The following is a 46,631-nucleotide window of genomic DNA, read 5'->3' on the forward strand; positions in this document are numbered from 1 at the left end:
ACCCCGACCAACCACCCTCACCCGCCTCCCCCCCCCACTCTCACACCCCCACCAACACACCCCCACCCCACCCCCCACCCACTAACCCACCCACACCGCCAACCACACCCACACACAGACGTAGGCTGGAACTCATGACCGAGCGCAAACCGCCAGGCGTCAGCTTCGAATCATGGGTCGACAAGCAGATCCGCGAAGCCACAGAACGCGGGGAGTTCCAGGACCTGCCCGGATTCGGCCGGCCCCTCCCCGCCACCGGCGAGACCTACGACGACCTGTGGTGGATCAAGGGCAAGATGCACCGCGAAGGGCTCGGCTTCCTCCCCCCAACCCTCGCCCTGCGCAAGGAAGCGGAGGACGCTCTCACCGAAGCGGCCCACGCACCGTCCGAATCCGCAGTGCGACGCATCATCGCGGACATCAACGAAAAGATCGCAGCAGCGCTCCGGCTCCCACCACCCGGCCCACCCCTGGGACTGAAGCCGTACGACCCGGACACAGTCGTCGAACAATGGCGCCGCAACCACACCTGAAACAACGCCAACCCGACAACCACACCCACCCCGCACTCAGACCAACGCCACCCACCGCTCAGCGAACAAGCCGCCCACCACAACGGTTCCGGCTGCAGCTACCGGCACACGGCGGCCCCGACCGCGCCGACCACCACCGCGCGATCATGCGGGCCGCGCATCATGCGGGCCGCGCCATCATGCGGATTCACAGCCCGAGCAGCGACTGTTCGGTCCAGACGGTCTTGCCCTCGCGGCTGTAGCGGGTGCCCCAGCGCTCGGTCAGCTGGGCCACCAGGAACAGGCCACGGCCGCCCTCATCGGTGGTGCGGGCGCGACGCAGATGGGGTGAGGTGTGGCTGGCGTCGGCGACCTCGCAGACGAGACACCGTTCACGGATGAGCCGCAGGGTCACGGGGCCTCCGGCATAGCGGTAGGCGTTGGTGACCAGTTCACTGGCGATCAATTCCGTGGCGAACGCCAGGTGTTCCAGCCCCCATTGAGTGAGCTGAGCCGTGGCGAGCGTTCTGGCCCGGGCGGCGGCGCTCGGCTCCAGCGGCAGTTGCCAGGAGGCGACGTTCTCCGGTGGCAGTACACGGGTGCGTGCGATGAGCAGCGCGATGTCGTCAGCGGGCTCTCCTGACACGAGGGAGTCGACAACCGCCTGGCACGTCTTCTCCAAGGGGTCCGCCGGGTGGGTGAGCGCTGTGCGCAGCCGTTGCAGGCCCGTGTCCACGTCCACATGGCGTTCGCCGATGAGCCCGTTGGTGTAGAGCGTGAGCAGGCTGCCCTCGGCCAGTTCGATCTCCCGGGTTTCGAACGGCAGACCGCCCAGGCCGAGCGGTGGGCCGGGGGGCAGGTCGAGCAGTGCTGCCTGTCCGTCCGGTGTGGTCACGACCGGTAGAGGGTGACCGGCTCGCGCCGCGGAGCATTGCCGGGAGACGGGGTCGTAGACGGCGTACAGACAGGTGGCGCCGACGATCTGCTCGCCCGCGGCTCGTTCGCCGGCTGTCTCTTGTTCGGCGGCGAGAAGGTTGACCAGGTCGTCCAGTCGGGAGAGGACCTCGTCCGGTTCCAGGTCGAGGGTGGCAAGGGTGTGCACGGCGGTACGTAGCCGGCCCATCGTGGCCGCGGCGTGCAGGCCGTGTCCCACCGCGTCGCCGACCACGAGTGCGACCCTGGCCCCGGACAACGGGATGACGTCGAACCAGTCACCGCCGGGACCGGGGGCCGTACTGGCCGGGAGGTAGCGAGGGGCCACTTCGAGGGCCGGCTGGTGCGGAACGGTCCTCGGCAGCAGGGTGCGTTGCAGGGTGGACGCGGTCTGCTGCTGTTGGGTGAAGCGTCGGGCGTTGTCGATGCTGACAGCGGCGCGCGCGGCGAGTTCCTGGGCCAGTGTGAGATCGTCGGCCTCGAACGGCTCGGGGTGCCGCGATCGCCACAGGCTCATCACGCCCAGGACCAGGCCGCGCGCGACCAGTGGCACCACGATCAGCGAATGAGCCGAGAGGTCCGGTGCTTGCTCGCCCCGGCGCGGCTCTGCCAGGAACCAGTCGGGCGAAAGGACAGGTTCGAGCAGGGGGCGCCCGTCGGCCAGGCATCTGGCCTGTGGTGTGCCCGGTGCGAACTGCACCGGCTCGTCTTCCGGGTGCGGCAGGTCGGGCTGCTGGGCCACGGCACTGCGGACAGCGACCCGTACAACGGGTCCCGCCAGCGCCTGCGCCGGCTCCTCGCCTCGCGTCACCGGTTGCGACAGGTCCACCGTTACGTGGTCGGCCAGGTGGGGGACCATGACATCCGCGAGTTCCCAGGCCGTCTGTCGCACGTCGAGCGTCGATCCGATGCGGGCGCCGGCCTGGTCGAGGAGCGCCAGGCGGAGTCGGGCCCGATGACGGTCGGTGACGTCCTCCACCGTCTCGGCCACACCCAGGACCCGGCCGGCGGGATCTTGCAGGAGAAAGGACGAGACGGACGCGGCCCGCACGCGTGCCGGATCCCGCTCCAGACGGGTGTACTGCTCGGTGGAAACCAGTGATCTTCCGCTGTCCATCACCTGGCGCACCCGCTCCACCGCCCTCCGCGCGTCCTCGGCGACGAGCAGGGCACCCGTGGGCATCCCCGGGAAGGAGGCGGCCGGGACTCCGGTGAACCGCTCGATCGCCCTGTTGACCCGCAGAATCGTCATCTCGGGACTGTGGACGACCAGACCGATCGGGCACCGGCGGAACAGCCCGTCGAGGACCGCGCGGTCCCTCTGCCACTCGAGGACCTCCGCCGCGGGCGCCCCGACGAGGGACCAATCGCGCACATGGTCACCGCGCAGCAGCTCCCCTGCCCGGAAACCCATCTCCACGAGCCGCCCGCTGCGATGCCGCACCGCCAGTACGCCGAACCAGCCTCCGTCCCTCCTGCACGTCGCCGCGGCGTCCTTGGCGGCCGGCAGGTCGCCGGGGTCGATCAGGACATCGAAGGCCGGACGGCCGATCACTGCAGACTCCGGGTGGCCGAGCAACTCCTGGGCCCTCCGGCTCCAGCCGACGATGATTCCCCGGTCGTCGAGCACCGCCGAGGCGGCGTGGTGCAGTGCGAACGGATCGTCCGGGCTCTCGCTGAGCACTGCCATCCGCTTTTCCACCCCGGACACCACCTCGTATCGGATACCGATGTTCGCCACCGTGGTACTTCGCACGCGGCCGGCAACCGGCGTGACTCGTGCCCGGGTGGTCGCTCGCTGCCGCGACCCTGGTAGGAGGCCAGGCCGACCATGTGCCGTATTGAACTCGGTCAGGGCCCTCAGCCCGCGGGGCGTGGGGGCACGGCGTGAGGCCATCACCCGCACGGTCCCACAACGGATCTCCTCTGCCGTCCACGCCCCGGGCCTCGGGCCACTGTCCTTGTCCGTGCTGCGGGGCCGCCCAAGCGGCGACGCCGACCGTGCGCCGCACGCCATGCCACGGCCTGCTGCCGGAACAGCCCGTCACGTCAGGCCCGACGGGGCGATCCCCTCGGCAGCGTTCGAGACACCAGCGCGCCGTAACGGCAGAGCCGCCCCGACTCCGTCACACGGCTTCGAGGAACAAAGCCCTTCCCGCGACGGACAGGGGCGGCGTGCACGAACGGCTCCACTACGGGTGCAGCACTACCTTTGTGTAGCCCTCGATTCGCTTGTCGAACTTGTCGTAAGCCGACGGAGCCTGGTCCAGGGGCAGTTCATGCGAGACGACGAAGCTCGGCTTCGCGCGGCCCTCGATGATCATGTCGCGCAGGTACCGGTTGTAGCGCTTCACGTTGCACTGCCCCGTACCCGCCCGCAGGCCCTTCTCGAACATCTTGCCGATCGACACGAGGAGCATGCCCTTCTTGGCCTGCTCGTCAGGGCCTCCGGGGTCGGCCGGGACGTACAAGCCGGGTATGCCGAGGGCGCCGGTGGGCCGAACCGTGCCGATGAGCGAGTTCAGGACGGTCGCCGGTTCTTCACGGTCTGTGCCGTGCGCCATCGCCTGGTAGCCGACGGCGTCCACGCCTTTGTCCGTGCCGATGCCCTTTGTTTGATCCTGGATCTGCTTCACCGGGTCGCCTTCGGCAAAGTTGATCGGGATCGCACCGATTTCACGGGCCTTTTCCAGCCGCTCGGGGACCCGGTCCACGACGAACACCTTGCTCGCACCGCGCAGCAGAGCCGAGTACGCGGCCATGAGCCCGACCGGCCCGCCGCCGTATACCGCGACGCTCTCGCCCGGGCGGACCTGCGCGAGTTCACAACCGTGGTAGCCGGTGGGGAAGATGTCCGCGAGCAGCATGAAGTCGGTCTCCTGCTCGTTTCCCGGCGGCAGCTTCAAGCAATTGAAGTCTGCGTAGGGCACGCGTAGATATTCCGCCTGGCCGCCCGTCCAAGGACCCATGGCGACATAGCCATAAGCACCGCCCGAGAATCCCGGATTGACGGTCTGACAGAATCCGGTGTACCCCTCGACGCAGTTGGTGCAGAACCCGCAGGCAACGTTGAAGGGCATGACCACACGGTCGCCCTCCTTGAGCGAGGTGACGCCCTGGCCGAGCTCCTCGACCACTCCCATGTTCTCGTGACCGAAGACGATGCCGGGTTCGGCTGCCGTACGACCTTCGTACATGTGCAGGTCCGAGCCGCAGATCGCGGTGGACGTGATCCGTACGATCACGTCGTTGGGGTGTTGGACGGTGGGCTTCTCGACATTCTCGACCGCTACGGTGAACGGTCCTTTGTAAACGACGGCTTTCATTTGTTGCCACCTCCTGCTCGGCGACGAGCACGCCTGATTGCCCCACGTTTCTCGAGTGAGCCATCTCTCATGATTCTCCGGCCTACTGAGAGGGGCAAGCCGGTAATCTCGGGACGAATATCTGCGCTCGTGCCGCATCATTGGCACCAGGAACGAAATGGGAGGGCGAAACGTGGCAGCACAGCGGCTCGGGACCTTGCTCGTCCCCGTGCTCGGCCTGTCCGGCACCTCGTACCCGCCCGGCACGACGGTCACTGTCCGCGGTCGTGGCGCCACTGTCGACGCTTTCGTCGACGGCGACTGGCTCCCCCTGTCGTGGTGGGAGTTCTCCGACGGCCTGCGTGAGGACATCGCCGACCGCTGACCGGCCAACACCGGGGCAGAGGCGCCCGTGCACGCCGGCTCACGGCCGTGTGCGGCCCCCCTTCCAACGGCGTCCCCAAACCGGTCGACGCGTTCGGACCACGCGGCGGCTCAGCTTCGCCGCCCGCGGGTGCTTCCGCTCCCGGGCCAGGGGAAATGCAGCCCCCTGCGCCCTCCCTGGTGGGGTCCTATGGTGAAAAGGGACCGCCCAGGTCCAGGACGTCCTGGTCGTCGGCGCCCCCGCCGTGGGTACGACGCCCGTCCGACGGCGGCCGGGAACATCACCGCAGCGCTCGGCATAGCCATCACCGTCGCTCATACCGAGATCAGGACAGGGACCGCTCCTACACGCGCCGTATCGGGTGCACGCGGCCGCCGGGCCATGGAGGAGACATGCCGATGCCCGAGAACCCCGCCCCGGCGATGCGCACGGCGCCGCAGGACACCCCCGAAAGGCGCGCGGCCCGTGGGAAGGCCGCCCGGCGCCACTCTCCCCGGTCGGGACACGCTGTCTACAGGCCCTCTCCGCACAGGCCGGACCCGTTGGCGATCCTGGAGGCGCAGTCCGCGACGCGGGTACAGGAGCTGGTGCCGATCCGCTACAGCCGGATGACCGAGTCCCCGTTCCGCTTCTACCGGGGAGCCGCCGCGATCATGGCGTCGGACCTGGCCGGCAGCCCGGACTCGGGAATCCTGGCCCAGCTCTGCGGGGATGCCCACCTGCTGAATTTCCGGCTGCTCGCCTCCCCCGAGCGGCAGCTGATGTTCGACATCAACGACTTCGACGAGACACTGCCGGGCCCCTGGGAGTGGGACGTCAAGCGGCTGTCGGCGAGTTTCGCCATCGCCGGCCGGGCAAACGGCTTCGACGACGCCGAGCGCGCCCGCATCGTGAGGCACACCGTGCGCTCGTACCGAGAAGCGATGATCCGCTTCGCCGGAATGCGCAACCTCGACGTCTGGTACGCGAAAATCGACGCGGACCGTCTCGAGGAGCTCACCACGGGTCGGCTCCGCAAGCGCGGGCAGGAGAGACTGGCCCGCGCCATGGCGAAGGCCCGCACGCGCGACAGCCTGCAGGTCTTCGAAAAGCTCACCGAGATGATCGACGGAAGGCCGAGGATCGCACCGGATCCCCCGCTCCTGGTGCCGGTGGCCGACCTGCTGCCGGAGGTCGAGCGCACCGAGCTGGAGCTCCAGTTCCGGGCCCTCGTCGAGCGGTACGGGCGCACGCTGGCGTCCGACCGGCGCACCCTTCTGGCGGACTACCGGCTGGCGGACGTTGCCCGCAAGGTGGTGGGGGTCGGCAGCGTGGGCACCCGCTGCTGGATCTTCCTGCTGCTCGGCCGGGACGGCGGGGACCCGCTGTTCCTGCAGGCCAAGGAGGCCGACACCTCCGTTCTCGCCGCGCACGTCGGAGCGAGCCAGTACCGCAACCAGGGCGAGCGGGTGGTCTCGGGGCAGCGATTGATGCAGGCGGCGAGCGACATCTTCCTCGGCTGGGAGCGGGTGGACGGGATCGACGGCAAGCGGCGCGACTTCTACGTCCGTCAATTGCGCGACTGGAAGGGAATCGCGATGCCGGAGACGATGTCGACCAGGCAGCTGGCGACGTTCGGTGAACTGTGCGGATTCACTCTGGCCCGTGCGCATGCACGGTCCGGCGACCGGATCGCGATCGCCGCCTACCTCGGCCGCGGCGACTCCTTCGACCGTGCCCTCGCGACGTTCGCAGAGGCCTACGCCGACCAGAACGAGCGTGACCACCAGGCCCTGGTGGCCGCGGTGCGGTCGGGCCGGCTGCCCGTGCAGGAGCTGCCCACCGGGTGATGGCGCAGGTATTCATCGGGCACACGAGGCACACGAGGCACACGAGGCCTGCATGTTCAGGCCCCGGACCCGGTGTCGGCCGTCGGCGCGGATGTGTCCTCCCTGTCGCCGGCCAAGAACTCCACGAGCGCCATGACCAAGAGCCAGACCAGTGCGATGGTGAGGACTACCAGCGCCGTCGGGTAGCTCCAGAGAATGAAAGTCAGGACCGCCAGGCCGACCAGGACCCAGGTGATCCACGTGCGGTGGCGCCGGAGGAACGGTCCGACCGGTCCCGTGCGCATGCCCATGCGGTCGGCGGTGGAGCGGACCGCCCCGATACCGGAGTGCCACGACTGCCGGACGAAGTTCGCCGGTCGGCCGGGGCCGCTCAGCCAAGCGGCCAGGGCGATCACCAGTCCAAGCGTTGCCGCAGTACGAACCATGGTGCGCAGGTAGCGCGTGAGCGCGTCGTAGACGGACTCGGCCGCGGCTTGCGAGACGCTGTCGGGCAACGCGTTGAGGTAGACCACACGGAAGACGGTCAGGCCCAGACCGAGCATCAGCACGGCGAAGGTGAAGGCGAGCGCGGCGACCACCAGAACACGCCTGCGGTGCCGGGAGATCAGGACTCCGGCCGCGATGAGCACCACCGACAGCACGGGCAGCCAGAACCCGGCGATCTGCAGGATCCGGAAGTACGTCTTGACCTTGCCGATGTTGTCGGCGCGCAGCACGGTGAAGTCGGTGTGCACTTCGGGGATCTTTGAAGCTACCGTCATGCCTTCGTCGACAAGACGTTGTTTGACTCGTTCGACGACCGGTCCGAGGTCGACGGAGACCGAGTTGTCGTTGATTTTCACTGCGCCGCCACCGGAGCCCGTGAGGGCCTTGTCGACGGCCGCATGGATCCGTCGGTTGGCCTGGATCCAGATGTTCTCGAAGGTCTCTGAGGCGATGACCTCCTTCGACTTGTCGTGCACGAAGCTGCGAACGGCGTTCTCCAGCGCGTCGCCGAGTTTGCCGAGCGCCTTCTGGGCCAGCGGTCGATCCGCGGGCACCACGCCTTCGAGCAGGGTCGGCAGGTCGATGTGCTCCATCACCGCGTTGGTGACCCTGTTCGCCGCGGCATTCTGGATGTCGGGGTCCGAAGCAAGCGGCGTGACCGTGTCCACGTAGCGGTCCGTGTCGCCCACCTCGTCCGCCGTCCAGGCGGCAACGGCGGCCGGCGGAGCAAGGAGGCAGCCGATGACGATGAGCAGCGCCGAGAAGAAGGACCGCCACCGGTGATGGGGCGCCCGGGCCGCACTGCCGGCCTCGAGCGCGGCGACGCGTGTCTGCAGTCGTTCCATGTCTGGGCGTTCGCCGCCGCTCGCGGCATCGGGATGCGGCGCACTGGGGCCTGTCGGTCCGTCATTCGGCATGGAGCGGCCTCCCGTATACGCGTCCGTTCGGTGCCAGCACACCGCGCAGCGCAGTGACGGGCGAGTGATGGGCGGCCGTCGGAGTGAGGGAGCGAGCGGCTGCAGGGTGTACCGACCCGACGTACCGCCATCGCCGCCCTGCAGGGACAACCGCGCCGCGGTACCTGCCCGGGTTCCGAGGGAGCCCACCGGGACACGGCCACAGAACCGGGAGAGAACACGATCCTGAGCTCGCGTCCGTGATCCGAAAGTGCGGAGCTTTCTGCCCGGTGATGCAATGGCCCATAAGGGCTGTCCGTCGCCGTGGATCGCGGCGAGCGCCGCCGGACACGAGCGGCCGGCGATGCCCGGACGGCGATCCGCTCGTGAGGGAGTGGCCATGAGCGACGACATCGAGGACATGGGACCTGTCGACTACCTCGTCGTCGAGTTTCCGGGCAGTCGCATGACGGGCGAAGGCTTTCCTCTGCTCGTCGATCTTGTCGATCGCGGCATCATCCGCATCCTCGACCTGGTCTTCGTCCGGAAGGACAGCGACGGCTCCGTCAGCGGGTTGGAGCTGCAGGATGTCGGGGAGGAGGCCGATCTGTCCGTTTTCGAGGGTGCTTCCTCGGGGCTGCTGGACCAGGACGACCTCACCGAGGCCGGGGCCGCGCTCGAGCCCGGCAACTCGGCCGCTGTCGTGGTGTACGAGAACGTGTGGGCCGCACCCCTGGCCCGGGCGCTACGGCGAGGCGGCGCCCAGATGGTGGCGAGCGGCCGCATCCCCGTTCAGGCCCTGATGGCCTCACTGGACGCGACAGAGCCCGGCGGACCGGCAGCCGCCTGAGGCCCGCGGCGGTGACGTGTCGCTCCTCAACAGGGGCCCGTACCGCCCACTTCGAGAACTGGGAGTTGAGCGATCATGCCAGGACTTCTTCGTGGCGTCGCCCGCACTGCTGTGATCTCCGGAACCGCCACCGCGGTGTCCAATCGAGTGTCGAGGCGGCAGGCGGGGCGCTGGGCGCTGCAGGACGAACAGCAACGGGCTCCCCAGCAGCAGGCCATGCCCGCCGCAGCGGCACCCTCACCTCCCGCCGCCCCCAATGACGACATGAGCGGCAGGATCGAACAGCTCAAGCAGCTGGGCGATTTGAAAGCGCAGGGGATTCTGACAGAGGACGAGTTCGCGGCACAGAAGGCCAGGATTCTCGGCTGAGGGCCTGCGGAACCGGCAAGGGAGGCCCCGTGACGGAGCCGGATCCGAAGCCCGGCGCGCCCGCCGGAAAGTCACAGCCCGAAGAGGCGGACCGGTTGCGCGAACTGTTGCGCAGTCCCGGCTATCTCAAGGTGCTTGTGTTGTGTGCCCTCATCGGTGTTCCGGTGTCGCTGGCGGCATTCTGGTTCCTCGTCGCTCTCCACCAGCTGAACCACCTCATGTGGGCCGACCTGCCAGAGGCTGTGGGTTTGGCAGCCCCGCCGTGGTGGTGGCCCTTGCCGCTGCTGCCGGCAGCCGGCATCGTCGTCGGCCTCGTGGTCACCCACCTGCCCGGCGGTGGTGGCCACATCCCCGCCGGCGGTCTGCACGCGACCGGTGGTTCACCGCGAGCCCTGCCCGGTGTGATGCTCGCCGCCCTGGCCAGTCTTCCTCTTGGCGCGACCCTCGGACCAGAGGCCCCTTTGATCGCCTTCGGCGGCGGCTTGGCACTGCTTGTCACCGAACTGGCTCGCGTGCCCTCGACCGCCCAGAGCACCATTCTGCTGGGCACGGCCGGAGCCGCAGCCGCCGTCTCGGTGATCTTCGGAAACCCGCTGATCGCTGCGGTGATGGTGATGGAGGTGGCGGGGGTGGGTGGCTCGCGGCTCTTCGCCGTGATGCTGCCCGCACTGTTGTCGAGCGGGGTGGGCGCTCTCGTGTTCACCGGCTTCGGCCGCTGGACCGGCCTGAAGACCAGCCACCTTTCCATGGAGCTGGGCGTGCCCTTCCCGCGGCTCGACGCCGGGGACGTGGTGTGGTCGGTGCTCATCGCTGTGGCGATCGGTGTGGCTGTGCACCTGATAACGCTGGGCGGGCGGCTGACCGCGCTCTTCGTCGCGAGACGTCCGCTGGCCAACACGGCCGTGTGCGCGCTGGCCTCCGGAGCCTGTGCCGCGGTGTACGCACTCGTCACCGGCCGGTCACCCGTGGAAGTTGCCTCGTCGGGACAGGCCACGCTGAGCCACATGGCCGCCGAACCGCACGCCTGGGGGGTCGGCGCCCTGATCGCCGTACTCCTCTTCACCGGTCTCTCCTACACCCTGTGTCTGGGCAGTCTGCGCGGCGGCCCCGTCTTCCCGGCACTGTTCCTGGGCGGTGCCGCAGGCGTGCTACTCGCACCCCTTCCGGGCCTGGGAGTCGTGCCGGGACTGGCCGTGGGCATGGCTGCCGCGGTGACCAGTGCCCTACGGCTGCCGGTCAGCAGCGTGGTGCTCATTGTCCTGTTGCTCGACAGCGCTGCCATGATTCCCGTGGTGATTCTGGCGTCCGTCGTGGCCTTCGTCACCACCCAGTTGCTTCCTCCCGGCCGTGCGGTGCCGGAGGCGGGCAAGCCCGTGGACCCCTCAGGCGGCGCGACCCAGGCCGCTGATGCGGCCGGCCCTTGAACCGGCTGAGACGCGGGCAGGTCCTCGCGACAACTCGGTCACTGGGGGCGGGGCAGGGCCCCGCCCCCGATGCCCTGACGGTCGGCCCCCTGGGCAATCGCCCGGCGGGCCGGGTCCGTGAATGATCGTTCCACCGACTGGCGCAGCAGATCCAACTCCCTTTCCACCGCGGGACGTTGCTCTGAAGGCAGGGTGTCGAGAAGGCCGTCGAGCAATGCGCGCAGCCGTCGGCAGACCTGCACGGACGTTGCCCCGTAGTCGCGGATCTCGGCGACGGCGAGCTGCAGGTAGTCCTCCCAGTCGCGTCCGTGCAGCACGAGACGCGGCCTGCCGTGGGCATCCGCCATCACCAGGCGACCCGGCAGCCGCACACTGCCGACCGAAGTGAGGAACGACTCGATGTGATTGAGCACCTGAACAGCGGTCGTGGGGTCGTTGACCGCCGGGGAGAGGGCGCGGATGGCAATGTCCACGAGTACCCGCAGGGCGAAGGCGGGGTCCTGCTCGATCGTTCGTTCGGCGCCCAGAGCGATGAGACCGGTCACGTGCCGGGGATCGGGCACGGACGTACCGCCGTGGACTTCGACGAGGACGGCGCCGGGCGGGACGAAATCACCGATGAGGTGGGGTACGACGAAAGTGCAGTCGTGGCGCGCCGCGGCAGCCACCAGTCCAGTCGTGTGGAATGCCTGGACGGCCCCGCCGCCCGGTGAGCGGACAAGCGTCACCGGGCCACGCGACGTCCTGGATTCACTGGTGTACGGCGCCGATTCCCGGATCTCCTTGACCCCACGGGTGACGATGTCTTCTCCCATGCGTCCGACGAGGTCGGCGATGGCGACCGGCCTGAGGTTGTGCGTGAAGCGATTGAGATAGACGAGCAGGAGCAGGAGGCTGACGGCCACGGCCGCGCCGGCGAGGGTGACCCCGAGGTCCGGTACCGAGTTGGACTCGATGCTGCGCAGCAGGGAGAAGGCAAACGCGAACGTACCGGTGAAGGTGGCCAGGACGGTCTTCTGCAGTCGGTCTCTGTACCACAGGCGCATATATCTCGGGGACAGCGCTCCGGTCGCCTGCTGAATGACGAGCACACCGATGGTCACGACAAAACCCAGCAGTGCCACCATCGCCCCGACGATGGAACTGAGCACGCTGCTGGCGGTGGTCGCGGAGTAACGCCAACCGCTCGGCGTCCAGTCCACCCCGTCGGCGGTGATGGCGCATTCTGCGAGAATGACGCCCAACGCCATTCCGAACAGCGGCACGATCCACAAACTGGCTTTTGCGTACTGTCGCAGTCGGAACAGTGAGGACCAGGACATCATGTGTCGCATGCCCGTAGCCTTTCCCTCACGGCAACCAACGTTCCGGGATGCGGCACAGGCATGGCGCGCCGTCGGTCGGGACGGTCTTCGTTCCGGGTACGGCCACGGTATGGCAAGGAGCGGACGTGCGCAGCGGCACGGCACGGGTCGGCCGGCGGCGGGATGTGTTCGGCAGGACCGGCAGGGCTTTCCCTCGTAGGCTGGACGGGTGACTCCATTGCCATGGGGCCTCGTGCGGCGTTTCCGCTGTCCGGTCGGCGACCGACGGAAGTCACGGTGTCCGTTGGTTCGGCCTGGAGCTCGGCAAGGGTGAAAGCAGGCACGTGATGGACGCATACCCGCTGATCGAAAATCATGGTCTTATCGGTGATCTGCAGACGGCGGCCCTGGTGACCACCGACGGCACCATCGATTGGTTCTGCTGTCCACGATTCGATTCGCCCAGTGTGTTCGGCGCATTGCTGGACCGGGAAAAGGGCGGGCACTTCACTGTCCGGCCTGCCGACACGACATACTCGACGAAACAGTTGTACTTCCCGGACTCCGCCATTCTGGTGACACGCTTCATGACGGAGACCGGGACCGGCGAAGTGATCGACTTCATGCCGGTGACCGGAACCGTCGCGACCGGCCGTCATCGCCTCGTCCGCATGCTGCGTTGTGTGCGTGGCAGCATGACGTTCGAGGGAGACATCGCCCCCAGGTTCGACTACGGCCGCAAGCCACATGAACTGCACATGACGGAGCATGGAGCGGTGTTCGCCTCGGAAGGACTCGAACTGGCCGTGCACGCCGTTCGCGAGCCGGAGGACGATCGGCCTGTGAACCTCCTGGCGGGAGACAGGGACTTGCACTTCTCCCTGCCGCTGCGGGCCGGACAGCAGCGCGGCGTGATCGTGGAGTCGTCGCCCGGAGGGCCACCCCATGAAGTTCGCGTCGCGGAGTTCCAGCAACTCCACGACGAGACGATCCACTACTGGCGGTCATGGCTCGGCCAGTCACGATACTCAGGTCGCTGGCGGGAGGCGGTTGAACGCTCGGCGGTGACGCTGAAACTCATGACGTACGCGCCGAGCGGGGCCCTGGTCGCGGCTCCCACGACGGGCCTGCCGGAGCAGCTGGGCGGCGAGCGCAACTGGGACTACCGCTTCACCTGGATCCGCGATGCCTCCTTCTCCGTCTACGCGCTCCTGGGCCTGGGCTTCAAGGAAGAGGCCACGGCATTCATCAGCTGGCTGCGCGATCGCGTGAAGGAAGAGGTCGGAGGTAACACCGACACGGGACCGCTGAACATCATGTACCGGGTCGACGGCTCCTCCGACCTGGTGGAGGAGACTCTGGAGCACTGGGAGGGATACGAGGGCTCCGCCCCTGTACGCATCGGCAACGGAGCCGCGAACCAGATGCAGTTGGACATCTACGGCGAGGCACTGGACAGCATCTACTTCGCGCACCAGCGCGGAATCCAGCTCGACGTCAAGGGTTGGTCCTCACTGCACACGCTCCTCGACTGGCTGGTCGACCACTGGGACCAGGCCGGCGAGGGACTGTGGGAGACCCGCGGGGGCCGTAAGAACTTCACCTACGGCCGGGTGATGTCCTGGGTCGCCTTCGACCGCGCCTTGCGGCTCTCCTCCGCGAGCGGCCGTCCGGCAGCCCGTGGGCGCTGGGCGACCGAGCGTGACCGGGTCTTCGAACAGGTCCTGGCGCAGGGATGGGATCCGAAACGTGAGGCTTTCGTTCAGCACTACGGCAGTGATGTCCTGGACTCGTCGCTGCTGCGGATGCCGACGGTGGGCTTCATCACCCCGGACGATCCGATGTGGAGATCGACGCTGGATGCGATGGACCGAGAACTGGTCAGCGACAGCCTGGTCTACCGCTACAACCCCGAGGCGTCGCCGGACGGACTGCGCGGTTCCGAAGGGACCTTCTCCCTGTGCACGTTCATGTACGTCGACGCCCTGGCACGGGCAGGGCGGACCGATCAGGCCAGGCTGGTGCTGGAGAAAATGCTCACCTACGCCAACCATCTGGGCCTGTACTCCGAGGAGATCGACCTGACGGGGCGACAACTGGGCAACTTCCCCCAGGCCTTCACCCACCTCGCGTTGATCGATGCGGCGATCACCCTCGACGCACACCTCAACCGGTCACGCGGCGGCGGGACGTAGCTCCGGAAGGCGGTGTCCGTGCGAGGTTCACTGCGCGGAGCGGGCGGGGCCGAGCAGAACGACGCTGTCGCCTTCCTGCGGGGTGACCGGCTGCTTCTCGGTCAGCGGATCAACCGTGTTGTCGGCCCGCACCACGAACAGGGTGTCGTGCTCGGGCGGCACCGGGGAAGAAGCGGGCTGCACCAGAAATCGGGCGCCCTGCTCGTAGCGGGCCGCCAGGATGTGACGGACCAGGGAAGGGCCGAAGAGGATGTCCCCGCCGGTGTAGGGAGCGACCACACCGTGGCTCTCGTGCGGGGGCCCGACCCGGTAGACGCGGCCCTCGACGTTGTCCTGCATCACGACTGAGGCGAGCGCGTTGAAGTCGTCGTCGTCGGTGGCCAGGAACACGGCTGTCACTCCCTCCAGCCGTGCCCCGGGGTTGGTGGCGGTGGCCAGCAGATCGCCCGTGGCCAGTTCGATTCCCCCGTCCTTGATCCGCTGCCGCTCCTCGTCGAGGCCGGCCCACATCAGCACATCCAGCCCGGCCGACCGCAGGGTCCTCCCCAGGTCGACCACCCACGGTTGGCCGCCCACCAGAAGGAGCCGCGTACCTGCCGGTTTGACGATGCCCAGCCGTCGGGCCACCGGTGCCGCAGTCAGCGCGTACAGCAGGACGGTGCCCACGATCACGAGGAAGGTGACCGGAAGGATCCTGGATGCTCCGTCCACACCCCGGTCGACGAGGGTGGACGCGAAGGCCGACGCCGTGGCGGCCGCGACGATGCCGCGAGGGTCCATCCAGCCGATGAACGCCCTTTCCCTTCTGGACAAGTCCGTTCCCGTTGTCGAGACGAAGGCCACGACCGGACGCACCACCAGGACGAGGATCGCGATGAGAACCAGTGCGGGAAGGAGGACGGGCACCAGCGACGCCGGGGTCACGGTGGAGGAGATGGAGACGAAGAGCAGACCGATGATCAGCTGGGCCAGGGTCTCGAAGAAGGGGCGCCGGGCAGGCATGTCGAAGCCGCGGATGTTGGTGACGGCGAGTCCGGTGACGATGGCGGCGATGAGCCCGGTGTCGTCCCGGACGATGTCGCAGCCCGCGGAGACCGTGATCACCGTGGCCAGTTGCGCCAGTGTGCCGAGCGTCTCGCCGAGCCGCAGCGTGCGCAGCGTCAGCCACTGCAGCGCGGTGCCCACCACCCCGCCGACGAGGCCCACGGCCATGCTGAGGGCGAACTGGACCATCTGGTGGCCACGTCCGATGTCGACCTGGTGCGTGGTGGCGATGGCGTGGAACACGAGCGCGCCGAGGATGCCGCCGATCGGGTCGGTCAGCGTCCCCTCCCAGATGAGGATGCGGCGCACCCTGTCGTTCGGCCGGACGAAGTCGAGGAGCGGACCGACCACGGTCGGCCCGGAGACCACGAGGATCACGCCGAGCATCGCGGCCACCTTGAGGGGCATGGCGAACATCGCAGGCGCCACCCCCGCGACGACGAAGAACGTGATCAGGACGCCGAACAGCAGCAGCCTCCCCACGATCCACCGCGTTTGACCTGCGAGATTGCGCAGATTGAGGCCCAGGCCGGCGTCGTAGAGGATCACCGCGACGGACAGCGACACAAGGACGGAGAAGTTCTGCGCCATCAGCCGGTCCGGGTGGATGACGTCCGTCAGGGCCCCCGCCGCGAAGCCGGCGGGGAGGAGCAGGATGAGTGCGGGCACACGGAGCTTGCTCGCCAGGATCTGCGACCCGGTTGCCAGGACCACGGTCAGCGCGATCCCGAGAAGGACCTCGTCGGCGGTCACAGCGCCTCCCTTCGTCGGAGACCTGGCGAGATGGGCGGGGGTTGGCCGGGTCCGGGGTCAGTGGCTCCCTGGCGCGCTGTCGCCCTCCGGGCCGCTCCTGCTCAGGTCGGCGTCGCTGAGTTCGTCCAACTCGCCGTGGGTGTCCAGCCAGTACAGCAAGGCGACGGCCGGGAAGACGATCACCACGGCCACGAGCGTGACGACCGCCAGCCAGGTCAGCGTGGCGGGCGCGCCCGCGCCGTCGGCCACGGTCAGCGAGGTGGGGATGAGGTAGGGCCGCTGGGCCATGCCCCAGGCGATGACGGCCGAGGCGACGACGGTGACGGCGGTGACGCGGGCCCAGTTGCCGGGCGTCCTCAGGAGCAGCCACGCGGTGGCGAGTGCGGCCACCACCGACACGATGACGAAGGCCAGCCCCACGCCGCTGGTGAGGCCGTGCCAGACATGGGGGGCGTCGCCGTGGGTGACGACGAGGGTGATGACGGCGAGCACGGCGAGTACGGCGAGACTGGCCAGCGCCCGCCACCGGAAGTAGGCGATCAGGTCGGGTGCGTCGAAGCGGCGCGCGTCGCCGGCGAGGAACACCGCTCCGAGGAGGGCCGTGGTCGCGATGGCGAGGATCCCGAACAGGGCGGACGTGGGGTTCAACCAGGCATGCGCCGACGCCTCCGTTCCCGGCGCCACCCGGCCCGAGGCGACCCCGCCGACCGCGGCCCCGAGGAAGAAGGGCGTCACGAGCGAGGCCAGGGCGAAGACCGCGCCATAGAGGCGCCGGCCGGCGAGCCGCCGAGCGGCCTTGCGGAACGCGAAACCGGCACCACGCAGAACCAAGCCCACGGCGGCAAGCGCCAAGGGGAGCCACATCGCGGAGAACACCGTCTGGAAGAACGTCGGGAAGCCGGTCCACATGATGACGAAGATGAAGATCAGCCAGACGTTGTTGACCTCCCAGACGGGGGCCATGGCGTGGTCGATGAGCCACCTGGGACGTCTGCCGCGTTCCGCACCTCCGGCCGTCAGGTCCCAGAAGCCGGCTCCGTAGTCGGTGCCGCCCGCGCAGGCGTAAGCGGTCACTGCGAGCAGCAACACGACGGCGATGAGGTCGGCGGTCATGGTCGGCCGTCCTCGGACGGTGTGGCCCCGCTGCCGCCGGCTGCGCCGTCGCCGGCAGGTACGGGTGACCGCGGCCCGTAGGGGCTGTCCGCCTCCGGACCCTCGGCAAGGTGCCCGGCCGCCTGTTGTTCGTCGGCGAGCCGCCAGCGGGTACGCATCTTGAGCAGGACGGCGAGAAGCGAGCCGAAGATGAACACGTAGACCACGATCACGACGCAGAGCATGATCCACAGGGTGGTCGAGCGGGTCGAGGTCACTGCCTCGGCGACCTTCATGTTCTGGTAGACGATCCAGGGTTGGCGTCCCACTTCGGTGGCGATCCAGCCGCATTCGACGGCCACCACGGAGGCGACGCCCGCGCAGGCCGCGCCGCGGTAGAACCACTTGGAGGCGGGGAGCCGGCGGTGTCGCAGCCAGACCAGGCCGTACCAGAGCGCGAGCAGTACCAGTACGGACCCGATCACGACCATGAGGTCGAAGGCCCAGTGCGCGATCGTCGCCTGAGTCGCCGTCGGGCGTTGGTCCGCCGGGACCGACGTCAGGCCCACCACCTTCGTGTTCGGGCTGAAGCCTGCCAGGATGGAGTCGAGCAGTGGGACCTTGATGCCGCCCGACACGGATCCGTCCGGGTTCAGGCGTCCGAACAGGTACTCGGGGACCCGGGTGTCGGTCTTCCACACGATTTCCATGGCGGCGAACTTCACCGGCTGCTTGTGGAACACCGACCGGGCGATGGAGTCGCCCAGAATGAACTGCACCGGTGTGACCACCGCGGCAATGGTGAAGGGAACGGTGAACCCGAGCCGGTGGTAGTGATCGCGGCGCCCGCGCAGCCAGCCCACGGCGTAGACGCCGGCCACCATGTAGCCCGCGGTCAGCAGCATCGCGACGACGAAGTGCCAGTACTGCGGCCCGAACATCGGGGTGAAGATTGCCTTCCAGATGTTCACGTCCACCGGGTTGCCCTCGGCGTCGAGGGAGAACCCCTGCGGGGTGTTCATCCAGGAGTTGGCGGCCAGGATGCCGAACGCGCCGAGCAGTGCGGCGGCCGGGAGCGGCAGCCCGAGCAGGAAGTGTGTGCGGGGCTTCAGCCGCCGCCATCCGTAGAGATAGATGGCGATGAGCACCGCTTCAAGGAAGAACGCCCATGCCTCGACACCGAATCCGATCCCGAAGACGTCACCCCACCTGCCCATCAGTCCCGGCCAGAGCAGGCCGAACTCGAAGGAGAGCACCGTGCCGGTGACCACTCCGACCGCGAACTGCACCGCCATGACGGCCGACCAGCGCCGGGCCAGCAGGAGGGCGGTGGAGTCGTTCCTTCGCAGCCCGAGGTAATGCATCACCAGGGTGATGAGGGGGAGCGCAACGCCGAGGGGCACCAGGATGATGTGCGAGGCCAGCGTGAAGGCCATGAGCTGCCGGGCCGGCAGCAGTTGGGCCGGGGCGTCCGCGAGCATGTGGACCGAGGTGTGCATCGTCGCCTTCGCTGTTCGGTACCTTCAGGGAAGGTCAGCCGCCGGTGGCGAAGCCGGGGAACAGGGTCATCCCGCCGTCGACGTAGAGAGTCGTCCCGACCACGTAGTCCATGAGGTCGGACGCGAGCGCGACGACGGCGTGGGCGATGTCCTCGGGGTCTCCGATCCGGTTGTAGGGGATCAGCTTCAGCAGGTCCTCGCGCGCCTCGGCAGTCTCCCAGGCGTCGCGGTTGATAGGTGTCTGGATGGCTCCGGGGGCGACAGCGTTGACCCGGATCTTGTGCGGCGCCAGCTCCTGGGCCAGCGTCTCCATCATCATCTGGACGCCGCCCTTGGACGAGGCGTAGTTGACGTGGCCCGCCCACGGGATGAGCTGGTGCACCGAACTCATGCAGATGATCTTCCCGGCGGAGCAGGACACCTCCGGTACGACCCCTCGGCGTCGGAACTCCTTGGTCGCCTCCCGGGCGCACAGGAACTGGCCGGTGAGGTTGACGTCGAGCACCTTCTGCCACTGTCCGAGAGTCATCTCGGTGAACGGGGCGTCACGCTGGAGGCCCGCGTTGGCGACCAGGATGTCGATCGTCCCGAACTCCTGGACCATGCGGTCCATCATGGCCGTGACCTGGTCCTCCTGGGACACGTCCGCTTCGTAGGCGACCGCGCGTACCCCGCACGAGGTGATCTCCTCCACCACCTCTTCGGCGGCGTCACGGTCGGCCACGTAGTTCACGACCACATCGGCGCCGGCCCGGCCCAGTCCGATGGCGGTGGCCTTGCCGATGCCCGAATTGGCGCCGGTGACCAGGGCCTTCTGGCCCTTCAGCAGACTCTGCGGAATCACACCCTGCGGTACGCCCACGGTGGAAGTCATGACGCCCTGCCTCCTCGCTGCGCGGCTCCGGTCCGACGCCTGGCCGCAGCCGGCCTGGCACGGGCGTCACGCAACCATCGGCCGCAGGGCAGCGGCGAGTCCGAAAAGCCGCCATTGGACTGTTGGGTGGAGCATCTTCACCCGGTGGGACCAGTGGCGCCGCCCGTCAGCCCAACCGATCCACGAGGTGGTCACCGACGCGCAGGGCATTGGCGATGGCCGTCAAGGAGGGGTTGACCGCGCCGATGCTCGGGAAGAAGCTCGTGTCGACGACATACAGGTTGTCGAGGTCATGGGCCTTGCAGTTGACGTCCAGGGCGGAGGCGGCAGGGTCGGTGCCGAACCGCACGGTGCCCGCCTGGTGGGCGGTGGCACCGATCGGCATGCCCTTGTGGAGATAGATGCTGTGGGACAGCAGCCGGTGCTCATGCATGCCCAGGTGCCCGAGCATTTGCTGGAGTTTGTGCCGCAGCCGCTTGAGACCCTCGATGTTGTTCTTCTCGTCGAGTGCGAGGTGGATTCGCGCGTCGCCGTCGAGAGTGACCCGGTTGCCGGGCAGCGGTAGGTCCTCGCCGCACAGCCAGAAGTCGACGGCGTGATGCGCCAGTACTTCGAACGGCATGTCCGGGGCTGCCGCACCGGCCCACCGTGGGGCTTCGCCGTGGATCTGCTCGGCGTCCGACTTGCCCAGCATCTGGATGCCGCCCAAGGGGAAGTCCCAGTCGTCCGCGCCGAGGTACCAGTCGTTCACTGCCAGGGTCTTCTGGAACTGCGTGTCATTGGGTTCCTTCGACACGGCCATCAGTGCCAGGTTGTTGTGCCGCATGTAGTGGCGGCCGATCACATCGGAACTGTTCGCCAGACCGGCGGGATGGCGCTCGTTGGCCGAAGCCAGCAGCAGAGCGGCGGAGTTGACCGCCCCGCAGGAGACGACCACGATGTCGGCCGCGAACCGTACCTCCGAGCCGTCGGCGAGCCTGCCGATGACCGCGTTGACGCTGCGTCCCGTCGGATCGGTCTCCAGCCGGACCACCTGCGTGTTGGTGATCATCTCGACGTTGGGGTGCCGCAGAGCAGGGTCCACACAGATCACCTCGGCGTCGGACTTGGCGCGCACCATGCACGGAAAGCCGTCCACCCGGTTGCACCGGATGCAGACGCTGGAGTGCGTGGCCCGTCCGACGCTGTCCTGGCTGAGGTTGACGCCGATCGGAAGATGGAAGGGGTGCAGGCCACGCTTCTGGAGATCGTCGCTCAACTGCTGGATGCGTGGTTCGTGTTCCACGGGCGGATGAGCGTACTGCGCGCTCGCCGCACCCTCCGTCGGATCCTCTCCGTGCCGGCCGTGCACGAGGTACAGGTGCTCGGCCTGCGTGTAGTACGGCTCCAGGTCCTCGTACCGGATCGGCCAGGCCGGCGAGACGCCGCCGTGATGACGGAGTTCACCGAAGTCCTCGGGCCGCAGCCGGAACAGCGCCGCGCCGTAGAACTTGGTATTCCCGCCGACGTAGTAGTTGACCTCCGGCGGGAATTCGGTGCCGTGCTGATCCAACCAGAACTCCGGGGCCCGGTACTTCCCCTTGACGAACACGGCGGTGGAGTCCCAGTTGTCCCGCTCGCGCGGCAGGTAGTCGCCGCGTTCGATGAGGAGCACCCGTTTACCGGAGGGTGCGAGCCGGTGGGCGAGGGTGCCGCCGCCGGCTCCGGTGCCGATGATGATGACGTCGTAGTGAGGGACGTCGCCCACGGCGACCACCGTCCTTGCGCTCACGGCCCCGCCGCGGAGACAGGACCTGTCACTCCGTGCTGCGGAGTCCCTGCGTTCCCACCCATTCGAACGTATCCGCCCTTCCGTTGATTGGCGACCGGACGGGTGACCGCAGCATGCACCGCGGTCACAGCACGGCGATCGGGTTCACGGGAGAGCCCGTCGCTCCGTGCAGCCGCAGAGGTGCGATCACACACAGAAAGTCCCAGCGGCCCGCATTCGCGCAGACCGGGGCCAGCTCCTCGAACTGCAGGTAGTCCATCAGATGCACGCCCATGGCATGCATGGCCAGCACGTGTACGGGGAACGCGACGTCGGCCACTGCGCTGGGTGCGGTGTCATTGTTGCCGTCACCGCCCAGGACGGACACCTCCCGCTCGGCCAGGAACCCCAGGGCGGTCGGGTGGAGGCCGGCCCGTGCCTGCGCCGCGTTCCACGCGCCGAGCTCTTCGCGACGGCGACGGTGCCCCACCCGGACGAGCAGGATGTCCCCGGGGCCGACCCTGACCCCTTGCGCGGCCTCTGCAGCCGTCAGCTCGCCCGCTGTCACATGGTCGCCGGGTTCCAGCCAGGGCACGCCGCGCAGCCGAGGGATGTCCAGCAGAACGCCACGGCCGACAATGCCGTCCCGGACCAGGTCCACGGTCAGTGCAAGGGCGCCCTCGGGTGTCACGCTGCTCGCGGACACCCCGTTGTACAGCTCGCCGTTGTACAGCACGTGGCAGAGGGCGTCGAGATGGCTGTCCGCGTCCCCGTGCACGTTCATGGCGATGCGGTCCACGGCGAAGTGCAGCCCGTCCGCCCCGATGTCACCGGTGTCGGGTCCAGTCATCCGGTGGACCGCCGGCTCGGGGTTGTCCGGGCCTGGCCGGGTCTCCACCGGCGCGGCCAGGGACACCGTGCGCCCGGACCGCACCTCCGCGGCGGCCGCTACGACGCGCTCGGGCGTCAGGTGGCGGAGCGCACCACGCGGATCGTCGGTGCGCGTCGCGTCGCGCAGTCGTTCGTAGAGCGCCCGGAACTCGTCCGAGGTCACCTGCGCCGATGCCTCCTGCGGCGTCATGCGGATCCCCATGGGGTGAGTCCCCAGCGGAGCACATGGCTGTTGCCAGGCTCCAGGACGGTGAGATCGGTGCCGCTGCGAAACGCGTCCGCCGGACAGGACATGGCCTCCACCGCGACGCCGCGGCGCCGGCGTTCGGGCTCGGCCAGCGTGTCGCCGGTGTACACCTGCACATACCGGGTGCCCACGCCGAGCCACAGATCGACACCGTGCAGCCCCGAGGGGTGTGCCAGACGGACGTGGGCGTGGCCGTCGGCGTCGCGGCCGAGTCCGGTGAATGCGGAGTCCAGTTGCAGATCACCGATGGGCCGCGGGGTGCGGAAGTCGTACACAGTGCCGTCGACCGGCTCATGGCCGGCAGGCAGGCCCCTGTCGTCGGTACACAGCCGGTAGTCAGCGGCAACGGTCAACAGCGCGGTGTCGACCAGGTCGGTGCCGACCGTCAGATAGGGATGCTGCCCCACACCGTAGGGAGCGGCTGTGTCACCCACGTTGGTGGCGGAGATGACGACATCGAGCCCGTCGGGACCCAATCGGTATCCGGCGACCACCTCCAGCAGGAAGGGATAGCCCGGTTGCGGATGGAGCGTGGTGCCGGCCCTCACCGCGTCGTCGCTGCGGGCGAGCAGCCGCCACGGGGTCCAGCGGAGCAGTCCGTGGATCGCGTTGTGCTTCTCCGGTTCGCTCAACGGGAGTTGCAGGTCTTGGCCGTCGAAGCGGTACCTGCCGCCGTCGACCCGGTTGGGCCACGGGACGAGAAGTTGCCCTCGCCCGCCGGTGACGGGCGAGTCGGCGGTGAACCCGTCCAGCAGCGGTCGGTCGTGGGCCTCGTAGTGACGCAGGGCTGAGCCCAGTTGGACCACGACGGCCCGCTGCTCGCCGAAACGCAGCTCCCACTGCTCGCCTGTCGGGCTGAGGGACGTTGATCGCTCCTGCGGCGGTGCCGCGCGGTCGGTGGCCGCTCCGGCCGGCGAGCTCTTCCCGGCGGGCTCCTTGCGCAGCAACGACAGCACGGCATCGACGACGGCCTCCGGCGGCTGGTCGATCTCCACCACCAACGGGTGCTCCTCCGGCTCCGGTTCCTCGAAATCGGCGAACTGGCTGTCCAGGAGTGCGGCCGGGAAGAAGTGGCCGCGCCGGGTGGCCAGTCGACTGCGGATCAGCTCGTGTGAACCGCGCAGGTACACCAGACGGACGCCGGGGCGTCCGGCGCGGAGGTGGTCACGGTAGGCGCGCTTGAGTGCGGAACAGCCGACGACGGCCGGGCGCCGTGCCGCGATCTCACCGTCCATCCAGGCGCCGATGGCCTCCAGCCATGGCTGCCGGTCCGCATCGGTCAGAGCGTGACCGGCCGCCATCTTGGCGCGATTGGCCTCGTTGTGGAACTCGTCCGCGTCCTGGTACGGCCGGCCGAGCCTCTCTGCCAGGAGTGTCCCCACCATGGTCTTGCCCGACCCCGACATGCCGACGACGAGCACCAGCTCTGTCGTGGCGTCGGCGGCCGACTGGTGCGTCACGGCCTCGGGCGCAGCCGGCCACCGCCGCAGCCGCCCCTTGCAGCACCGTGTGATGCCGTTCCCGTGCCTGCCACGTGAATCGTCATGGCGTATGCCTCCGTGTCGCGCGGTCGGTCCGCCGGGTGTTCCCGTGAGGCAGATCGGATACCTCCAATCTCGGCCACCTCGCCCCAGGGCGCACCTCGGCTGCCGGGAGGGGCCGCCCAGGGCACGGCGAGCGCTGTGGCCCGTGAGCAGCGCCGCCGGCCCTGGTTGCGGGCTCGTCGGCAGTCCGGCGCAGCGGACCTGCCCGGACGAGGCAGCGGCGGTGGCTGCCCCCGCGCCGCGGGGTCCGTCCCGGTCCGGTGGAGACCCTCAGGAATGCGACCGGCCCCCTCCGCATCAACCTCGCCCAGTCCGCGGTAGGGGATATTGCCGGCAGGGCGGCCCGGCCAAGGGGGATTCCGGCACCGGTGGTCGAGGCGGCCGGGGGCCCTATTCGTGCTGCGCACTTCCAGAAGCCGAATCGCGGGCGGCGGCGCGCAGTCGCCTGCCCCGTTCGCCGAGCGTCCACTTGATCGGGATCAGCACTGCCCACCACAGCTTCGCGCCCGTCGGGGACACGAAGGCGAGCGGCACGGCGATGGCGAAGACCAGCGCTGTCGCGGCAAGATCGGCCGCGTCGTTGCGGGCGACGCGATCGGGCAGCTGCGCGCCGGCCAGCCAGGGGCGCTTCCACACCGCGATCGTCAAGGCGAGTTGGGTGATTCCCATGACTGCGACGGCGCCGGAGTAGACGGCCACCGACTGGGGCATGTCCCCGTACTCGGCCAGCAGGGTAGTGGGGAAGGGCATCAGGGCGATCAGTGCGAGGCTCAGCAGTCCCAGCCTGATGACGGCTCCGTCCACCCTCTCCACGTACTGGAAGATCTGGTGGTGGCCTCGCCAGAACGCCGCGATGACAAGAAAGCTGAGCGCATATGCCCACACGCTGGGCACCACCTCCCCCAGCGCCTCTTCGAAACGGGCGGTGTCCAGACCGGCGGGCAGTGCGATGTCCAGCGCCAGCAGTGTCATCGCGATGGCGAAGACGCCGTCCGAGAGGGCGACGAGTCGGACTGCGCTCCCCTCGTCGTCCCTCACTCCCTGGTGACTTTTCACGCTGCCCCACCTTAGGGACAAAGGACCTTGAATACCGTGATGACGCGTCTCGACCAGGAGGTCTCTCCCCGACGATGCACAGAGCGTCAAGCCCTCCGGGCGGGCACGAGCACGCCGGGGTTGAGGATTCCGGCGGGGTCCAGTGCGGTCTTGGCGGCGGTCAGCGCGGCGGCGAACGGGTCCGGGCGCTGGGCGTCGTACCAGGGGCGGTGGTCGCGTCCGACCGCATGGTGATGGGTGATGGTGCCGCCGTTGTCGGCGATCGCCGCGGAAACGGCTGCCTTGATCTCGTCCCACTGGGCGACGGTGCTGCCCCAGCGGCCGGGCGCGTAGACCCCGAAGTACGGTGCGGGTCCGTCCGGGTAGACGTGGGTGAACCTGCAGGTCACCACCCCGTCCTGGCCGGTGACCTTGACGATGGCGTCACGGGCCGCCTGCGTGACGGCATGGTGAAGGTCTTCGTACCGGTCCCACGTGCACGCCGTCTCGAAGGTCTCGGCGATCACCGAGTGCCGGGCGAGCGCGTCGCGCTGATAGGGCATGCGCAGGAAGGAAGAACGCCACGTGTCGCCGGCGCTCTCCTCGGCGGACCCGGCGACGATCTCACCACCGTGGTCCCGGCACAGTTCCTCGGCCCGGTCAAGTGACGTGCGCACCGGGTGGTCCGCCGACTCGAACCCCAGGATCAGCACGCCGCCCTCAACGGCGACGCCTGCGTTGATCAGCGCTTCGGCGGAATCGAGCAGCCGGCAGTTCGCCGGGTGCAGCCCGCTCTGCGCGATCGCCCTGGTGGCCGCCACGGCCGACGTGTAGTCGGCGAAGTGCACGGATGCCCTTGCGCGCCAGCGGGGCCGTTCCTGCAGGCGCATCCACGCCTCGGTGATGACGCCCAGGGTGCCTTCGCTGCCGAGGAAGAGCCGGTCGGGCGAGGGGCCCGCCCCGGAGCCCGGCAGCCGTCGCGATTCGCTGGTCCCGCTCGGGGTGACGACACGCATCGACTCGACCATGTCGTCGATATGGGTGCGCAGCGTCGCGTAGTGGCCGCCCGCCCGGGTTGCCAGCCAGCCGCCCAGGGTGGAGTACTCGAACGACTGCGGGAAGTGCCGCAGGGTCAGACCGGACGGCCGGAGCTGGTCCTCCAGGTGCGGGCCGAACACGCCCGCCTGGATGCGCGCCGCCCGGCTCACGGGGTCGATCTCCAGTACCCGGTCCAGTCGCTGGAGGTCGATGGTGACCGCAGCGCGGTCGTCGTCGAACCGGGGCTCGATTCCGCCCACGACCGAACTGCCGCCGCCGTAGGCGATCGCGGCGATCCCGTCGCGGGCACACCAGTCGAGCAGGTCGACCAGGTCGCTTTCCCGCCGCGGCCGGGCCACCAGATCGGGCGCGTGGCGCAGGTCCCCGTGCAGGTTGCGCACCACGTCCCGGAACGCTTTGCCATGTGCGTGTCCGGCCCGGTCGGCCGGGTCGGCGGAGCAGAGGTCCGCGAGCGCGGCGGGGGCGGAGACCCGGGGAGCGGACAGTCCGAGCGCGGAGACGTCCGGTGGTTCATGGCCCGTCAGGTCGCCGGGCGACAGCATCCGAACCCTGGCCAGCAGAGCCTCCAACTCCGCTCCGGCCAGTGCCTCTTCGACCTTGCCCCAGCCCCACCATGACCGTGTCATCGCCACACCTCTCGAATTGACTGATGGGTAAATTACTCTCCAGTCACACCGGGCGCTAGAGTGGTCGCGTGAACAAGGCCGGAACCAAGGGCGTCGCCCGCGCCGATCGGGAACAGCAGATCATCGGCATCGCGATCGAGGAGTTGGGCAAACGGGGCCACGCCCGGGCGTCCGTGGTCGACATCGCCCGCCGCGCGGGCATTTCCAAGCCGCTGATCTACGGCTACTTCGGTTCCAAGGACGGCCTGTATCTGGCCTGCCTGCGCCATGTCGGTGACCTGCTGGTCGAAGCCGTCGACGCCGCTCAGGCCCGCAGCGGCTCGGCCGATCACGCCCTGGACACCCTCGCCGCAATCTTCGACGCGGTCGGCCCGTGCCGCTACGCCTGGTCCGTGCTCTACGACCCGACTCTTCCGCCCGCCGGCGAGATCCACGACGCCGCGATGCACTACCGAAGCAGGCTCGCCGGTATCGGCGCCTCGGGCAGCACACAGCTCCTCACCCACGCGGGCCACCGCGACCCGCTCGACCACGCTTTCCTCAACCACATCTGGCAGTACGCCGTTACCGCTGTCATGCGGTGGTGGATCGACCACCCCGAACAGTCCCCTGCGGACATGACGGCTCGCTGTGCACGCGTGCTGTCCGCTCTGGACCCGGGAAATCGCCTTCCCATTACGCGAAGCTGACGGGGCACGGGGCGCCAGGCAGGGATGGCTCCCCTCCCGGAGCGTCTCGTAACCGAGGCCGAGACGCTCCATGACACCGGCTGGGAAGTTGCTGACCACGACATCGGCGCCGCGCACCAGCTCTTGGACGGCCGCCAGGCCCTCCTCGGTGCGGGTTTCGATGCTGATGCTCCGCTTGTTGCGGTTGATCGACAGGAAAATTGGCCGCGACGCAGGCCGCTGATGTCTCCGACGCCGTGTGGGTGACAATGACGCCGTGGAGCCAACCAGTCGGATCATCGTTGCCTTGGATTGTGACAACCGCCGAGCGGCTGACGAAGTCGTCGACCGGCTGGGAGATGAGTGTCGCTTCTACAAGGTCGGGACGGAGCTGCTCACGGCGGCCGGGCCGGACCTGATCGAGCGTCTCGTAGCCAGGGGCAAGGAGGTCTTCCTGGACCTGAAGCTCTTCGAGATCCCGAACTCCGTGGCCGGCGCGGTCCGTGCCGCCGGCGCTCTGGGTGTCTCCATGGTGACCGTCCACAGTATGGGCGGCACGGGCATCATGTCCGCCGCTGTCGCCGCGGCCCGCGACTTTCCACGCCTTCGCGTGCTGGCTCTGACCGTCGTCACCAGCATGACGAGCTCCGATCTCGCGGACATCGGCGTCACCGGCTCGACCTCGACCGAGGAACAGGTGTTGCGGCTGGCCCGGCTGGCACAAGGCGCTGGTTGCCACGGCGTGATCGCATCGCCGCAGGAAGCCGGGCCGCTGCGTGGTGTGCTGGGAGCCGGCGCCCTGATCGTCACGCCCGGAGTGGCGCTTCCTGGTGAGTCCGCAGGCGAGCACGCCCGGCCCGGCACACCGCGTGCTGCCGTTGCCGCTGGTGCGTCACATGTCGTCGTGGGCCGGACGGTCACCCGTGCCGCGGACCCGGCGGCCGCGTTCCGGCTCGTCCGCGCCAACCTGGTGCAGTGATCGGATGCCCTTCCCGCTGCGGGTGTGATCGCGTTCGCCCGGGTCTGGATGGAACCGGCCAAAACCTCCTGCCGGAGATCCGAGCACCACGGGCCCTTCTCCGTACAGCCGTTGACGCCCGCGTGCGGCGAATGGCATCGTTCCCATGTGGGATCGATGCCACGCCGTCGCGCCCACCGGCGCGGGAAGGAACCCGAGCCGTGCCCGTCACCCGGATAGCCGACGACGTCCTGCGTTATGAAGACACCTGCCATGTCTACGTCCTGAAGAGCGGTCGGGAGGCCGTTCTCATCGACTTCGGCGACGGACGGGTCCTGGACGACCTGTCCGACCTCGGGGTCGACCGGATCACCGACGTCCTGGTCACCCACCACCACCGCGACCAGGTGCAGGGACTCCACCGGGCCGCGCGGGCCGGCATCCGCATCTGGGTGCCGCCGGTCGAACGCGACCTGATCGAGTCCGTCGACGAACACTGGCGCACCCGCCCGCTCGACAACGACTACGACGTCCGCCAGGACCGCTTCTCCCTCCTCAACCAGGTGCCGGTGTCCGGCACCGTCGCCGAGTACCGCACCATCCGTTACGGCGGGTACGACATCCACACGCTGCCGCTGCCCGGCCACACCGTCGGCTCCGTCGGCTACCTGGTGACCGTCGGCGGGCGGCGGCTCGCCTTCACCGGAGACCTCGTCCACGGAGAGGGCCGGCTCTGGTCGCTGGCCGCCACCCAGTGGGCGTACACCGGATTCCACCCCAACGCCGGGATGGAAGGCGCCGCCGCCACCGTCCTGTCCTGCCTGCAACTCCTCGACCACGAACCGGCGATGCTGCTCCCCTCGCACGGGCAGCCGGTCACCGACCCGCCCGCCGCCGTCGCCCGGCTGAGGACACATCTGCAGGAACTCATCGACATGCGGCGCGCCACCCCGTGGGAGCCCGAGCGGCTGCTCACCCACCCGTGGAAACCGGTCACCCCGCACCTGCTGCGCAACACCACCAGCATGGCCAACTCCTACGCGCTGCTCTCCGACAGCGGCACCGCCCTCCTCATCGACTTCGGCTTCGACCTCACCACCGGGCTGCCCGGCGGCCACGACCGCTCCTCGCGCCGCCCGCTGCTCGCCTCCGTCGAGGCACTCCGGCGCGACCACGGGATCGACCGGGTCGAGGTGGCGCTGCCCACGCACTACCACGACGACCATGTCGCCGGGTTCAACCTCCTGCGCGAGGTGCACGGCACCGAGGTCTGGTCGCCTGGCCACATCGCACCGGTCCTCGCCGCGCCGACCCGCTGGGACCTGCCCTGCCTGTGGTACGACCCGATCCCCGTCGACCGCGTACTGCCCGACGCGGGCGCCGTGCGCTGGCGCGAGTACGAGATCGGCGTACACGAACTGCCCGGCCACACGCTCTACGCGGCGGCCTACTCCTTCGTCGCCGACGGCCGCCGGGTGATCGCCACCGGCGACCAGCAGAACACCGCCTGGTCGCCGGAGGGCGGGCAGCCCGAGCTCCTCAACTACCAGTACCGCAACCGCTTCCGCATCGACGACTTCGTCCGCAGCGCGGAGCTGTACCGACGCCTGCGCCCGGAGCTGATGATCAGCGGGCACTGGTTCCCGTACGAGGTGACCGACGGCTATCTCGACATGCTGCTGGAGCAGGGCGAGCGTCTCGCCCGGCTGCACCGGGAGATACTGCCCCGCGAGGTCGACTTCGAGGCCGAGGGGTTCGGGGCCCGGATCAGCCCGTACCGCAGTACGCCCGCGCCGGGCGGCACCGTCGAGCTGACCGTGGAGGTCCGTAATCCCTTCCCTGAGGCCGAGTTGGCCCTCCTGCAGCTCGTCGTACCGCCGGGCTGGGACGCGGAGCCGCCGGTGCGCGAGGTGAAGCTGGCCGGGCGGGAGGTTGCCGAGACCCGGTTCGCGCTGCGCGTGCCGCGCCATGCCCCGGCGGCCGAACGGATGCGGGTGGCGGTGGACATGACGGTGGGCCGGATGGCGTTCGGACAACAGGCGGAAGCGCTGGTGAGCGTGCGATGAGCGGGACGGACAGCAGAATGCTCGACGGGACGGCCGGCGACGGGACAGGCATGACGGCCGACGTGACGACGGGTGCGGTACGGGTCCGGTACGCGGGCGGCGGCGTGGTGGAGGCCGAGGCGGACCGCTGGCGGATGACCGTCGCCGCCGACGGGCAGACCGCACGGCTGTACGCGCGCGACGGCGCCACCGCGCACCATCCGGTCGAACTCCAGTTGCCCGGGGCTCTGGACCGCACCGACCGCTCCGACGAGACCCTGTCCGTCGAGGCGCCCGAGCTCGAGCCGGCGGGCCGGTGGCCGGTCGTCACCGTGCGGCGGCGCAGCAGCGCCTGGCTCCGGGCGTGCACTCGTGTCGAGTGCACGCCGGAGGGGCCGGTGTTCACATGGGAAGTGGAGGGCGAGGGCGCGCTCCGGCAGAGCCTGCTGCTCGGCCAGCGGGCCGCGTACGGAGGGCGCGGCGGCGGCCTGCGGCCCAGCGGGCACGCCTGGCACACTCTGTTCACCCCGAATCCGGGACCGCCGCGCCGACTCACCCGTGGCGCAGGCGAGAGCGCGGCCGTCGGGGCGTACGGTGACGCACGGCCGGGCCGCGGCCACTGGTTCTTCACGCCCGCGCCGCTTGTCCTCGCCCTGACCGAGGACCGACTCGACGACACCGCCGACCCGGCCGGCGCCCAGGCGCCGCACGGCTGGTGGACTCTCGGCCTGGGCGCACCCGTCCGGGATCTCACCTTCACCGAACTCACCTATGCGCCTTCCGACGGGGGCTTCCACCTCGCCCTCGCCTACGAGGGGCACACCCGCGTCGACGGCCTCCACCGCTCGCCCTCGGTGATGGTCTCCCCCGGCCATCCGGACCCGTACGCGGGGCTGCGCGCCCACCGCGCCTGGCTGGAGGAGCGGGGTTGGTCCGCCCGGCCGCGCACCGCACCAAAGGAGCGGCCCGCGTGGTGGACGGAGCCGATGTTCTGCGGCTGGGGGGCCCAGATGGGCCGGTCCCGGGAGACCGGCCGGTCCGCACCGTCGCTCAGCACCCGGGCCGAGTACGACACCCATCTGGCGCACCTCCGGTCCCGGGGACTCGTCCCCGGGACCGTCGTCATCGATGACAAGTGGCAGGAGCAGTACGGGAGCTGGCGTCCTGACCCGGCCGCCTGGCCGGACCTGGGCGGCTGGATCGCGGACCACCACGCGGGCGGCCGCCGGGTCCTGCTCTGGTGGCGGGCCTGGGCGATCGAGGGCGTACCCGACGAGCTGTGCGTCCGAACCGCCGACGGCCGCCCGGTCGCGCTGGACCCGGAGCACCCGAAGGCCCGTGACCTGCTGGCCGGGAACATCCGGCGGATGCTCTCCCGGGACGGGCTGGACGCCGACGGACTGAAGATCGACTTCACCGCCGACACCCCCACCGGCGAAGCGCTGTCGGGGCACGGCGAGTTGTGGGGCATCGCCCTGCTCCACCGCTATCTGGAGATCGTGTACGAGGCGGCGAAGGCGGCCAAGCCGGACGCGCTGATCGTCACGCACACCCCCCACCCGGCGTTCGCCGGCGTCACCGACATGATCCGGCTCAACGACATGATCCGGCTCGACGACCCCGACCCGTACGCGCCCGTCGTCCCACAGATGCGGCACCGGGCCGCGGTGGTGAACGCGGCCTGCCCCGGGCTGCCCGTCGACACCGACGACTGGTGCGCCCCCGACCGCGATCAGTGGCGCGCGTACACCGCGGTGAAGGACCAGCTCGGGGTGCCCGCCCTCTACTTGAGCACACATGTGGACCGTACGGGCGAGCCGTTGGAAGACATCGACTACGCTGCGTTGCGTCGCCTGTGGGCGCGATGGCAGGGGCGCGTGCGGAACGCGGCAGCGGGGGACACAGGAGGGACGGCCTGATGGCGAACGGTGCGGCGGTGCGCGGCGGCAGCAGCGGGAGCAACGGCAGGCGGGCACGGGCGACGCTGCGTGATGTCGCCGAGGCCGCCGGCACCTCGCGGTCGACCGCCTCCCGCGCTCTCGGCGGGCACGGCTACGTCGCCGACCACATCAGGGAGCGGGTCCAGGCCGCGGCCGAACGCCTCGGCTACGTCCCGGACGTCTCGGCCCGCACGCTCAAGGGCCGCGGCAGCGGACTCGTCGGCGTACTCGTCTCCGACCTGCGCAACCAGTTCTACGCGGAGCTGGCCGCGGGCGTCGAGCACACCCTGTCCGCCGCCGGGTACCAGATGGTTCTCGTCGACGACCACAGTGACGACGAGCGCGCCGCCGCCGGAGCTCGGGCCTTCCTGGCGATGCGCGCCGACGGCGTGCTGCTCACCCCGGTGGGACGCACGGCCACCGAGAACCTGGTGGGCCACGGCGTGCCGGTGGCGGAGATGGACCGCAGATCCGGAGTACGCGGCTGCGACGTGGTCTCCATCGACAACGAACGCGGTGCCCGTCTGGCCGTGGAGCATCTGATCGCCCTCGGCCACCGGGACATCGGCATCGTCGTCGACGAAACCCAGTGGGACACCGGTCGCAACCGTCTCAAAGGTTACCGGGCGGCGCTGAGGGACGCGGGCCTCGCGACGCCGCGCCGCCATGTGCTGGACCTGAGCCGGAGCGAGGGCGTCGGCGACCAGCGGACGCAGCTGACCGCGTTCTTCGACGGCAATTCCGCTGTCACCGCAGTCTTCGCGGCCAACAACGTCATGGCCGAACTGGTCTGGCAGGAGCTCAAGCGCCGGGGTGCCGATGTGCCCAGCAGCTGCTCGCTGGTCTCCTTCGACGACCTGGCCTGGATGAAGATGGTCGAGCCGGGCGTGACCGCCGTGCGGCAGCCGGTGTTCGACCTCGGTGGGCGCGCGGCCGAGCTGCTCCTTGCCCGGATAGGGCGGGACGACGCGGGACGGGCCGGTTCCGTGGTCCTGGAGCCGGAACTCGTGGTGCGTGGCTCCACCGTGGCGCCGAAGGGCTGAGCGGGCCGCCGAAGCCGACCGCGACGCCTGCCCGGGTGAGACCGCCGCACCGATGAGAGGTCTGGCAGAGCCGGCGTCTCTCATCGGCAGCGAAGCCGGTAAATCGTTCATTCCAGGCCGTAGTTGGCCCTTCCCGACGCCCTGAGCGCCGGCTTCCTCGCGCTGTCCGTTCGTGCGAAGGATTCCTGTCGATCGACGGTCCGAAAACCGTTGACCGTTGGACATGTTGTGGTTACGTTCTCACGTGGGATCGATGCCACACGGTGGGACGCCGGGAGCGAGCCGCAGGTCTCCCCGCCCTCGTGTCCAGGACACGGAACAGGCATCGACCGCCCCCGTGTAGCCGGCCGCTCAAAGGAGAGAAGATGGCGGCACCACCCCAGCGCATACGCCGCAAGGCGACGGGACTCGTCGCGGCATTCGCCCTGCTCCCGGCCCTGACCGGCTGTGGCGGCGTGAGTCTGGCGGACACCTCGGACTCGACGTTTCACCACCATGGGCTTCGGTCTCGCCGACGCCCTCGCCACCGACCGTATGGAGTCCGCCCGCAAAGCCCTCAAGGGCCTGGACGTGAAGGTCAACGAAGGCGCCTTCGACCCGCAGCAGTTCCTGTCCGCGGTCGCCGCCGGCGACGCGCCCGACGTGGTCCGCATGGAACGCACCCTGATCGGCGGCTACGCCGCGCGCGGCGCACTGCTCCCGCTGACCGACTGCCTGAAGCGCGAGAACATCGACACCGGCGACTACTACCGCACCGCCATCGACGAAGGCTCCCTCGACGGCACCGTCTACGCACTGCCCGACTCCTACGACAGCCGGCTGCTGCTCACCAACGACAAGGTGCTCAAGGAGAACGGCACCAACGCCGCCGAGCTCTCCACCGCCGACTGGAAGGGTCTGAAAAAGCTCGCCGGCCGGCTCCAGAAGCGCGACGGCAACAAGCTGACCCGGATCGGCTTCGACCCGAAGATCCCCGAGTTCTACCCCCTGTGGGCCAAGGCCAACGGCGCCGACCTGATCAGCGCCGACGGACGCACCGCCGAACTGAACGACCCCAGGGCGGTCGAGGCCCTGGAGTACGCGGTGAGCCTCATCGACACCCAGGGCGGCTGGGGACGGTTCAAGTCACTGCGCGACTCCTTCGACCAGTTCGGCGACCGGAACCAGTTCGCGCGCGGTCAGCTCGGCTCCTATCCGATGGAGGACTGGTACGTGAACGTGCTCGCCGGCACCTCGCCCGACATCGACCTGGTGGCCGATGTCTTCCGCGGCCGCGACGGCAAGCCGCTCAACTGGGCCTCCGGGTACGGCTGGGCGATCCCCAAGGGCACCCGGCACCCCGAGGCCGCCTGCACCTTCGTCAAGACGATGACCTCGACGGAGTCCTGGGTGAGCGCCGCGAAGGCGAAGGCCGAGGAGGTCCGCGCGAGCGGCGCCCCGTACACCGGTGATGTCACCGCCAACATCGCCGCCGACGCGATCATCGAGCGCGAGGTGTGGAAGTCCACCGGCAACAAGGCCTTCGACGACGCCACCAGGATCGTCTTCGACATCTCCCGTGAGGCCTTCACGGTGCCGTCGAACGCGGCCGGCACCGAGTTCAAGAACGCCTGGCAGAGCGCCGTGAACCGGGTCCTGGCCGGTGACGAGACCCCGCAGCAGGCCCTCGACCGGGCCCAGCGCGAGGCCCAGAGCGCCCTCGACCTCGCCAACCAGGGACTGAGGTGAGCCCGGTGCAGAACTCCCTCACGACCCCGGCGAAGAGGCGCACGGCCCGCAGTGGCCGAGCCCGCGAGATCTGGGCCGCGTACGGTTTCATCTCGCCGTGGATCATCGGATTCCTGGTCTTCACGGCCGGCCCGATGGTCGCCAGCCTCTTCCTCTCCTTCACCGACTACGACGGCATCGGCGAAGCGCACAACGTCGGCTTCGACAACTACCGGCAGCTCTTCGAGGACCCGTCGGTCGCCCGGTCCCTGATGAACACCCTCGCCTTCACGGTGCTGCGGGTGCCGCTGTCGATGGCGTTCGCGCTGCTCCTCGCCATGCTGCTGCTGAAGGCCGGCCGCGCCGCCGGGTTCTTCCGCACCGTCTTCTATCTGCCGGTGATGACCCCCTCCGTCGCCGTCGGCATCCTGTTCCTGCTGCTGTTCAACGGCAACGTCGGCCTCGTCAACCACGTCCTCGGCTTCGTCGGCATCGACGGGCCCTCTTGGACCACCGACGGCGCCTGGGTCAAGCCCGGCCTGGTCCTGACCACCCTGTGGTCCGTCGGCTCCACCGTGGTGATCTACTTCGCCGCGCTGAAGAACGTCCCCAAAGACCTCTACGAGGCCGCCGAGCTCGACGGCGTGGGCCGCTGGAACTCCTTCCGGCACGTCACCCTGCCGCAGATCTCCGGCACCCTCTTCTTCACGCTGATCGTCAACACGATCGCCTCGCTGCAGACCTTCACCGAGGCCTACACCGCCTTCTTCGGCAGCTCCAACTCCCAGACGTACAGCAACGACGCGGCCCTGTTCTACGTCGTCTACCTCTTCCAGCAAGCCTTCCAGTACATGCACATGGGATACGCCTCCGCGCTGGCCTGGCTGCTGTTCCTGGTGATCGTCGCCATAACCGTCGTCCAGGCCAAGGTCAGCAAGCGGTTCGTCTACTACGAGGGGGACCAGCGATGACCCAGCTCACCATGCGCCCCGGCACCGACACCGTGGCGGAGCCCGGAAGCACCCCCGCCCCGCGGCCCGGCCGCAGGACCCGGAGCCGCGCGGACGACGGCACCCCTCGGCGGATCCTGCGCGCCCTCGGCCTGCTCGCCGCCTCGGTCGTCTTCCTCTACCCGTTCCTCTGGCTGGTCAGCGCTTCCCTCAAGCCGTCCGAGGACGTCTTCGACAACGTGCTGATCCCGGACGTGTGGCAGTGGGCGAACTACTCCGAGATCTGGACGGCCGTCCCGCTCCTGACCTGGATCGGCAACAGCGTCCTGGTCACCCTGGCAGCCGCGGTCACCGTCACCGTCAGCAGCGCCGTTGTCGCCTTCGGCTTCGCGTACTTCCGCTTCCCCGGCCGCGACGCCCTGTTCGCACTGGTCATCGGCACGATGATGCTGCCGGCCGTGGTCACCATGGTGCCTCAGTACCTGATCTGGAACTGGCTCCACCTGGCGAGCAGTCAGATCCCGCTGTGGGCGCCGAACCTGTTCGGCAGCGCCTTCTACATCTTCCTGCTGCGCCAGTTCTTCCTCGGCCTGCCGCGCGAACTCTTCGAAGCGGCCCGGGTGGACGGCGCCGGCTACTGGACGCTGTTCTGGCGGATCGCGGCCCCGCTGTGCCGGCCGGCCCTCATCGTCACCTTCATCTTCGAGATCCAGGCCGCCTGGACCGACCTCGTGCGGCCCCTGATCTATCTGCGCGACCCCGAGCTCTACACGGTGCCGCGCGGGCTGAAGGCCGTGCTCGACCAGTTCGGCGAGGGCGGGGAGATGCGCTGGGAGATCGTGTGCGCCGCGAGCCTCGTGGTCACCCTGCCCATGATCATCGCCTTCTTCGTCTGCCAGCGGCACTTCACCGACGGCATCGCCACCACAGGAAGCAAGAGCTGACCCTTTCATGACCAGCTATCACGAGCCGGCAGCCATCGGGCGATCGGTACTCGCGCTCGACATCGGCGGCACCAAGCTCGCGGCGGGCGTCGTCCGCGAGGACGGCACCGTGCTGTCGTTCCTGACCGTGCCGACGCGGGTGGAGGAGGGCCCCGACGCCGCCCTGGACCGCCTGTTCACCCTCGGCACGTCCGCGCTGCGGGCCGCCGGTGTCGACCCCGCCGACGCCCCCCGCGCCCTGCTCGGCTGCGGCATCGGCTGCGGCGGGCCCCTGAACTCGGTCACCGGCACGCTGATTTGCCCGCCGCACCTGCCCGGCTGGCTCGACATCCCGGTCACCGACCTGGCACGACACACCTACGGGACACCCGCCGTCCTCGACAACGACGGCACCGCAGGCGCGGCGGGGGAATGGCGCTTCGGCGCCGGACGCGGCACCCGCCACCTCGTCTATCTGACGGTGTCCACCGGCATCGGCGGCGGCTTCGTCATCGACGGCCGCACCTACCGCGGCGCCGCCGGCAACGGCGGCGAACCCGGCCACATCACCGTCCGCTCCGAGGGCCGGCTCTGCCGCAGCTGCGGGAGGACGGGCTGCCTGGAGGCGTACGCCTCGGGCACCTCCATCGCCGAACGGGCCCGCGACGCGGTGCGAGAGGCGGCCGCCCACGGGCAGCGGACGGTGCTCGCCGGTATCCCGCTCACCGAGCTCGGCGCCGCCGACGTGGCGCGGGCGGCCCGCGAGGGCGACCCGCTCGCGGTCCTCGTGTGGCAGGAGACCACCGACCTGCTCGCCGAAGGCCTGACCTCACTCGTCAACCTCTACGAACCGGAGGTCGTCGTCCTCGGCGGCGGTGTGACCCGCTCCGGCGACCAGCTCCTCGCCCCGGTACGGGAGAAGGTGGCGGGTCTGGCCATGGGTCCGGCCGCGGCCGCCGCCCGGATCGTGCTCGCCACCGGCGGCGACCGCGCCGGAGTGCTGGGCGCGGCGGCCATCGCGTTCGAACGCCTCACACCCCGCCGGGACACCGAGGACCCCGGCACCGAGGCGGCGCTTCCCAGCCTTCTCTGACCGCGCCGACTCCGCCGAACCCTCTTGGCGAACCGCGAACCGCGAACCGCGAACCACGAACCACGAACCGCGAACGGTCCCCGTCGCGGAATCCGTACCGACCCGAGCCCGCACCACCCCGTCTGGAGCATGATGTCCGCCCCACCCCACGCCCCCGTCAGCCCGACGGCCCAGCTCGCCGAACACGTCACGGCCGCCCAGCGGCTGGAGGAACTCCTGCCGCAACTGCGTACCGTCGGTGACCGGCTGATCGACGTCTTCCGTGACGGCGGCCGGCTCTACACCTTCGGCAACGGCGGCAGCGCCGCCGACGCCCAGCACCTCGCGGGCGAGTTCATCGGCCGCTATCTGCGCGAACGCCGCGCCCTACCGGCCGTCTCGCTGGTCACCGACCCGTCCGTGGTCTCCTGCATCGGCAACGACTACTCCTACGACGAGGTCTTCGCCCGTCAGGTCGAGGCGCTGGCCACCCCCGGCGACATGGTCGTCGGCTTCACCACCTCCGGCCGGTCGCCGAACATCGTCCGCGGCCTGGCAGAGGCCCGTAAGCGCGGCGCCGTCACCGTCCTGTTCACCGGCGGCGCGAGCGCCGACGTGCCGGCCGCCGCCCACGCGGACCATGTCCTGCTCGCCCCGGCCACCACGACCGCCCGCATTCAGGAGATGCACCTCACCCTGCTGCACCTGCTCAGCGAGCACGTCGACGCCTGGGCCGCCGGGACCGGCACGGGCGCGGGTGCGGATGTCGGCTGCGACAGCCACTGCGACCAGTCCGAACCCACCCTCCACGACCGGCGGGAGAACGCCCTGTGACCAGCAACCTCAATCCCAGCTCACGCGACCGCACGCTGCATCTGGTCGGCAACGCCCACATCGATCCGGTGTGGCTGTGGCGCTGGCCCGAGGGCCTGCAGGAGATCCGGGCCACCTTCCAGTCCGCGATCGACCGCATGGAGGAGTACCCCGACTTCGTGTTCACCTGCGACTCCGTGATGTACCTGGAGTGGATCGAGACCCATGACCCCGAGCTGTTCGCGGCGATCCGCAAGCGGGTCGCCGAGGGGCGCTGGCAGATCGTCGGCGGCTGGTGGATCGAGCCGGACTGCAACATCCCCTCCGGCGAGTCCTTCGTCCGCCATGCCCTGTACGGTCAGCGGTACCTGATCGAGAAGTTCGGCGAGGCCGCCACCGTCGGCTGCAACCTCGACCCGTTCGGCCACAACGCCACCATCCCGCAGATCCTGCGCAAGTCCGGCATGGACGGCTACGTCTTCCTGCGGCCCGGCCCGCACGAGCAGGTCCTGCCCGGCCAGTTCTTCCACTGGGAGGCCCCCGACGGCTCCCGCGTCATGGCCTACCGGCTGCCCCACGAGTACTGCACGCCCGGCAAGGACATCGGCAACCACCTCGACAAGTCGCTCGCGATGATGCCGCCCGACGAGCCCGAGCTGATGGTGTTCTACGGCGTCGGCAACCACGGCGGCGGCCCTACCAAGGCCAACCTCGACTCCATCGTCCGCCTGGACTCCCTCGGCGGCCTGCCCAAGCTGGAACTCAGCCACCCCGGCCGCTTCTTCGACACGCTCCGCGCCCGCGAGGACGTCCCCGTCCACGCGGGCGAGCTCCAGCACCACGGCCCCGGCTGCTACTCCGCGCACTCCGGCGTGAAGGCATGGAACCGACGCGCCGAGAACGACCTCCAGCGCGCCGAGAAGTGGGCGGCGGTCGCGGCGGCCGTGGCCGGCGAGGAATACCCCCTCGACAAGCTGACCGAGGCGTGGAAGCTGGTCCTGTTCAACCAGTTCCACGACATCCTCGCCGGTACGTCGATCCGCTCGGCGTACGAGGACTCCCGCGACGAGTACGGCCGGGCCCGCTCGATCGCCGCCGAGATCTTCAACCGCGCGACGCAGGCGATCGCCCGCCGTATCGACATCCCGCTGCGTGACGGCACCGTGCCCGTCGTGGTCTTCAACCCGCATCCGTGGGAGCTGACCTCCGACGTCGAGGTCGAGTTCGCGCAGGCCGCCGCCGTCCGCCTCACCGACCACGACGGCAGGCCGGTGCCGGTGCAGCTCACCCGTTCCGAGGCCGCCATGCAGGGCAACCGCGGCCGCCTCGCCTTCCGGGCGACCGTCCCGCCGCTCGGCCACCGCGTCTTGCACCTGCTGCCCGGCGCCGCCGAGCCCGCCGCCGGCCCGGTCACCGCGACCGGCACCAGCCTGGAGAACGAGCACCTGCGCCTGGAGATCGACCCGGCGACCGGCTGGTTGACTTCCCTCCTCGACAAGGACAGCGGCGCCGAACTGATCCCGGCGAGCCCCGGCGCGCATGTCGTCGTCGTCGACGACGCTAGCGACACGTGGGGCCACCGCGTCCGCGCGTACGACAAGGCGGTCGGCTCCTTCACCGGCAGCCGGGTGCGTCTCGTCGAGTCGGGTCCGGTGCGTGCCGTGCTGCGGATCGAGAGCCGCTACGGGACCTCGACGATGGCCGAGGAGCTCGTCCTCTCCGCCGGCGCCAAGGCCGTCGAGGTGCGCACCGTCGTCGACTGGCACGAGAAGCTGAAGCTGCTCAAGCTCCGCTTCCCCACCGCGCTGTCCGACGTCACCGCCACCCACGAGATCCCCTACAGCCACCTGGAGCGCACCCCGGACGGCACCGAGGAGCCCACCCAGGCCTGGGTCGATGTCACCGGCACCCTCCCCGGCGGCAGGCGCGCCGGTCTGACCGTCGTCAACGACAGCAAGCACGGCCACGACGTCACCGGCGGCGAGATCGGCATGACCGCGCTGCGCAGCCCCGTCTACGCCTGGCACGAGCCGAAGATCCTCGACGAGGACGGCGTCTACGAGTACCTCGACCAGGGGCGCCAGGAGTTCCGCTACCTGCTGCTCCCGCACGGCGCCGACTGGCGCGACGCCGACCCGTCACGCCGGGCCGCCGAGCTCAACCAGCCGGTGTACGCGCTCCTGGAAACCTTCCACGAGGGCCCGCTCGGCCAGGTGGAGTCCCATGCCGACGACGGCAACGGCAGCGTCCTGGTCACCGTCGTCAAGGGCGGCGAGGACGGCTCCGGCGACTTCGTGGTCCGCGCCTACGAGTCGCAGGGCAAGGCCGCCGCCACGCGAATATCCCTGCCGATGCTGGGCGAGGCACGCGTCGTCGAGGCGGAGTTCGGGCCGCACGAGATCAAGACGTTCCGGGTGCCGCGCGACGCGTCCGCACCGGTCGTCGAGACGGACCTGCTCGAACTGGCCCTCACACCCGAGGCGAGCGAGGACTGACGCACATGCACACGCTCGACGACGGCTGGGAGCTGCGCGGCTGCCTGGGCGACACCTGGCGCTGGCTGTGCGGCCCCGGCCGCCCGACGCAGGAGCCCGGCTGGTTCCCTGCCCGCGTCCCCGGTTCCGTCCTGGAGGATCTGCGGCGGGCCGGGCAGATCCCCGACCCGTATGTGGGTACGGACAGCCTGCTCGCCGAATGGGTGCCGCAGCGCGCCTGGCTGCACCGCCGCCCCCTGGACCTGCCGGCCCTGGCGCCCGGCGAACGCGCTCTGCTGCGCTTCGACGGCGTCGACCACGAGGCCACCGTCCTCGTCGACGGGCAAGAACGCGCCCATCACGAGGGCATGTTCGTCCCGTTCGAGGTCGATGTGAGCGCGTACGCGGACGGCGGCAGCCACCTCCTGGCCGTCGTCGTGCACCCCGCGCCGCCGAACGAACCGCAGGTCGGCCGCACCGACCGGGTCCGTACCCACAAGGCGCGGATGGGATACGGCTGGGACTTCTGCCCCCGCCTGGTCCACCAGGGCATCTGGAAGCCGGTCCGCCTCGAGATCGCCGGGCCGGTCCGTCTACGGGACGCCGTGGTCGGCGCCCATCTGGAGGAGCAGTGCATACGCGTCGAGGCCGCCGTCGAGGCGAGCGCGCCGGGCGCCTTGCACACCCTGGTCCAGGCGCCGGACGGGGCGGTGGTCGCCGAGACGACCGTCCCCTTCACGGCGGCATGCGGTCAGGTGGCGGCCGTACTCCGGGTGGACGAGCCGGAGTTGTGGTGGCCCAACGGACACGGTGACCAGCCCCTCTACACCGTCACCCTCCGCGCTGTGGACGCCGAGGGCCGCCCGACGGGCGAACCCGTCGTACGGACGACCGGCTTCCGGCGGCTGCGGCTCGTTTCCAACCCGGGCGCCCCGGCCGGCGCCCTCCCGTACACGATCGAGGTCAACGGCCGCCGTATCTACGCCAAGGGCTGGAACTGGGTCCCCCAGGACGCCCTCTACGGCGCCGCGCACCCCGGCCGCCTGGACCACCTTCTCCGGCTGGCCGCCGACGCGCACGTCAACCTGTTGCGCGTCTGGGGCGGCGGGCTGATCGAGACCGAGGAGTTCTACGAGCGCTGTGATCGGCTCGGGCTGCTGGTGTGGCAGGAGTTCAGCCTCTCCAGCTCCGGCATCGCCAGCGTCCCTGCCACCAACGACGCCTACCTGGACCTGATGGAGCGTGAGGCGCGCACGATCGTCCCCGCCCTGCGCCACCACCCCGCGCTCGCCCTCTGGGGCCCTGGCCAACGAACTCCACGACACAGCCACTGCCACCCCGCTCCACGAGGTCACGTCACCGGTGATCGCCCGCCTCGCCCGCGTCGTCGCCGAAACCGACCCCGAGCGCGCATGGTTGCCCGGCTCCCCGTCCGGGCGCGCTTTCCTCAACACGCGGGCGAACATTGACGCCGACCCGGAGGCCCAGCACGACGTGCACGGCCCCTGGGAGCACCAAGGCGTGGGTGCGCACCACGAGTTGTACGACGCGGGCACCTGTCTGTTGCACTCCGAGTTCGGTGTCGAAGGCATGGCCAACCGCCGCATCTGGGACGCGGTCGTGCCCTCCGGCGCACACTGGCCGACCGGCCGCGGCAATCCGGTCATGGAACACCTCGGCGCCTGGTGGAACAACACCCCGCTCGTCCAGGAGACGTTCGGCGGACGCCTGAAGGATGTGGACAGTGTCCGCCGCGCCAGCCAGCAGCTGCAGTACGACGGACTGCGCTACGCCGTCGAGGCAAACCTGCGGCGCGCCCCGCGTTCCAGCGGCACCATCCCCTGGCAGTTCAACGAGCCGTTTCCCAACGCCTGGTGCACCGCCTCCGTCGACCACCGCGGCGACCCGAAGCCCGCCTATCACGGCGTACGGCGCGCCTACCGCCCCGCCCATGTGTGTGCCGCTTTCGCCACCCAGGCGTGGGCGGGCCGGACCCGCTTCGAGGCGACCGTGCACGCATGGCGCCGTGACGCCCGGCCCGGTGATGTGACCGTGGCCCGGATCGTCGCCCTGGACGGCACCGTGGTGCACGAGAGCCGCACCGGCACGGTCAGCCTGCCGACGGCCGGTCTGCCCGGCCCGCTGTTCCTTCTCGACCTCCAACTGATGGCGGATGACGGACGGTTGGTGGCGGGCAATCGGTATGTCCACAGCACCGGCGAAGACCTGTCCGGCCATCTGGACCTGCCGACGGCCCAGGTGGATGCCGCCTGGTCGCCCGACCGCGCTTCGCTGCGCCTCACCCACGTCGGGGGCCCCGCCGCCCTCGGCCTCCACGTCACGGACGCCCGGCCGATCGACGCCGACGGCTGGGCCGTGTTCGGCGACAACATGCTCGACCTGCTGCCCGGGGAGTCCCTCGAGGTGCCCGTCACCTGGCGTGACGCTCCGGTCGAGGGCCGTGCCGTACTGCTGGAAGGCTGGAACACCGATGCCCGTGTCCTTGACTGACGTCCCGCGAGACGCCACCGAGGCAGTGGCCGCGCACCCCCTGGTGCTCCGCGAGGAGTACGACGGACGCGTCGAACTTCCGTACCTGGTGGCTCTCTTGGGCGCCGACGGACACTGCCGCGCGATCCCGGTGACGGACAGCTCAGAGCTTCCCGGCGGCGAACGCACCGCGACCGGGCACGCGCACGGTTTCCGCGCCGCACTGCGGCTGACCCGCGATCCGGCCCTGCCCAGCGCCTCCTACCGCGCCGAGCTGACCGTCCGTCATGAGGGGACGCTGCCCGTCGAAGCCGGAGTCCGCGTGGAACTCCGCCTCGGCACCAGCGACGATCCGGGATGGCTGATCCCCGGAGCCTTCTACGGCGAGAACCGGCGCGCCGACTGCACCCGCTCCTACCCGCGCTATGCCCCGGAATACGCCGAGGCCGACGCCGATCCCACCGGCCTGACCGCGTCCGCCTGGTCCTTCCGCGCCGACCGCTGCGCCACCCCGGCCGTCTTCGCCCGTGACCGGCACGGCGGCGCCGCCCTCGCCCTGGACGAGACCGGGACTCTGGGCCGGCAGGGCGTCGGCTTCGCCCTGCTCCCCGGGGACCTGCCCGCACTGCGCCTGCACGCCCCTTACCGCGAGGAACCCGTCTCGTACTACGGCTCGGACACCCCGCGCCCCGCCGACACCCCGCTGCATCGCTGGTCCCCCGGTGAGGAGCACATCCTGCGCTTCACCGCACACCTCGTCGACGCCGACCCGCACGCCTACGCACCTGTCCTGCGCGCCCTCCACACGGCCGCCCCGGCACCCGAGCGGGGCGCCGCCTGGGTCGGCGTCGACGAGGCGGCAGCGCTCTGTGCCGCAGGCCTGCACCGTTGGCACTACCGCGCCGACCCGCCCGTCCTCCTGGAGACCGCAGCCTTCGACCGGGAGGCACTCGGCGAGAGGGGCGACCGGCCCGCCATGCACGTCTCCTGGGTGAGCGGCGTCCCCTACGCGCACGCCCTGCTGCTGCACGCCCGCCGCACCGGCGACGAGGCGCAGGCCGCGGCCGCCGTCGGCGTCATCGACCACATCTGCACCCACCTCACCCCCGGCGGCACCTTCTGGGGCCAGTGGTCGGCCTCACGCGGCTGGTCGCCGGGGTGGACCGGCGACGCGAACCGCCTGCACGCCCGCACTCTCGGCGACGCCACCCTCTTCACCCTCCGTGCCCTGGTCGCCGAACGCGCCCACGGACACTCCCACCTCGCCTGGGAGACAGCCGTCCGCACCAATCTGGCCGCCGCACTGGCCGGTCAAGACCGGGACAGCGGACGCCTCGCCGCGGCCCACCGCGTGGACGACGGCACGGCCGTCGACCACGAGGGCGCCGCCGGGCTCGCCTGGATCGGCGCCCTGGTGGAAGCCGCCGAAGCCTTCGGCGAACCGGCGTACCTGGAGGCGGCCCGCCGCGCCGGAGCCGCGTTCGCCGACGACGTCCGCTCGGAGTTCCTGTGCGGTGCCCCCGAGGACGTCTCTCTCGCCCCGACCTCCGAGGACGGCTACAACGCGATCATCGCGTACACCCTTCTCCACGAGGGCGGCGCCGACGACGGCCGCTGGCTGGACCTGGCCCGCCGCGCCGCCGACTGGACCCTCACCTTCCGATACACCTACGACGTCGCCTTCGACGAGCACACCTTCCTCGCCCGCTACGGTTTCCGCACCCGCGGCGGCGACCAGGCCTCCCCGTCCAACCAGCATCTGCACGCCTTCGGCCTGATCTGCCTGCCCGAGACCGTGCGCCTGGCCCGCCACCTCGGCGACGACCACTACCTGCGCTCGGCCCGCGAGAACCTCGACTGCTTCCGCCAGTTCGTGGCCCGCGCCGACGGCGACTTCAACGCCTACCGCGGCATGGTCAGCGAACGCTTCTACCAGACCGAGTGCTTCCAGGCGAAGGGCATGATGCTCACCCTCTCCCACGCGTGGTCGGCCGGCGTGCTGCTTTACGCCTGCGAGCACGCCCGTGAACTGCCCGAATTCCAGGGGGACCTGTGACCACGCTGCGTTTTCCGGAGGGCTTCCGCTGGGGCACCTCCACCTCCTCCTACCAGGTCGAGGGCGCCGTCGACGCCGACGGCCGCGGCGAGTCCGTCTGGGACCGGTTCTGCCGACAGCCCGGCGCCATCGAGAACGGCGACTCGGGCGACATCTCCGTCGACCAGTACCACCGGTGGGCCGAGGACATCGCGCTGATGGCCGAACTCGGCACGAACGCCCACCGGTTCTCACTCGCCTGGCCGCGCATCATGCCCGAAGGCGGCGGCCGCACAGAGAAGCGCGGCCTGGCCCACTACGACCGGTTCGTCGACGGCCTCCTCGAACGCGGCATCCAGCCTCTCGTCACCCTCTACCACTGGGACCTGCCACAGGCCCTCCAGGAGCGCGGCGGCTGGCGCGACCGCGACACCGCACACCGGTTCGCCGAGTACGCCGCCGTCTGCTTCGACGCCTTCGGCGACCGCGTACGCGACTGGGTCACCGTCAACGAACCCTGGATCGTGGGCCTCCTCGGACACCAGCTCGGCCTGCACGCACCCGGCGAGAAGGACCTCAAGGCCTCCGCCACCGTCATGCACCACCTGCTG

35 protein-coding genes and 1 pseudogene are annotated in these 46,631 nt (G+C 69.8%); 22 read left to right on the forward strand and 14 right to left on the reverse strand.

Annotated elements, in window-relative coordinates:
• Window positions 1-134 precede the first annotated feature (134 nt).
• Window positions 135-533 carry a DUF1992 domain-containing protein gene (locus ABZ070_RS10485; protein WP_356632043.1) on the forward strand — a complete coding sequence of 133 codons (399 nt, stop codon included), beginning with the start codon at window positions 135-137 and terminating at the stop codon, window positions 531-533.
• Between the two features lie 187 nt (window positions 534-720).
• Here ABZ070_RS10485 and ABZ070_RS10490 read toward each other — a convergent pair whose 3' ends face one another.
• Together ABZ070_RS10490 and ABZ070_RS10495 are read right to left on the reverse strand one after the other, a co-directional pair.
• Entirely contained in the window at window positions 721-3,135 is a 2,415-nt protein-coding gene (locus tag ABZ070_RS10490) for a SpoIIE family protein phosphatase (protein WP_356632045.1), read from the reverse strand.
• Between the two features lie 502 nt (window positions 3,136-3,637).
• A complete protein-coding gene (locus ABZ070_RS10495) occupies window positions 3,638-4,771 on the reverse strand; it encodes a glutathione-independent formaldehyde dehydrogenase (RefSeq protein WP_356632047.1) in 1,134 nt (377 codons plus the stop codon).
• Between the two features lie 172 nt (window positions 4,772-4,943).
• Between ABZ070_RS10495 and ABZ070_RS10500 the strand changes: the two genes are divergently transcribed.
• Both ABZ070_RS10500 and ABZ070_RS10505 read left to right on the forward strand, forming a co-directional pair.
• Window positions 4,944-5,135, forward strand: coding sequence for a hypothetical protein (locus ABZ070_RS10500; protein WP_356632049.1), 192 nt, complete (start codon window positions 4,944-4,946; stop codon window positions 5,133-5,135).
• Window positions 5,136-5,533: 398 nt separating this feature from the next.
• Complete coding sequence (locus ABZ070_RS10505; RefSeq protein WP_356632051.1) at window positions 5,534-6,964, forward strand: DUF2252 domain-containing protein; 1,431 nt, start codon at window positions 5,534-5,536, stop codon at window positions 6,962-6,964.
• 56 nt (window positions 6,965-7,020) lie between these two features.
• On the opposite strand, the gene ABZ070_RS10510 is transcribed toward ABZ070_RS10505, so the two are convergent.
• Entirely contained in the window at window positions 7,021-8,295 is a 1,275-nt protein-coding gene (locus tag ABZ070_RS10510; protein ID WP_356632053.1) for a hypothetical protein, read from the reverse strand.
• A gap of 451 nt (window positions 8,296-8,746) precedes the next feature.
• Here ABZ070_RS10510 and ABZ070_RS10515 point away from each other — a divergent pair, with 451 nt between their 5' ends.
• The 3 genes from ABZ070_RS10515 to ABZ070_RS10525 all read left to right on the forward strand — a co-directional run bounded on the left by ABZ070_RS10515 (window position 8,747) and on the right by ABZ070_RS10525 (window position 10,989).
• The gene (locus ABZ070_RS10515) at window positions 8,747-9,196 is read left to right on the forward strand and encodes a DUF6325 family protein (RefSeq protein WP_356632055.1); all 450 of its coding nucleotides are present in this window, start codon (window positions 8,747-8,749) and stop codon (window positions 9,194-9,196) included.
• Between the two features lie 75 nt (window positions 9,197-9,271).
• Window positions 9,272-9,565 (forward strand): SHOCT domain-containing protein, encoded by a 294-nt coding sequence (locus tag ABZ070_RS10520; RefSeq protein ID WP_356632057.1) that lies wholly within the window; start codon window positions 9,272-9,274, stop codon window positions 9,563-9,565.
• A 29-nt stretch (window positions 9,566-9,594) separates the two neighbouring features.
• The gene (locus ABZ070_RS10525; RefSeq protein WP_356632059.1) at window positions 9,595-10,989 is read left to right on the forward strand and encodes a chloride channel protein; all 1,395 of its coding nucleotides are present in this window, start codon (window positions 9,595-9,597) and stop codon (window positions 10,987-10,989) included.
• Between the two features lie 38 nt (window positions 10,990-11,027).
• Here the strand turns inward: ABZ070_RS10525 and ABZ070_RS10530 are convergent, their stop codons facing one another.
• Window positions 11,028-12,323, reverse strand: coding sequence for a DUF2254 domain-containing protein (locus ABZ070_RS10530; RefSeq protein WP_356632060.1), 1,296 nt, complete (start codon window positions 12,321-12,323; stop codon window positions 11,028-11,030).
• Between the two features lie 317 nt (window positions 12,324-12,640).
• Here ABZ070_RS10530 and ABZ070_RS10535 point away from each other — a divergent pair, with 317 nt between their 5' ends.
• Window positions 12,641-14,488: a glycoside hydrolase family 15 protein gene (locus ABZ070_RS10535; RefSeq protein WP_356632062.1), complete on the forward strand. Its 1,848-nt coding sequence runs from the start codon at window positions 12,641-12,643 to the stop codon at window positions 14,486-14,488.
• A 27-nt stretch (window positions 14,489-14,515) separates the two neighbouring features.
• Here the strand turns inward: ABZ070_RS10535 and ABZ070_RS10540 are convergent, their stop codons facing one another.
• The 9 genes from ABZ070_RS10540 to ABZ070_RS10580 all read right to left on the reverse strand — a co-directional run bounded on the left by ABZ070_RS10540 (window position 14,516) and on the right by ABZ070_RS10580 (window position 26,902).
• Complete coding sequence (locus ABZ070_RS10540; RefSeq protein WP_356632064.1) at window positions 14,516-16,285, reverse strand: cation:proton antiporter; 1,770 nt, start codon at window positions 16,283-16,285, stop codon at window positions 14,516-14,518.
• A gap of 57 nt (window positions 16,286-16,342) precedes the next feature.
• Entirely contained in the window at window positions 16,343-17,398 is a 1,056-nt protein-coding gene (locus ABZ070_RS10545) for a cytochrome d ubiquinol oxidase subunit II (RefSeq protein WP_356632066.1), read from the reverse strand.
• On the reverse strand, window positions 17,395-18,876 hold the full coding sequence (locus ABZ070_RS10550) for a cytochrome ubiquinol oxidase subunit I (RefSeq protein WP_356632068.1): 1,482 nt from the start codon (window positions 18,874-18,876) through the stop codon (window positions 17,395-17,397). The genes ABZ070_RS10545 and ABZ070_RS10550 overlap by 4 nt, the downstream gene beginning before the upstream one ends.
• A 34-nt stretch (window positions 18,877-18,910) precedes the next feature.
• On the reverse strand, window positions 18,911-19,750 hold the full coding sequence (locus tag ABZ070_RS10555; RefSeq protein ID WP_356632070.1) for an SDR family oxidoreductase: 840 nt from the start codon (window positions 19,748-19,750) through the stop codon (window positions 18,911-18,913).
• 166 nt (window positions 19,751-19,916) lie between these two features.
• Window positions 19,917-21,497 (reverse strand): GMC family oxidoreductase, encoded by a 1,581-nt coding sequence (locus ABZ070_RS10560; RefSeq protein ID WP_356632072.1) that lies wholly within the window; start codon window positions 21,495-21,497, stop codon window positions 19,917-19,919.
• Between the two features lie 148 nt (window positions 21,498-21,645).
• On the reverse strand, window positions 21,646-22,593 hold the full coding sequence (locus ABZ070_RS10565) for a cyclase family protein (RefSeq protein WP_356632074.1): 948 nt from the start codon (window positions 22,591-22,593) through the stop codon (window positions 21,646-21,648).
• Entirely contained in the window at window positions 22,578-24,098 is a 1,521-nt protein-coding gene (locus tag ABZ070_RS10570; RefSeq protein WP_356632076.1) for a gluconokinase, GntK/IdnK-type, read from the reverse strand. The genes ABZ070_RS10565 and ABZ070_RS10570 overlap by 16 nt, the downstream gene beginning before the upstream one ends.
• A gap of 474 nt (window positions 24,099-24,572) precedes the next feature.
• Entirely contained in the window at window positions 24,573-25,238 is a 666-nt protein-coding gene (locus ABZ070_RS10575) for a TMEM175 family protein (RefSeq protein ID WP_356632078.1), read from the reverse strand.
• A gap of 86 nt (window positions 25,239-25,324) precedes the next feature.
• Window positions 25,325-26,902, reverse strand: coding sequence for an FAD-binding oxidoreductase (locus ABZ070_RS10580; RefSeq protein WP_356632080.1), 1,578 nt, complete (start codon window positions 26,900-26,902; stop codon window positions 25,325-25,327).
• A gap of 68 nt (window positions 26,903-26,970) precedes the next feature.
• Here ABZ070_RS10580 and ABZ070_RS10585 point away from each other — a divergent pair, with 68 nt between their 5' ends.
• A complete protein-coding gene (locus ABZ070_RS10585) occupies window positions 26,971-27,591 on the forward strand; it encodes a TetR/AcrR family transcriptional regulator (RefSeq protein WP_356632082.1) in 621 nt (206 codons plus the stop codon).
• Window positions 27,592-27,633: 42 nt separating this feature from the next.
• Here the strand turns inward: ABZ070_RS10585 and ABZ070_RS10590 are convergent.
• Window positions 27,634-27,870, reverse strand: a pseudogene (locus ABZ070_RS10590) (CoA transferase); the annotation flags it as partial.
• On the opposite strand from ABZ070_RS10590, the gene pyrF reads away from it, so the two are divergent.
• The 14 genes from pyrF to ABZ070_RS10660 form a co-directional block, all read left to right on the forward strand.
• On the forward strand, window positions 27,848-28,549 hold the full coding sequence (gene pyrF / locus ABZ070_RS10595; RefSeq protein ID WP_356632084.1) for an orotidine-5'-phosphate decarboxylase: 702 nt from the start codon (window positions 27,848-27,850) through the stop codon (window positions 28,547-28,549). The pseudogene ABZ070_RS10590 and the gene pyrF overlap by 23 nt on opposite strands.
• Window positions 28,550-28,749: 200 nt before the next feature.
• A complete protein-coding gene (locus ABZ070_RS10600; RefSeq protein WP_356632086.1) occupies window positions 28,750-30,594 on the forward strand; it encodes an MBL fold metallo-hydrolase in 1,845 nt (614 codons plus the stop codon).
• The gene (locus ABZ070_RS10605) at window positions 30,591-32,492 is read left to right on the forward strand and encodes a hypothetical protein (protein ID WP_356632088.1); all 1,902 of its coding nucleotides are present in this window, start codon (window positions 30,591-30,593) and stop codon (window positions 32,490-32,492) included. The genes ABZ070_RS10600 and ABZ070_RS10605 overlap by 4 nt, the downstream gene beginning before the upstream one ends.
• Window positions 32,492-33,556 (forward strand): LacI family DNA-binding transcriptional regulator, encoded by a 1,065-nt coding sequence (locus ABZ070_RS10610; protein WP_356632090.1) that lies wholly within the window; start codon window positions 32,492-32,494, stop codon window positions 33,554-33,556. The genes ABZ070_RS10605 and ABZ070_RS10610 overlap by 1 nt, the downstream gene beginning before the upstream one ends.
• Before the next feature lie 495 nt (window positions 33,557-34,051).
• A complete protein-coding gene (locus ABZ070_RS10615) occupies window positions 34,052-35,284 on the forward strand; it encodes an extracellular solute-binding protein (RefSeq protein WP_356632092.1) in 1,233 nt (410 codons plus the stop codon).
• Window positions 35,285-35,289: 5 nt separating this feature from the next.
• Complete coding sequence (locus tag ABZ070_RS10620; RefSeq protein ID WP_356632094.1) at window positions 35,290-36,234, forward strand: sugar ABC transporter permease; 945 nt, start codon at window positions 35,290-35,292, stop codon at window positions 36,232-36,234.
• Window positions 36,231-37,157: a carbohydrate ABC transporter permease gene (locus ABZ070_RS10625; protein ID WP_356632096.1), complete on the forward strand. Its 927-nt coding sequence runs from the start codon at window positions 36,231-36,233 to the stop codon at window positions 37,155-37,157. Before ABZ070_RS10620 ends, ABZ070_RS10625 begins: the two co-directional genes overlap by 4 nt.
• A gap of 7 nt (window positions 37,158-37,164) precedes the next feature.
• The gene (locus ABZ070_RS10630) at window positions 37,165-38,229 is read left to right on the forward strand and encodes an ROK family protein (RefSeq protein ID WP_356632098.1); all 1,065 of its coding nucleotides are present in this window, start codon (window positions 37,165-37,167) and stop codon (window positions 38,227-38,229) included.
• A gap of 132 nt (window positions 38,230-38,361) precedes the next feature.
• Complete coding sequence (locus ABZ070_RS10635) at window positions 38,362-39,042, forward strand: SIS domain-containing protein (RefSeq protein ID WP_356632100.1); 681 nt, start codon at window positions 38,362-38,364, stop codon at window positions 39,040-39,042.
• Complete coding sequence (locus ABZ070_RS10640; protein ID WP_356632102.1) at window positions 39,039-41,516, forward strand: glycoside hydrolase family 38 C-terminal domain-containing protein; 2,478 nt, start codon at window positions 39,039-39,041, stop codon at window positions 41,514-41,516. The genes ABZ070_RS10635 and ABZ070_RS10640 overlap by 4 nt, the downstream gene beginning before the upstream one ends.
• A 5-nt stretch (window positions 41,517-41,521) precedes the next feature.
• Complete coding sequence (locus tag ABZ070_RS10645) at window positions 41,522-42,964, forward strand: sugar-binding domain-containing protein (protein WP_356632104.1); 1,443 nt, start codon at window positions 41,522-41,524, stop codon at window positions 42,962-42,964.
• Between the two features lie 52 nt (window positions 42,965-43,016).
• Window positions 43,017-44,006, forward strand: coding sequence for a hypothetical protein (locus tag ABZ070_RS10650; RefSeq protein ID WP_356632106.1), 990 nt, complete (start codon window positions 43,017-43,019; stop codon window positions 44,004-44,006).
• Window positions 43,993-46,041 carry a hypothetical protein gene (locus ABZ070_RS10655; RefSeq protein ID WP_356632108.1) on the forward strand — a complete coding sequence of 683 codons (2,049 nt, stop codon included), beginning with the start codon at window positions 43,993-43,995 and terminating at the stop codon, window positions 46,039-46,041. Before ABZ070_RS10650 ends, ABZ070_RS10655 begins: the two co-directional genes overlap by 14 nt.
• Window positions 46,038-46,631, forward strand: a 594-nt coding sequence (locus ABZ070_RS10660) for a family 1 glycosylhydrolase (RefSeq protein ID WP_356632110.1), incomplete at its 3' end; no start/stop codon positions are given. The genes ABZ070_RS10655 and ABZ070_RS10660, both read left to right, overlap by 4 nt.

It is taken from the genome of Streptomyces sp. NPDC006283 (genome assembly GCF_040613325.1).
Lineage (GTDB): Bacteria > Actinomycetota > Actinomycetes > Streptomycetales > Streptomycetaceae > Streptomyces.

Bases quoted from the DNA above. Each gene is read 5' to 3' on its own strand.
- ABZ070_RS10615 (WP_356632092.1), top strand. From the start codon at position 34,052: ATGGGCTTCGGTCTCGCCGACGCCCTCGCCACCGACCGTATGGAGTCC.
- ABZ070_RS10605 (WP_356632088.1), top strand. From the start codon at position 30,591: ATGAGCGGGACGGACAGCAGAATGCTCGACGGGACGGCCGGCGACGGG.
- ABZ070_RS10580 (WP_356632080.1), bottom strand. From the start codon at position 26,902: ATGACACGGTCATGGTGGGGCTGGGGCAAGGTCGAAGAGGCACTGGCC.
- ABZ070_RS10505 (WP_356632051.1), top strand. From the start codon at position 5,534: ATGCCCGAGAACCCCGCCCCGGCGATGCGCACGGCGCCGCAGGACACC.
- ABZ070_RS10625 (WP_356632096.1), top strand. From the start codon at position 36,231: ATGACCCAGCTCACCATGCGCCCCGGCACCGACACCGTGGCGGAGCCC.
- ABZ070_RS10530 (WP_356632060.1), bottom strand. From the start codon at position 12,323: ATGCGACACATGATGTCCTGGTCCTCACTGTTCCGACTGCGACAGTAC.
- ABZ070_RS10630 (WP_356632098.1), top strand. From the start codon at position 37,165: ATGACCAGCTATCACGAGCCGGCAGCCATCGGGCGATCGGTACTCGCG.
- ABZ070_RS10550 (WP_356632068.1), bottom strand. From the start codon at position 18,876: ATGCACACCTCGGTCCACATGCTCGCGGACGCCCCGGCCCAACTGCTG.
- ABZ070_RS10635 (WP_356632100.1), top strand. From the start codon at position 38,362: ATGTCCGCCCCACCCCACGCCCCCGTCAGCCCGACGGCCCAGCTCGCC.
- ABZ070_RS10545 (WP_356632066.1), bottom strand. From the start codon at position 17,398: ATGACCGCCGACCTCATCGCCGTCGTGTTGCTGCTCGCAGTGACCGCT.
- ABZ070_RS10565 (WP_356632074.1), bottom strand. From the start codon at position 22,593: ATGGGGATCCGCATGACGCCGCAGGAGGCATCGGCGCAGGTGACCTCG.
- ABZ070_RS10520 (WP_356632057.1), top strand. From the start codon at position 9,272: ATGCCAGGACTTCTTCGTGGCGTCGCCCGCACTGCTGTGATCTCCGGA.
- ABZ070_RS10645 (WP_356632104.1), top strand. From the start codon at position 41,522: ATGCACACGCTCGACGACGGCTGGGAGCTGCGCGGCTGCCTGGGCGAC.
- ABZ070_RS10510 (WP_356632053.1), bottom strand. From the start codon at position 8,295: ATGGAACGACTGCAGACACGCGTCGCCGCGCTCGAGGCCGGCAGTGCG.
- ABZ070_RS10490 (WP_356632045.1), bottom strand. From the start codon at position 3,135: ATGGCAGTGCTCAGCGAGAGCCCGGACGATCCGTTCGCACTGCACCAC.
- ABZ070_RS10485 (WP_356632043.1), top strand. From the start codon at position 135: ATGACCGAGCGCAAACCGCCAGGCGTCAGCTTCGAATCATGGGTCGAC.
- ABZ070_RS10515 (WP_356632055.1), top strand. From the start codon at position 8,747: ATGAGCGACGACATCGAGGACATGGGACCTGTCGACTACCTCGTCGTC.
- ABZ070_RS10535 (WP_356632062.1), top strand. From the start codon at position 12,641: ATGGACGCATACCCGCTGATCGAAAATCATGGTCTTATCGGTGATCTG.
- ABZ070_RS10610 (WP_356632090.1), top strand. From the start codon at position 32,492: ATGGCGAACGGTGCGGCGGTGCGCGGCGGCAGCAGCGGGAGCAACGGC.
- ABZ070_RS10495 (WP_356632047.1), bottom strand. From the start codon at position 4,771: ATGAAAGCCGTCGTTTACAAAGGACCGTTCACCGTAGCGGTCGAGAAT.
- ABZ070_RS10555 (WP_356632070.1), bottom strand. From the start codon at position 19,750: ATGACTTCCACCGTGGGCGTACCGCAGGGTGTGATTCCGCAGAGTCTG.